The following is a 57,671-nucleotide window of genomic DNA, read 5'->3' on the forward strand; positions in this document are numbered from 1 at the left end:
CCTACATCATTCTCTTAGAAGAAGCATTCAAAAAGAATACTAAAAGAGAGTTGGATCAAATCAATTTTTTAGAAAATGATGAAAATCCAGTGAATTATGAAACCATTTATAATACGTACACCAATTTACGATCCATTCAAGAACGCATTAAGCCGTTACTACCATTATATATTTATGATGAAGATAGGGATGCAAGATTTTCTTTTAAAGATTATCAAGATGATATTTTAGATTCAAAAGACGATTTATCAGAATATCTGTACGACAATGCATCAGACTTATTAGCAAATGCAACGAGTAAATACGATTATAGAAAAGCTTATGATGATTTTTCTTATTTAGAAGAAATACATCCGGGTTACGATGATGTAAAAACAAAAATTGAAGAAGCTCATAATAAAGGAGTTGATTTTGTAATAGTTCATATGCTTAATGATACAGATCAAATAATTCCATCAAAATTAGAAGAAGAACTTTTGAATTTCAACACGTATGGACTTAATAATCTATGGACAAGGTACCATACCAATGCCATGAACAATATTGATTATGATTACGAAATGCAAGTTGCGTTCAGAACTATTTCAATTTCGCCAGAACGCGTAAATGAAAAGCAGGTTATAAAAGAAAAGCAAATAAAAGATGGATACAAGTACTTGTATGATAAAGATGGATCAATAGTAAAAGATAGTTTAGGCAAGAAAATAAAAGTAGATAAATTCAAAACGGTACGATGTGATTTTTACCAGTTTACACAGAGTAAATCGGCACAAGTAACAGGTAATGTTAGCTATATAGATTTAAATTCTAAGCAGCAATTAAATACTTATCCACTTGCAAGTACTTTTATTTTCGAACATGTTTACGCCAATTATGATGGAGACAAGCGCGCTTTAGATAATGATCTTGTTGCTCAATTAGATTTGGCAGCAGTTGCTTTTCCCAACAACGAAGAAATGATTTACGATGCAGGCGAAGATTTAAAAGCTAGGATTAAAAATATTATTACAAGGCACAAATTTGATCCAAACCGAAATCTATCAGCAAGATAAATTTCGATTTGTAAAAATATAAAGGGCCTTCTTAATTTTTAAGAAGGCCCTTATATTTTGATTTATTTGCTATGCAAAGTCAACCAAATTAATATCATTAATACTTCCGTGCGAAGCATTGGCTACTGCCTTGCCGTTTTTTATAATCAGCAATTGCGGTGATTGATGAATCACTTGAAACTTATATCCTGCTTCATTAGAAATATCGCGAGACTTATGCAAATCCAAATAATAAACATCTGCTTGCTCTGGAGTTAAGCTAAAAGTATCAGTAAAAGTCCGAATAACCATTCTACTAATTCCACAAGTTGTAGAATGTTTAAATATTAATTGTGTTTTAGCTTTTGATTTTTCTTTAATTTCATCAAGCTGATTGAGTGATGTTAATTCTATCCATGGAAAAACAGGGCTTTCCTTTTTTTCATTTGATGAATTTCCGAACAATGTTGAGAATAATCCCATATAATAATTTTAATCAGTAAGTCGTAACTTAGTTATTAGCTTACAAACTGCCGAAATGTCTTGTTATTATTGATTAATCAAGACATTTTGTCTGCTTGCATTCGTTGGTAAGGTTGTTGACCATACCATTTAAAACAAAGATAAAAGAACAAAATATATAATTATGAACCCAAACAATTTTACAACTAAATCGCAAGAAGCGCTACAATTAGCGCAACAACTTGCACAAGAATTTGGGCATCAACAAATAGAAAATGAACATATTTTCAAAGCCATTATGCAGGTTGATGAAAACGTGTTACCTTTTTTATTAAAGAAACTAAGTGTAAATGTTTCATTGCTCAATCAAATATTAGATAAAGAACTAGAGAGTTATCCTAAAGTTTCGGGAGGCGAAATTATGTTATCTCGAGAAGCAGGCAAAACTGTAAATGAAGCGAGTATTATCGCCAAAAAAATGGAAGACGAATATGTTTCAATAGAACATTTTCTGCTTGCCATTTTTAAGTCTAAAAGTAAGATATCTCAAATTTTAAAAGATCAAGGTGTTAATGAAAAGCATCTGAAAGCCGCTATTGAAGAATTACGAAAAGGGGGAAAAGTTACTTCGCAAAGCGCTGAAGAAACCTATAACTCTTTGGATAAATATGCGCGAAATTTAAATCAGATGGCAGATAGCGGTAAGCTAGACCCTGTTATTGGCCGAGATGAAGAAATTCGAAGAATTCTCCAAATTCTTTCACGAAGAACCAAAAACAATCCAATGTTAGTTGGTGAGCCAGGCACTGGTAAAACTGCCATTGCAGAAGGACTAGCACATAGAATTGTACAAGGCGATATTCCAGAAAATTTAAAGGATAAAGTCATTTATTCTTTAGATATGGGCGCTTTAATTGCAGGTGCAAAATATAAAGGTGAATTTGAAGAACGCCTAAAATCGGTAATTAAAGAGGTAACAAGTTCTGATGGTAATATTGTTTTGTTTATTGATGAAATTCACACTTTAGTAGGTGCTGGCGGTGGACAAGGTGCAATGGATGCAGCAAACATTTTAAAACCAGCATTAGCACGTGGCGAGTTACGAGCAATAGGTGCAACAACTTTAGATGAATACCAGAAGTATTTTGAAAAAGACAAAGCCTTAGAACGCCGTTTTCAAAAAGTAATCGTGAACGAGCCAGATACCGAAAGCGCAATTTCAATTCTGAGAGGAATCAAAGAAAAATACGAAGCACATCATAAAGTAAGGATAAAAGATGAAGCAGTAATTGCCGCTGTAGAATTATCGCAGCGCTACATCACTAATCGTTTTTTACCAGATAAGGCGATTGACTTGATGGACGAAGCAGCATCAAAACTGCGGATGGAAATCAATTCAAAACCAGAAGAACTGGATGTGCTTGATCGTAAAATAATGCAACTAGAAATTGAGATTGAAGCGATAAAACGTGAAAACGATAAAGCAAAATTAAAATCTTTAAATGCAGATTTAGCGAACATAAAAGAAGATCGTAATGAGATTTTTGCTAAATGGGAAAGCGAAAAAACTGTGGTTGATAATATTCAAAAAACAAAAGAGAATATTGAAAATTATAAAATTGAAGCAGACCGTGCAGAGCGAAATGGCGATTATGGTAAGGTAGCCGAATTGCGTTATGGTAAAATAAAAGATGCACAAGAAAAGTTAGACCAACTGAATCTTGAAATGCAAGAACAGCAAAATGGAAACACACTCATTAAAGAGGAAGTTACTAATGAAGACATTGCTGAAGTTGTAGCAAAATGGACAGGAATTCCTGTAACTAAAATGCTACAAAGCGAACGTGAAAAACTATTGCAATTGGAAGATGTTTTACACAAACGCGTTGTGGGGCAAGAAGAAGCAATTCAAGCAGTATCCGATGCAATTAGAAGAAGTAGAGCAGGATTACAAGATGCAAAAAAACCTATTGGATCCTTCTTATTTTTAGGGACTACAGGAGTTGGTAAGACAGAGCTTGCAAAAACTTTGGCGGCCTATTTATTTGATGATGAAAATGCAATGACTCGTATTGACATGAGCGAATATCAAGAACGTCATTCAGTAAGTAGATTGGTTGGAGCACCTCCAGGGTATGTTGGTTATGACGAAGGTGGCCAGCTAACAGAAGCGGTTCGACGTCGCCCCTACTCTGTTGTATTATTAGATGAAATTGAAAAAGCGCATCCCGATACTTTTAATGTGCTGTTGCAAGTTTTAGACGAAGGAAGGCTAACCGATAATAAAGGTAGAGTCGCGGATTTTAAAAATGCAATAATTATTATGACAAGTAATATGGGAAGTCATATTATTCAGGAGAAATTTGAAAATACAAAAGACATTCACAGTGCAACGGAAGCTGCCCGTGTTGAAGTTCTTGGCTTACTAAAACAAAGTGTAAGACCAGAGTTTTTAAATAGAATTGATGACATAATTATGTTCACACCATTAAATAAGGAGAACATTGCTGAAATTGTACGCCTACAAATAGATCAATTGAAAAAAATGTTAAGCAAACAACATATCACCATTGATGCAACAGAAGATGCAATAAAATACTTAGCAGAAAAAGGTTATGATCCACAGTATGGCGCTAGACCAATTAAACGAGTGATACAAAAAGATGTATTGAATAATCTTTCAAAAGAACTTTTGAAAGGCGTGATAAAATCTGAAAGTATTGTTTTAATAGACAGTTTTGATGATGAATTAGTATTTAGAAATCAGGATCAGTTGGTACAGTAAAAATTGCCATTGCGGAAGAACACCTTTCATATTTTTCATGAAAGGTGTTTTTTTATGGAATATAAATACCATGCAGTATATAGTTTTTTTATATTCGTATAAAAATAAGTCAAATGTCAAGCAAGGCGGAAAGAACTTCACAATACATCATCGAAACCGTCGCCCCTGTTTTCAATAAACACGGTTATATTGGAACCAGTATGAGCGACCTTACGGAAGCAACTGGTTTAACAAAGGGAGCAATTTATGGCAACTTTGAAAACAAAGAAGCCCTTGCACTTGCATCATACGAATATAATAGCAGACTTTTACTTGATAAGATTGACGAACTTTTAGCTATACCAGGTTCTGCCTTAGATAAGGTTTACAATTTAACCAAGTTCTACAAACAGTACGATATTTTCACTATTGAAATGGGTGGATGCCCGGTTTTAAATACTGGTGTAGATTCTTTTAATAACAATAGATTATTAAGTGCAGCAAATCGTGAAGTACTTCGCGATATTGAAGGAAAGATTGCTTTAGTTTTAGAAAATGGTGTAAATAATAAAGAAATAAATTTACCAGTTACCCCATTACAATTTGCCAAGCAATTGTTTACCATGCTAATGGGTGCAATATCCATGTTTACAATTACGCAAGACCGTAAATATCTAATTAACACGGTTGCCTATCTTGATTTACTAATTAAGAACGAGCTTGTAAAATAGGCGTCCCACACAACGTTTAATTAAATCCCATTTTTAATTCAACTGATATTTTGCACTACTTATTTCGTTGAATATTATTTCGATTCAATAAACTTTTTTAAGTTATAACGATAAAAAAAGAGCCGTAGTTTTCACTAGGGCTCTTTTCAATTTGCGGTATTGTTCAGTTATTTACCTACAACTCTAAAGACCCATGTCTTTTCTGCATAGCGACCATTGTAATTACTATCTCTAGCTTTACGTGCTTCTGTCATCGTAGTGTAACGTTCTAGATATACATAGTTGTAATTGTTCTTACTTCTTAAGAAAGTTTGCGCATTAACTCCTTTTCTTTTTAAATCTGCTAAAAATGCATCGTGGTATTTTTTAGTACCAAATACGTTAGCTATTAAATAGAAGCCAGGTTCCAATCCATCTTCAGTTTGCACTTCTTCGTACTTCTCACCAGCTTTTGGTTGCACTTTTTCAGGTTCAACTTCTGCAATAGCTGCCTTGGCTTGAGCAATAGAATCTTGTACCCTTTCTAGTTCTTTAGCTTGTAATGCCTCCGCTTGTACTTTTTTAACGGCCGCAATAGAATCTATGCGTTTTTGTGCAATTGCTTTTTCGGTTTCAGCTTTTTCTTTTGCCTGACGCTCAAGAGCAGCCTTTTCATTTGCTTGGCGTTCCAATTCAGCTTTCTTCTCGGCTGCTTCTTTAGCGGTAGCAGCTTTCATTTCATTCGCTTTCTCTTCTGCCTTACGTAATTCTTCCCTTTGCTTCTCTTCTAAAGTTGCCGCTTTGGCATCTGCCAATTCTTTTTCCTTAGCTTCCTTTAAATCCTTTTTAATTTGCTCTTGCTCCGCTTTAGCAATACGCTCATTCTCTTTTGCTTCCTCTGCTAATATATCCTTCTCAGCTTTTGCTAAATTTTCTTGCTCTTTTTTCAAACGCTTCGCTTCAGCTGCAGCTTCCTTTTCAGCCTCTTTTGCTGCCTTACGTTGTTCCTTAGTACTTACTTCTGCAACCTCATCAGTCTCTTTTGTAGCTTCACTTACCGCATCTCCAATTTCCTCTTCTTTTGGCTCTTCAGTTTCATTAGCAAGCTCCTCAGCCTTTTTGAGTTCCTCTTTTATATCTTCTTCATCACCAATAACAACTTCCTCATCAATATCTTCACCATAAACGGCTGTAACATCTCGCTCTTCAACTTTTCCTAAGAAATAAGATGCAATAATTTCAAACGAAGGATCTTTAGAGTTTATCGAAGCACTTGTTCCGAATTCAAATACGGCACCTAGGTTAAACTTTTTAAGAAATGTACCTCCAGCTCCTACACCTACACCATAAAAATTATTGTACCCCACTTGCGCCCAATATTTTGATGTGCGCAATAATGAAAGTACTCCAATCTGATTTTGTTGTTGTGGTATGGTTCGCAAATAAAGAGATGGTCGAATTAAAGCTTTTTGTTTTCCTAAATTAAGCGGAAAATCATAAGACATCATTCCCATAAAAATTTTATCCGCAGCAGGGGTATTAGACTCTTTAGCTCTAAAGTTATAATCAAATAAATTCTCAGAAGCTAGACTTAAGGTAAGTCGTTCAACACTTAAAGAAGCCCCCGGCGCCCATTGCAAAATAAAATCACTAGTAGTTCCTGAAACAGGTAAAGGCAATTGAGAATCTTCTTCAAATCGAGTATCTGCTAATTCTTGCACAAAACCAAATAAATTAAACCCATAGGCTAATCGAACACTTTCACTAAATTGTATTTGTCTCGAGTAATTTAGGACTCCCCCTGTATTAAAGAATATACCAGTATTATGCTGAAAAAAAGCTGCACCTACAGCAGACTTTTCATTAAGTTTTCTAGAGTAATTTACATACAATGTCGTAGGGTCTGCATCAATATCTTGCCACTGCCAACGAGTCCATACAGCAATCGATTCAGGATCATTTCTATCTAATGCGAAAACGGGATTAAAAAGACTCGAATTATAGGTTGTAAGATTATGCTGTCTGAGGTCAGCGGGAAGACGTACCTCGTCTTGGGCTGAAATCTTCAAAACAGATAAGAAAATTAAAATAGGTAGTGTGATTCTGAGCATATGCAAAAAAACAAAAAACAACGAGTTTTGCATACTATTTTCTGATTATTTTAGTTTGAATATCAGAAAAGTTGTCAACAATTGTTGTCGGCCTCAATAATACCAAACAAAATACGACGTTATACTATTAGAAAATTTTAAAAATAGTAGCATAACTTCTACGATTTAATCGAGTAATAAATTACTTATCAATGAAAACAATTCGACTTTTAATTTTACTGTCATTAACCATTGGTTTTTTAGGTTGTAAAGACGAGCCTAATAATGACGCAGTTGAACAAATAGTTGATGAAGGCACTTCTACATTTTACTTAATTCGCCACGCAGAAAAAGATCGTTCCGACCCTGATAACACGGACCCTGAATTATCTCAAAAAGGATTAGGACGTGCCATGCATTGGGCAGAAATATTAGCCGAAGTACCAATTGATGCAATTTATTCTACGGATTACCAACGCACGGCCATGACCGCTGCACCTACTTCTGTAAAAAAAGATGTAGACGTAATTTATTACGACCCAAGTAGTATGGATATTGCCCAATTTAAATCGGATAATTTAAATAAGAATGTTTTAGTAGTTGGTCACAGTAATACAACTCCTGAATTTGCAAATCAATTAATGGGTGTTGATAAGTATTACGAGTTAGATGATAGTGATAATGGAAGCCTTTTTATAGTACAAATAACAAATGGAATTGCTTCAGTACAAAAGCTAAATTTTAATTGTAATTGTCCCGATTAACTTTAATATCCTCTAATTCTATTTTAGAGAGTAATTCTAAACTACCGGCCTCAAATAAACTATCTATTTTTAAGATAGAAGTATTCAAATCTTTTGTTTTGTAATTTTTATAATCTACAAAACGAATTCCGTTTACATACCTTTCATTAAAAGCTTCCCGAAAGCGCATTCCACCTCCATCAGTATGAAATTCATACGATAAATAATCTGGTGTCATTTTCTTAGTATTAAACCAATATACATAGGTGTCATCAAAATCTTCACCACCATTTTCCTGCTCAAAAGTAACTTTAATTTTATGATAACTTTTTTCTTTTAGCACCACCTTTCCTAACATCTCTTTTTTAACTGCAGGGTCGTTTAGTCCGTAAGGTAAATTTGCAAAGTAATGCACAGAATTTATCGAATTCCCATATTTAATTGCCATGGAATCTTCAATCCTAATTAAAGTATCATTCACAAACCTTTGAAATTCTTGATTCGAATAAACATCTAAAACAGTGTCAAATTCAGTAACACTTATTCGTTTTAAAATTTGTTGGTCCCCATTATTTTCTGATATATATATTAAATTTCTAAAAGTGAAACTGCGAGTTGTATTTTCATAGAGTGCTCCCCCACTCACTTCAATACTTTTATCTACCACTTGCTGCGCCGTTAACTGATCTTTGGTAGTCGATTTACACGCGGATAAAATTAAAATTCCAATAATAACAATAAGTCTCTTCATATTATATTTAATAATTTTCCAACTTTTTAGAAATATGATTCTATTAATCGGATAAAGGATGCATTCATTACATAAGAATTTAGGAAGCTTAGCATAATTGTTACTATTTTTACACGGTGGTACAGAAAAACATCAATATAAAAAATAAGAAAGCTCGTTTCGAGTATGAAATACTTGACAAATATACAGCGGGAATTGTTTTATCAGGAACTGAGATAAAATCTATTCGGTTAGGCAAAGCGTCAATTACAGAAAGCTTTTGCGAGTTTAACGATAAGGGTGAACTTTTTATCATAAATATGCAAGTAGATGAGTATTCACATGCCTCGCATTTTAATCACAAACCAAAAGCGGCCCGTAAGTTATTATTAAACAAACAAGAGCTTAAGAAGCTTTTAAAAGAAGTTAATTCTTCTGGTAATACTATTGTGCCACTTAATCTATTTGTAAACGACAGGGGGTTAGCCAAAATGAATATTGCTTTGGCGAAAGGTAAGAAGCTTTACGACAAACGAGAGACTATTAAAGATCGCGACAATAAAAGAGATTTGGCTCGTATTAAAAAGAGTTTTAATAACTAGCCTTCACACACTACTATTAAATTTAATAGGCAAAATGACGACGAAAATTTTGCTACTACCATTTCTTAACAAAATATAAAAATAGCTTGCTTTTTTATTCGGTGAAACTTGTTTAATTTGGAATACAATTAAAAACCAGACCACTAATGAGTATCAAAGACAAGAATAACAACAAAAATTCTCGTAGAAATTTTATTAAACAAGGGGCATTAGCTTCTTCTATTTTTATTGTACCACGACATGTTTTAGGAGGACCAGGATTTATTTCACCGAGTGACCGATTAGCGATTGCTGCAATTGGCGCGGGTGGTAAAGGAGCCAGTGATATTAAAAACGCCTCTGTAAATGGTCGCGAAAAAGTAGTAGCATTATGCGATGTAGATTTTTCAGGATCAGCAAAATCATCTGTAAAACGTTTTCCAAAGGCTAAACTATTTGCGGACTATAGAGAGATGCTCGATAAGAAAAAGAATATTGATGCAGTAACCATTTCTACTCCGGATCATGTTCATGGTCCTGCAGCTAAATATGCAATGGAACGTGGAATTGATGTTTACGTTCAAAAACCGATGACACACAATATTCGCGAAGCACGTATACTTACCGAAATGGCTCGCGAAAAAAAGATTGTTACTCAAATGGGTAACCAAGGTGGTTCGAATCCGTATTTAGACATCGTTCAAAAATGGATAGATGAAGATAAAATTGGAGCAGTTTCTAAAGTTCAAGTTTGGACCAACAGACCTGTTTGGCCGCAAGGCGGACCTTTTCCAACACCAGACCTTAGTGCGAAACCGAGTGCACTGAATTGGAATCTTTGGCTAGGCCCTTCGCCCACTATTCCATATACACCAAACTTGCATCCTTTTAGCTGGCGCGGTTGGTGGGATTATGGAACAGGTGCCCTTGGTGATGTAGGTTGTCACTTAATTGATATTCCATTTAGAACCTTAGGTCTTAAATACCCGACCGATGCTGAATGTAGTGTTGGTGCTGTTTATTCTGATATGTGGACGGCTGATTACAATCCTGATGGGTGCCCGGCATCGTCTTTCATCACATTACATTTTGACGCTACCGAAAAAAGTAAATCAAAGATTGAGTTAACATGGAGTGATGGTGGAATTCGACCATCACACCCAGATATTATTCCTGCTGATCACGATATAGGTGGAAAAGATAGTGCGAATGGTGTTTTAATTATTGGAGAAAAAGGAATTATTTCTACCAATATAAATGACAGTTCACCCTTAATGCCAAAATTATATTTGAATGATGGCACCACAGATTTCGGACCTGAAGTAGAGAATTTTGATGAACCTGAATATGGTCACCAACGTTTATGGGTTGATGCATGTAAAGCAGGTTTTGGAAGTGAAGAACATTTAGGACTCACCTCCTCTTTCGATTATGCTGGTCCAATGACAGAAACAGTACTTATGGGTAATTTGGCTATTCGTTCGTATTTGTTACGACGAGAAAATGAAGAAAAGAAAATGGAATTCTTTGGTCGTAAAAAGTTATTATGGGATGGTGAAAATATGCGTATTACCAACTTTGAAGAAGCAAACCAATTTGTAGGTAGAACCTATCGCAAAGGTTTTGAGGTATAATTAAATTTTCACCGTAATTTAGAAACATAAGAATACATCGTTTAGCACTTGCGTGAAGTGCAGGACGATGTATTTTATTTATAAAAATATCTGATAAAATGAGTATTTCGGACTACTATAAAGGTCAGGTCTCTGAAAGTATGAAAATGGAATCAATGAAATTCGTAAGTACTATAATTTGCTTTTTAATACTAGCCACTTCTTTTGCACAACAAGATCCACAATGGGATACTACAAAAAAAAATGAATGGCCAAAGGAGTGCCAGGTAGTTCGTATCCCTTCAACTATGGATAACGAGCAACAGTCAGCAATTTTTTACGCAGCAACTAAAGAAAATAGCCCTTTAGTGGTTAGTCTACATACATGGAGTGGCGATTTTACACAGAAAGACACTTTAGTATTCGATTGTATCAAAAAAAATTACAATTACATTCATCCAAATTTTAGAGGTCCTAATAAAACATTTAAAGCCACAGGAAGCAACTATGTAATTCAAGATATTGAAGATGCAATTGCCTACGCCATTGAACATGGTAAGGTAGATATCAACAATATTCATGTTGTTGGTACGAGTGGTGGCGGACATGCTACCCTTCTCACATATATGAATACCAAATATCCAGTAAAAACCTTTTCTGCATGGGTACCAATTTCAGATATAAAAAAATGGTATTATGAGTCTGAAGGTAGGAGTAATAAATATGCTTTGGATATAGCTTCATCTACTGTGAAAGAATCAAATTTTAATTCGAATAATTATTACCTAGGAGAAGCTGAAGCCATAGAACGCTCACCTTTTTATATGAAAACTCCAGTTGAAAATAGAAAAAAAAGCAAACTGTTTTTATATGCTGGAATTCATGATGGTTATACGGGTTCAGTTCCCATAACACAGTCTTTAGATTTTTACAATAAAATCGTTTCTTCGTTTGACAGTTTAGAAACTGCCGCATTGGTTCCTCAAAAAGATATTATAGAAATGCTTACCTCTAGAAATTTTAGTAGTAAGGTTAAAGATTCCATAGCTGGACGATTAGTACATTACAAAAAAACGTATCGCGATTTAATGAAAATTACAATTTTTGAAGGCACGCACGAATGCCTTACCAGTGTTGCTCTTAATCAGGTAACAGGTAATAAAATTTTGGCAATAGGCGACTCCAATGGGGCTCATAAAAATGGATGGGTGAATCAGTTAAAAAAAACCAACTTTAAAGATTTTGTTTACAACACAAGTATTTCTGGAAATACCATTGGGTTTGATAATCTTGATCAACCAAAACTCAATACATTAAAAAATATCGACTCCTATATTACGAAAGCAAATGAGCATTTAGGTGGAATTGATAAGATTACAATTATGCTCGGAACCAATGATTGTAAAGCAGTATTTGATAATCGAAAAAATGAAGTTCCACAAAATATGAATTCACTATTGCAAAAAATAAAAGCACATCCTGTTTATTTAAAACACAAACCAAAAATTTTTGTAGTTTCTCCTCCACCTACAGGTGAAGATCACATGATGAAAGAGAAATATCATGGGGCTTCAAAGAAAGTGAAATGGTTACGGAAAAAATTCAAAAAAATAGCAAAGGTTAACAACTGCAAGTACATTGACATTTATACTACATTAGCTCCGAAATGGTCTTCATTGTCAAAAGACGGCATTCACCCAGAGGAAGAAGGTCAGTTATTAATGTCAAAAATGATTGACAAACAAATGTAAACACGTTGAACCTAATTATCGGTAAACTAAACACAAAGGCATTGATAAAGAAATATCTATTAGTTTTAAGCATTATCTTTTTGTTAAGTTGCAGCACAAAAAACACGAGTGTCGATTACTTCTGCCAGGCGGAACCTGATATTACTCCTACCCTGTTTGCTCCAGATTTCATTTCAGTTAAAGGTCGCTTTGAACACGGCATTTCATTTACTCCAGACACCCAAGAATTAGCATTTGGAATTTTAAATAAAAATGACTTTAGTGGAGAAATTCGCTATTCAAAAAAAGTAAATAATACATGGAATACCCCCGAATCTTTTGAACCATTAAAAAACAAAAGTGTTTATCTTCCTTATTTTTCACCCAATGGTACATCAATGTTATTCGCCCAAAACAAATCAAATACAAACAATGGCATTACGGATATTTGGATGCTAGCCAAAAATAATAATGTATGGGAGCAGCCAAAAAAAGTTATTGGTGCAATTAATTCTTCAGCGCGCGAATCAATGGCTAGTATGACCATGGATAACAAGATATATTTTTCTTCGAATAGGGATGGAAATGGATTAGCAGATTTATACTTTGCTAATTCTGAAAATGGAAAATACTCAACTGTGGAACGATTAGATTCTATTTGCACATTAGGTGATGAAGAAAGTATTTTTATTGCAGCGGACGAAAGTTATTTGATTTTTAGTAGATATGCGTCTAACGATAATGGACCCGATTTGTTTATCAGTTATCGAGATAATAAAGGCAAATGGATGGCGCCAACAATTTTAAATACTAAAATTAATACTGCCAATTGGGAAAGACGTCCCTTTGTGTCTATTGATAATAATTTTCTGTTTTATACAAAACTCACTTTTGATGCTAAAGGATTAGTAGAGTCTGATATTTATTGGGTGAGCACAAAAAAAGTTTTTAGTCCTTATGTGTTTAATGAAATTTCGGATTTGACAATTAAATCTGGAACGGAATCTAAAACAACTATACCTACAGATTATTTTAAAGATATTGATAGTGAGAAATTAAAACTGAGCATAAATCAAAAAGAATTAAATTGGATATCATTTGATGAAGACAAAATGGTATTAACCATGTTTCCAACAAACGCTGGCACTTATGAATTAAAATTCACAGCAATGGATAATTATTTAAATTCTACTATGAGTAGTGTGAAAATAATTGTTGAGGAATAATTAGCGTACTTATGAATAATAAACTTGTCTTTTATATCGGATTAATTGGAGTGGTTGTATTTGCGAGCACTTGTATTATTGGTGGACTTTTAATTGAAAATTATAGTATAACTAGTCAGTATATAAGTGAAACTTTTGCAATAGACGCTGAATATGGAATGCAATTAAGAATTTTTGGTCATATTCCAAGCGGCCTTCTATTTGCCTTGTATGGATTTTTCGCATATAATTTTTTTGCTTCTTCCAAATTGATAAAAATGGGATTTATTGGCCTAGGTATATTTTATGGTATTGGAACAATTGTAGTAGCGATATTCCCATGTGATAGCGGTTGTAATAGTGAATTTATTAATCCAAGTATATCACAAGTCATTCATAATTTAATGGCCTTATTGGTATACATTTTTGTTCCACTGAGTATTATTGCAACAGGTATAGGTTTAAGAAAATTTGAGCAGTTTAAAAGTCTCTCTAGCATAGCTTTAGCTCTAGGAATACTTAGTGCCGCATTTGTCTATATACTAATCACTAATCCCAATTCAGAATTTAAAGGGCTTTATCAACGTGTAATTGAATCGCTAATTTTAATATGGATACTTGTTAGTGCTTTTAAAATAAGAACTAGTAAATTCGCTAAAAACTAACATTGCTCTTTAGTAAGTTCATTTAAATGAGTATTGCAAGTAAAAAGGTTATCTTTATTAAACACCTCTTGGCTATTTTTGTTTGATTTTATGGATTACAAAAATAGATTTCAAATTATTTAACTTTAATTCTAAGATCATGATTAAAAATAAAATTACGTCGGTTTCCACAATTTTTATTCTTAGTATAGTTCTAGTCTTCAGTAGTTGTAACAATAAAGCAAAGAAGACAGTTGAAACTGAACCAGACAAAGAAGTAGATGAAACTGTTTATGCGAGTGACGTCGTTCCATTTTTTGATGATTGGAAATTAATATTAGGTGATGGATCTAATGTAGGTATCGCCAATAAATTTGAAAATAGAGATTTCTTTTATACTACCAATGATGATAAAACTAATTGGATAGTTTTTAAAGCACCTAATGGTGGTGACACCCACGGCACTTCCAATAATACGAGAACTGAATTGGCACAAATTAAAAAATGGTATCCTAAAACTGCCAATGATAAATTAACAGCTACACTAAAGGTGATGAACGTATCTGCTACCGGTGATGCTCGTGTTGCTGCTTCGCATGCGGTTGTTGTAGGCCAAATCCATAGTGCTGACGCGCATGAAAATGAACCACTAAAAATATTTTACAAGAAATTTCCTGGCCATACCAAAGGTTCTGTTTTTTGGCATTATGAAATAAATACTGCGGGAGACGATAATTCTGTTCGATGGGATTATTCAACTGCCGTTTGGGGTAATGATTTTTCTGTTGTTGGCAGTGATGAAAATACGTATCCAGATGAACCCAAAGATGGTATTGAATTAGGAGAAGAATTTAGTTATGAAATTATAGTTAAAGATGGAATTATGAACTTAAAATTCTCAAGTGAAGGACATGAGACCAAAACGTTTACCAAGAACTTAATTGAATCTGATTTTACAACGAAGGCTGATATTCCAGAACAGACGCAAAAATTATTTGTACCTATTGGTCAAGATGGTGTAGAACGTAAAAGCGCATACACTGGTGAAGGTTGTTTTTTTAAGTTAGGTTGTTACAATCAAACTAATGGAAAGTCTCCTGAAGTAAATATGAACTGGTGTTCTGGTGCTGAAACGCATAATGGTGATATTCAAAAGCAATATGCAGATGGTAACTACTCCGAAGTTTGGTTTAAGACAGCAAGTATTACAGTAAGTGATGCAGCTGTGTCTAACGAAGGTTATTTTGCTAAAAATGATTAAGGCAATTACTACAATACTTTTAATAAAATTTTATGTCAATAACTAAGGAATCCGAATTAACCGGAATGAAGGAGATTAGTGAAGTTGTGGGTACTACCTTAAGATTAATGAGCGCCTATGTAAAAGTTGGCATGTCTACCAAAGAATTAGATGATTATGGTGGGAGCATCTTAAAAAGATACGGAGCTAAATCTGCTCCTTACGAAACATATGATTTTCCGGGTTACACCTGTATAAGTGTTAATGAAGAAGCAGCACATGGCATTCCATCTATCCATAAAATATTGAAAGAAGGCGATTTAATTAATATCGACGTTTCTGCTGAATTAAAAGGATTTTGGTCTGACAATGGTGGGTCTTTTGTGTTGGGAAACGATATTCATAATCACCAACCGCTTGTTGATGCTTCTAAACATATTTTACACAAAGCTATTAATGCAATAAAGGGAGGGGTTAGAATATCCGAAATTGGCTACATTATAGAAACAGAAGCAAAGAAATCTGGATTTAAAGTTATTAAAAATTTAGCCGGTCATGGTGTCGGTCGCAGTTTACACGAAGAACCGGAGAATATTTTAAACTACCGGGTTAAAACAAATAGGGAAAGGTTTAAAAAAAATACAACAGTGGCCATTGAAACATTTATCTCAACAAGATCTAACAATGCTGTAGAATTAAATGATGGTTGGACTTTAGTTGGTGACAAAGGTGGCTATATAACACAGCATGAACAAACCATCTTAATTACAGATAATACTCCCATTGTTTTAACAGCTTCAAATGGTATGTGGAATTGAATTAAGAGCCGCTATTCTTATAAAAAATTAAATGGAATATAGTTAAATGTTGCGCCCACAATTTCTCTGAAATATTCATAGGGCATATTCCTAAAAACGGAAAAGTCCTTTCGGACTTTTCCGCAACTGAACAAAATCAAAACTTCTACAAAAAGAGAATAAAAGATTGATTAATTATCTTCTTCTGGAGTAAAAAATTCGGATTGATATTTATTTAGAAACTTCTTCTGACGTGCAATCATTTGCTCACGAATATTATCTAAATCCATAAAATCTTTACCAAAATTACTTCCAAAAAAATCTTGATTAAAAAATCGCTCACTAAAAAGAGAATCTTGAGAAAAAATATCTTCAAATCCTTCATCTTCAAATCTTGAAAAATTAGTGTAAAACCTAGATTCAAAACTCCGCATTAAACTATCTCTATCTATGGATGAAAGATTTTCATATTCATTATCAGAAGACCAAGAATAAATACTATCATATCTAATTAAATTCCCTAGTTCATCAAATTCTTTATCCACTTTCCAAGTTCCCTTAGGTTCTGTCGGATTGCTTTGGTTATCATTTGTTTCAGCTTTTGTGGTCTCACTCTCTTGTCCGTTACAACTAACACTTAATGAAGCTATGATTAAAAATAAAATATACTTTTTCATTTTATAAAATTTTAAGCTTAACATTTACAATTTACATTTAACTATGTTTTGAACAAACCACCAGTTTCAATCATTTTTATTAAATAGTTTTGGTGGAACACATCAGATTGTCGCTCCCCATTTTCATACCATACACATTCTAAATATCTATCATTAATTACCGAACCTAAAAACGAATCTTTTTTTGGAACATATTTAAGTACTATCATTTTGGGAGCACCAATTTTTCCCTTTTGTTTTACCCATTCTCCAGGTTTAAATTTTCTTGGCATAACAATTTCATACTTAAAGATTAAATTAATTTTATGAAATATGAGGCCGAAAAAATCAGCCTCATACCCACTTACTTAATTTAAAACCAAAAGACTCAATTATGAAATTTTAATTGTTCTTGCTGGCTTTTGTTTTGCCTCTTCTTTTTTGGGTAAAAGAATACTTAAAATACCATCATGGTAGTTTGCTTGAATTTTATCTTCATCTACACTTTCTGGTAAATTAAACGTTCTTTTAAATGAAGAATAACCGAACTCACGTCGCGTAAAGCTTTCATCCTTTTGATCGTTTTCATCTTTAGTTTCAGTAGAAATCGATAACAATTGATTATCGAGGTCAATATGAAAATCAGACTTTTTTAAACCAGGCACGGCCATATCTACTTTAAAATCATCTGCAGTTTCTTTAATGTTTACCTTCGGTAAGGTAATACCAGTATTAAAGTTTGTAGTAAAAACAGACGGTAAATCTCTATTGAAAATATCATCAATCCAATGAGATAAAGTTGGGAAGCTTGTATTTGAATTAGTGTTTGACAAACCTCCATTTTTAGGAACATTTACTAAATTGCTCATAATAACAAAATTTTAAATTAAACATTATTTCAAATTTGAAATCAACAACGATTTCGAAAATATTTCAGCAAAAAAAATGCCAAAATAAAATTATATTTTCTTCCCTTTTAATTTTAAGTTTATCTCTGAAATCTTGTCATAATTCTGAAATCTTGTCATATTTATTTATATTAGAAATGACATTTTTTCTTTTTGAATTTTTACATTTATTTTCGAAAACAACAGCATTCATAATTCGTCTGACTAGAAGAGAAGCGCTAACTTTGAATAGCGAAACTTGTTAAGAAAAATAGAATGAATCTAACAATTGAAAATATATTATTAGTTGGCTCTTTGCTCCTACTTATAAGTATTTTTGCTGGTAAAACATCTTACAAGTTTGGCGTACCAACCTTATTACTATTCTTGGCTATTGGTATGCTGGCAGGTTCAGATGGGTTGGGTGGCATTCAATTTGACGACCCGCAATTAGCGCAATTTATTGGAATTGTTTCCTTAAACTTTATTTTATTTTCTGGGGGATTGGATACCAGTTGGAAAGCTGTAAAACCAATTTTATGGGAAGGCATTGCCTTATCAACATTAGGAGTATTATTGACTGCTGTTTCGTTGGGAACCTTTGTCTGGTATATAACCGACTTCACAATTTACGAAAGTTTATTATTAGGTTCCATAGTTTCATCAACCGATGCTGCCGCAGTATTCTCAATTTTACGTTCCAAAAGCTTGGCCTTAAAAACAAATCTAAGACCAACCTTAGAGCTAGAAAGCGGTAGTAACGACCCGATGGCATATGTATTAACTATTGCCTTTTTAACACTAGTAATTAATCAAGACCAAAGTTTTCTATCCATAATCCCAATGTTTTTACAACAAATGATCGTTGGTGGTTTAGCAGGTTTTGGATTTGGTATGCTTAGCAGGTATATCATCAATAAAATTAAACTAGATTTTGAAGGACTTTATCCTGTTTTGGTCATCACCTTAATGTTTATCACATTTTCTGCCACCGATTTCGTTGGTGGAAATGGATTCCTTGCCATTTATATTTGTGCAGTTTATTTAGGCAATCAAGATCTTATCCATAAAAAAACTATTTTAAAAATGTTTGATGGTTTAGCTTGGCTAATGCAAATTGTACTCTTCTTAACTTTAGGCTTACTAGTTTTTCCATCGCAGATAATACCATATATGGGTATTGGTCTGCTTATTTCATTATTCCTAATTGTTATTGCGCGACCTATTGGAGTTTTTGTCAGTCTTATCTTTTTTAAGATGAAATTGAGAAGAAGGTTTTATATTTCTTGGGTAGGCTTACGAGGAGCTGTTCCAATAGTTTTTTCTACCTACCCACTATTAGCTGGAATAGACAAGGCACACATGATTTTCAATATTGTCTTTTTTATTTCAGTAACATCTATTTTAATTCAAGGCACTACCCTTTCAGTGGTCGCAAAATGGTTTAATGTAGGCATGCCTGAAAAAGCTAAGAAATTAAATGCTACGGACTTGCTATTAGCAGAAAATCCAAAAGCTGAAATGAAAGAGATTTTAATAACTTCAAATTGTATCGCAGTAGACAAGAAGTTAGTTCAATTAGGCTTTCCGAGAAATGCCATTATCGCCATGATTAAAAGAGACGATAGTTACATTATTCCCAATGGTTCTACGATTATAGAAGCTGAAGACACCTTAATTGTCCTAGCTGATAGACCTCAAGTTTTCGATGAAGTTTATAAAGTACTTAAGACATAATTAAGCAGTACATAAGTTTTTAAAAATCCCATAGAAATAATTAAATTTAGATAACATTTGTTACATTAACTATGCAACTTATGTACAATAAACCAACCTCTTTATAGTATAATTATTTGATGAAAAATTCAACAATAAATAAATTTCTTCTTGGCTTAGTAATAATTTTAGGCATACTACTCGTTTATTTTTACATCAATAAAAAGAAAGAAAACAAACCTATAGAATCAATTCGTACACCAGTTGAAAAGACTGAAGTTTTACAAAAAGAACTGCACAATTTCTCTCTGACAGAAGGTGAAGAATACCAACTCATAGACTCCGCAATTAAACAAAATTTCAGAATTAGCTTTAATGGTGTAATTGAAAAGTTTGATAGTCTAATTATCGGTAAAGGTTCTGGCAGGTACCTTACAAGTAATTTACTTCTAACCAAAGACAGTATTATTTTCAATAAGGTTACAAATGTGGAAACAAGAAAAGGTTACAAGCATAATTTAAAACTACAAAACAATATAACCATCAATATTGATCGAACGGTAGATTCGAGCTCCCTTACTGTAATTAATGAAAAAGATACGCTAAAATTCAACTCCGATTTCGTGGGTATGAATAATCCATTTGTTCGCTCTAGCGGCAGTGTTATTCATGTTGACACTTTTAGTTTTAATAGCCCCGAGTATTCTTCTGATATTTTTGTTTTTGGTGACAGCTATGTTAATATAGGCAGCACGAAAAGGTGGCCCTATTACATTTATAATGCAAATTATAATTTTTTATGCGATGGATTACCCGGAGGAAAATCTGTTGATTCATATAGCTTTTTTAACGCTGCAATTTCCATTCACAAACCAAAATATGTAGTGTGGTGTTTGGGAATGAATGATAAAAGTGATGTGCATACTGAAGATAAAGATTGGAAAAAGTATGCCGAAAGAGTAATGGAAGTGTGTGAACAAAATAACATTTCGCTAATCCTTTCAACAATACCTTCTGTACCTTCTCGAAATCATAAGGAGAAAAACAAATTTGTTAGAGAATCGGGATATCGATTTATAGATTTTGACAAAGCGGTATCCGACGGAAAAGGTAATTGGAATAAAGATTTATTGGCTTCCGATGAAGTTCACCCTACAGCCTTGGGGGCAAAAACCTTAGCAGAACAGTTTATTATTGATTTTCCAGAAATTAATAATTTCAAAAAGCTAAATTAAAGTACATTCTCATTATTCTATTTCGCGGAAAACAATATAAGATTCATCGCCCTTTTTAACTGAGAAACTTAGAACTTTAGGCTCATTATTTTCGGTGTAAATAAAGGGACGTTCCATACGTTCTGGCAACAATAAAGTGCCATCTGAAAGTGGTATTTTCTTTGCCATTAAAACATCTTCTGTAGCCTTCTCCCAATTTATTCCATCTGAGGAACTCACCATTCCGATATAGGTATGCGCATGGAATACTCCGTAAAAATAATCACGTTTTTTATCATACCACAAAGACATATCTTCTGTGTCTAAATAATCAATTACCGGTTTATCTTGAATTACAAATTCACCCGTAGGTTTCTCGGCAATTGCAATTGCTTGATTACGAATAAAGCGCTTTTCATTTGGTTTATCTCCCTTAACAATAAGATAGTAACGGCCATCTTTTCCTTGATCAATTGCAGGATTTACAGTAATAGTTGTTATAGGACCTGAAGGTTCAATAATTGGTTTGCCTTGTCTTTTCCATGGTCCTTCCAAGCTATTAGCTACAGCAACACCAGTTCTCATATTTCTTCTCAAAATATTTCTTTCTTTGTTCAATATTTTCTTTGTACCAAGTATATATAATTTTTCATCATTTATTTTTTCAGTCCCAAAATTAGTAGCTATATAATATAGATAATACTTACCTTCAAAATACTTTATTTTAGGATTATGGGCTGTTATAGCATCCCATTTGTCATTCCTTGTCCCTTTCAAAACTACCTCTTTAAATTGCCATGGCCCAGATGGTTTTTTTGAGATTGCATGTGCAATTTCTGAATGCGTTAACCAACCTGAGAATTTATTTTTTTTAGGCCATCGCGAATAATACAAATGATACAATTCATCGTCACCTTTAATAATAGAAGGTCCCCAATTATAATAATTATCAGTCTTAAAAATATTTTCAGATGATACTGGTTGTAGTTTATTTTTAATCGAAAGTGTATCAACTTCGGTTTGTCCTAAAACAATACTAGAAGAAAAATAAAAAGCTACGATGAAAATATATTTAATCCACATAAATAAATATCAAATCATAAAGTTGGAGAAGATAGTAGTTTTATATTTACCTTCAATCAAAACTTCTTACTTAAGGTGAACAATATAAATCAACACTTTGTACTGAATGATGGAAGGCAATTAGGTTATGCAACATATGGCAGTAAGAATGATTTTCCAATAATCTATTGTCATGGTTCGCAAAGTTCCAGAATTGAAATGCACTACGACATGTCTTTTGCAATCGAGAATGGATTGAGAATAATAACCGTAGATCGTCCTGGACATGGTCTATCGGATTTTAATCCAAAAGGTTCCATTCTTGGATTTGCTGATGATATTAAACAATTAACCGAGCACTTAAAAATTGATAAATTTTCGGTAGCAGGTATGTCTGCTGGGTCACCTTTTGCATTAGCTATTGCCCATCAATTTCCTGAACAAGTTCAAAAGACTGCAATCATTAGTGGTTTTGCACCTTTTAATTCCGAAAGTAAAAAACTACTGACTATGGAGGTTAAGCTAATGTTGAACCTTGCAAAATACTTCCCATGGCTATTAAAAATGATGCTATCAATTCAAGACAAGCAATTGAAGAAAAAACCTAAAAAAGCATTACAAGGTTTCTTAAAAATTATGAGTAGTCCTGATCAAGAAATTTTAAAAAACGATTTGGTAATGAATATTATTATAAGAATGTTCAATGAAGCTTTTCGACAAGGAAGTAAAGGTGTTGCATACGAAATATCAAATTTATTGGTAAAGGACTGGAAATTTAAATTAAGTGATATTCAGGTGCCTGTTAAATTTTGGCAAGGAAAAAAAGACAATAATGTACCTTTTGAATGGGCAGAGTTAATGACAAAAGAAATTAAAAATGCTGACATTAAATTGTTTCAAGAAGAAGGGCATTTAATAATATTTCAACATGCAAAAGAAATTTTTACTGAATTAAAACCAAACATAACTAAACAATAAAAACTAAAGGGATACCAAACGATGATATCAATAAAAAAATGCAGTACTCCCCTAATACTAATAATGCTCTTTTTTTCCACACAAATTATAGCGCAAAACTCAATAATAAATAATCTGAATACTCCTATACTATTTAAAGGGAATGATTCTATTGCCTATCGAGATCCTGCTATTCTATATCACAATAATAAATTCCATCTTTTTTATACACTAGTAAAATCTGAAAATGGCTTCATCTATTCCTACACAGCACAAAGCACATCATCCGATTTACAGCTTTGGAGTCCTAGTAAAATAATAACACCGAAAGGTCAGAATCTAAACTATTGTAGTCCTGGAAATGTTATTCGTTTTAAGGATGAGTGGGTATTGAGTTTACAGACGTATCCAAGACCTGGTTTACGTTCAACAGATAAAACGAGCTATGGTACTGCCGATGCAAGGGTTTTTATCATGCGAAGTAAAGATTTAGAAACTTGGAGCGAACCAGAAGTATTAAAAGTGAAAGGACCAGATATAAAATTAGCTGACATGGGAAGAATGATTGACCCTTATTTAGTAGAAGACAAAGACGAAAAAGGAAAATGGTGGTGCTTTTACAAACAAAACGGAGTAAGTATGTCTTTCAGTTACGATTTAAGAAATTGGACCTATTGTTGTAATACAGAATCTGGTGAAAATGTATCCGTTTTAAAAGAAAATGAAGAATATATTTTACTCCATTCTCCTAAAAATGGCATAGCAATAAAGCGCTCCAAGAACTTAAGAGATTGGACAGATTGGGGAAATTTAATCGTATTAGGACAAAAACAATGGACTTGGGCCAAAGGTCGTATTTCCGCTGGTACTGTAATTGATCTTAGATCAAATTCCAAATTCGGCAAGTATCTCATGTTTTTTCATGGATCTGGACCAAAAACTGAAGAAGAAGGTGATTTTGATAAAAATGCATCCTTAGGAATAGCTTGGAGTGACGATTTACTGCATTGGAATTGGCCACAAGAAGATTCTAAATAATTATTTGTAATCCCTTATTAAACAAGAAATATATCAGAAATTATTTTTAAACATGTACGATATATTTGGGCTCTTAACTCGCCTATTAGCTTTTATATATAATCTCATTAGGTTTTGTACTGCCTATCAATATTAGAATTAAACTAAATCAATTAATAAAATTATCCTCTAACAAGGTTCAATAATATAAATAATGAGTTCTGGTTGCGACTACTATCATTAACCTCATCGATATACTGCACACCTAAAATAAAGGGAAATAATACAATAATAACTTCTTTATATTGTTATATTTTCCTACAATGAAAACAATTAAAAAAACAAATACGTTATTAATTTTAGCTCTAATCGTTGGTATAGCATTTCACGGTTCTGCTATCTTTTTTACATTGGAATACACCTATGATGCTTTAATACATTTGTTTTTTGCAGATCATTATGCTAATAGCTGGTTTGACCCTTGGGAATATAGGTGGTATACTGGATTTACTGTACAATCTTATCCTCCATTAGTTCATCAATTAATAGGCATTCTATCCTACATAGGCGGCTTAAAATTTGGAATGTACACTGTAGGCATGATTGCCATAGTATTATTTATAACAGGAGCTTATCGATACACGCTTTTAATGACTGGCAGTCGAAGAATAGCCGGATACGGAGCTGTTTTAGCCGTTTTTTCCTCCACCTTTGTCGAAACCTTGCATATTTTCGGGCAACTACCAAGTGTTTCAGCATTATCGATTTTGTTACATTCAATGACAGAAATCTACCTCTATATAAAAACTGGAAAAACACGTTATTTTATTACATCGGCAAGTATGCTCGCTGTAACTGTTACATCACATCATGTAACCCCACTTTTTGGTATGGTGTTTTTTATTGCTCCATTAATGGGAATGACGGTAATGGATGCAGCAAGAGAGAAGGTAGAATCATACAAAAAACTTTCCTTTAAAGTATTCTGGAGTACCACACTTCAACATTTTTGGCGCATAGCTAAATTTGGCGGTACTGCTATATTTTTACTTGTATTCTGTATTTTCCCCTATTGGTACAACTCAAAAAGAAATCCAATTACTCAAGTTGCAATTCCGCATGGTTCACGAGATAACTTCTTAGAAGTAACCTCATCTGGACTTGTATTTTTTATAATTCCTTGGGGTGTTTTTCTTTTCGTTTTACCTTATTTCTTTTACAGATACTTTAGTAAAAGATATTTGTTCTTTGGATTATCTTTTACCTTATTGACTATTTTAGGAACAGGAGGATCTACACCTATTCCAAGATTAATGTTAGGCGAAATGGCCTTTAATATTCTCACGTTAGATAGGTTTACATTATGGGCTACCATTATGGCACTTCCGATATTCGCAGAGTTTGCTTATAGAATGGTTGAGGGTGATTTAAAAGCTTTAGTACAAGAAAAGTTCGGTGGCGTATATCATAGGGTTTTAGGTGGATTAATTGCAGGTGGCATGTTATTTATGGTGCTTTTCACCATGACATTAGGTTATTTTAGGCCATCGCAGCCCGCAAAAATAAAGATGCTTCCCATTGTAAATTTTCTTGGAGCAGATTCTCATGATGCATGGCGCTATTTACCTTTAGGTTTCGGTGATCAAATGGCATGGCTTTCAGCACAAACCAAAGCAATGACCGTGGATGGTAATTATCATTCAGCAAGACGATTACCTGAGCTTACTACCCGAGCAATAGAAAGAATTGAAAATTCAAAATTCAGAGGCGTTGAAGGTATTGGATCCTTACAACAGTTCTTAACTGTACCGGAAAAATATAACCTAAAATACATTTTTTCAAATGATAAATTTTATGACCCAATTCTCTATTACTGTGGTTGGCAACGTTTGCAGCAATTAGAAAATGGTATTATGGTATGGGAAAAACTAAATGTGGCACCTATACCACAAATTATGCCCAAACAAGATGTTCCCACCATTATGAAATTGATGTGGGGTATAATTCCATTATCCACAGTCTTAATAGCTATTTTTATAAATATTCAGATGATTTGGGTGAGACTTTTAAAGTCAAGAAAAACGGAAGAACATTCTTTTATGAAACTTGCCCTACCCTACACTAAATTTTCAAATAAGCTTCTAATATTTTCGCATTGGTGGGCACTGCTAATGCTTGTAATTTTGGGCTATGGAATCTATCTTTTTTATGTTAAAAATGAAGAGCAACTTTCTCCAAAAAACGTCGTGGAATCGTATTATGACGCTTTAGATTTTAAAGAATTCTCAAGAGCTCATTCTTATCTTGATCCCGAAAACAATATCGATATAGCTCAATATATGCTTGAGGTTTCTGTAACCGATGGTATATTAAGTTCTTATGCCAAATTAGATTCTTTAAATATTGAAATATATGACGTAACTAAAAATAGTGCTAAAGCAAAAGTAGCCACTACTTGGATTACGCCATTGGAAAACGTATTTAACAGTGATTATCACGAACTCGTAAAAAGAAAAGGCAAATGGTATATTGAACCTTCAAAGGTTGATAATGATATTCCACCGGACCAACTTTTTACAGCCAATGGCACTACATATTATAATCACGGTAGGCGTAAAATCACCACTCAGGAAACCTATCATGAAGATGTTTTAAAACAACCCGTATTAGAAATTCTATCGGCCAAACTTGTACAATATAAAGGACAGTATAGTATCATTGGAGAACTCCAAAATGTAGATGATACTCCTGCTGATATTGTTATTAAGGCGACATTATATAATGACTTAAATAAAGAACTCGCAAATTATAATGCAAAGCATCACATTAAGCATAAATTAATGCCTAAAGAAACAACTACCTTTAAAATAAATTTTGAAGGTATAGCTTGGGCCTCTACGAAAGACACCTTGCCTCCGACCTTTAATCCCGATGAGTTTACTCCTGGTAGTTTTGAAGAACAACCCACTAAATTTAATTTGCAATCGGCAGGAAATACAGCTAATACAGATTTATACAAGCATTTGGCATTACAGGATCTTGTATATACCGAACAAGGTTTTAATGGTGTACTGTTTAATTCAGGGGTGCAAGAAGTTACCATACCGCAATTGATAATTTCTTATTATGATAAAGATCATCAATTACTTTGGGTAGATCATAAATTTGTGACCTCAGGTGTTCGAATTCAAAGAAAACAGTTTTTCAACTATAAGCCATTAGACTTAGATAGTCTCAGCATTATTAATAGCAGTCTCAAAAATTGTTTTGTAAATGGATTGCCAAATGAAGCAATAGCAGAAAAAATATTTCCGAATCGAAATAGGGTTCATGGAGTCAAGCAAACCCAACCATTTAAGGGCAAAGGTTTTGATTACATAAAATTTGAACTAAATAGTTATATAGGCAATCCCAAATAACATGCAGTTAAGAGTTATTCTACTATTGTGCTTATTACTTGTAGGTTGCGCTTCGAAAGAAGAAGAACCTGACAAAAATACTGTGATGCCAAAAGTTATTTTAGAAACTAAAAAAGCCAATTATATCGCAGGTGATTCAATTAGCTTAACCTTTAAAGTAGATACTATTTCCGAAAAATTAAAATTGCAATTAAAAAATGCTTTCGGAAATATAATTTTGGCACCTGAATCTAATAATGATAATTTAATAAACTTTGTTATACCGATAAATTATACAAGACTAGCGGGCCCATGCCGATGGCAACTTTTGCATGATGAAGCTTTAGTTAAAAAAGGCAAATTCAATATTGCTACAAATACTCCGGCTGGCACACATTTAGAATCTTATTTTGGACCTAGAAGTATTACGGCAGGTAATAACGATTTTTCTATGCTAACCATAGTTCCAACTGATATTTATGACAATCCTTTAAATGATGGAACAGAGGTTACCGTAAAGCATCAATTTCAAGAAAATATTAGTGATTTAAATGTTACCACCGAAAGTTTTTTTGCTTGGTATAATGTTAGATCAACAACAAAATCAGGAAGAATTCTAGTAACCTCCGAATGCAATGGAACTACATCAAAAGAACTGGCGACTATTGTTTTTCCTGCTAATGCTACAGATTTTTCTATAAGTGCCACTAGTGCTCATAATTATGCAGACGGAAATCAAATAATAACATTTGAATCTGATATTATTCGAGATGAGTTTGGAAACATAGTCAGTAATGGTACGCTAGTTACTTTCGTTATTAAAAATGAAAATGATGCCTATTTATATACTATTGGCACAACACTTAATGGCATTGCTATAGCTAAAACCCTACACCCCGACAAGGCTTCAAAATGGGAAATACAGGCTTTTGTTACTGGTGCCGCCGAGAGTGATATTACTGAATTTGCTTTTAAAGCGGCTATAAATGACTATCCGGTTCATTTCTCCAAAGGAAATAGAAATATTGACATAGGTCCTTTTGAAAGTTTTATGAAGCAACTAATACCCGATGGTTTGCTCGTTCAACTTGACATTTATGACGTAGATGGTAATTTCATTCAGACTGAAAAAACAACTACTAAAAATGGTACTTGTAACATTTTCTTAGGTGAACATTACCTGCCTGATGGTAATTACATTTTAAAAATACAAGCTGCGGGAATCAAAAAAGAGTTTAGAAAAGATATACATGGCAATTAAGTTAAATAAGGTTTTCTACAGATCGGCATTAATAGTCACCTTTTTGGCTATTAACTCTCTTGTCATTTATGGTATCGGTGCTGCTTGGACTTTTATGAATACCGGAGCAGATAAAACTTCTTTGCTACACTTAGAAGTCCCAATGGAGGATGTCTACAAACCAAGTATGAATTGGATTAGTACCGATAACCCAGGAAGGCCAATGGAAGAACAAGCTTTAGGTGAAATTACCAATGACTATATGAATGCATGGCATGTGCGCAACATTGCTTACAAGAAAAATGACAGATATGGTATTGAAGATTTTTACACTGATAGTGCGCGGGTTCGACTGTATGATAATATAGCTATCAATGAAAAAAACAATAACTGGTTTAAACGGACCACTTTAAGCCATAATTCTACCCTAGATTTTTATACCGCTGATGGAACAATGGTTGTCTTTAAAGACTATAATGTTGAAGAATATCAAGAAACTTATGAAGGTGACAAATTTCTATTTAAAGAAAAAGATACTACTAGTTATCAAGTAATGATGTTATTAGAAGATGGTTTTTGGCGTATTAGACACTTAAAGGAAATACCAAACCTTAAAGACACTTTGAATGTTATCCAACGAAAAATAGATGATAAAATAGCTAAAATTAAAAAATCAAAAGGTATTAATTATTATCCTAAAGACTCACCGTGGGATACCTTTGGAAAAAAATTTACTGATAGTATAATCAATCAAGATTTTAATATCATTAAAGACATGGGGTTAAATACTATCCGCGTATTTATACAATACGAAGATTTTGGCAAAAATCGTGTGGATTATAAAAAATTAGCTTTATTAAAAACGCTTTTAGATACTGCTGAGAAGAACAACCTAGATGTACTTATCACTTTATTTGACTTCTACGGTGATTATGATGTATCTAACTGGACACTGACACACCGACATGCTGAAACCATTGTAAAAGCAATGAAAGATCATCCTGCGCTTTTAGGCTGGGACATAAAAAATGAACCTGACCTAGATTTTGATTCTAGAGGAAGGTTGCGTGTATTAAGTTGGCTAGAGCAAATGATTGTTAATATTAAAGAATGGGATAAGAATCACCCAGTAACTATTGGTTGGTCATCACCTGAAGCAGGCATTGAACTATCGGATAAAGTAGATTTTGTTTCGTATCATTATTATCGCGAACCTGACACTTTTTTAGATGCACACAATAAACTAAAGTCAATTGTCACAGACAAACCATTAGTACTGCAAGAATATGGTTATTCCTCGTATAATGGATTTTGGAATATGTATCAAAGTAGTACAGAAAAACAATTTGAATATTATCAAGTAATGCAAAAACAGTTAGGGGATGCGTCGATTCCATTTCTTTTTTGGACGCTCTACGATTTTGAAAAAGTACCAACATCTGTCGCGGGCAGTTTACCTTGGAGAACAAAGAAGCAACATCATTTCGGATGTATTGATTTAGAGGGTAACAGAAAAGAAGTATTTGATATTCTGAAGCAGCCATAAAAAAAGGGAATAATATTACTGTTATCCCCTCCATTAACACTAACCTTTTCTTTAAGCGTGCTGCTCTTCTAACTCGCTAATCTTTTTTGGTAAATCAAGCTCAAATCCTTCACTTTTAAAAAGCTTTATGGCTTTAAAATACTCAACATACATTCTTGTAATTTCTGTCATTGGCAACGAACATGCTGCCTTATAATTAGTTTTTCCTAATGCTATTCTATATGCGTCATTAGCCACTATTTTTTCAATAGCATCTGCTAATGATTCGGTACTTGTAGGATCAAAGAATTCACCCGTATAGCCTTCTTCCCGAACTAATACACCAAGGTCACCTAAATCTGGTAATACAACGGCATTACCATAACTACCCGCTTGATGCAACACACCAGAACTACCCGTAGTTGAGGTATAAGGGAAAACGGTAACTGCACTTTCTCCAAATAAACCAGGAACATCTTCTTCAGCTACATAACCGGTAAATCTAATTTGTGGCACATGATTGTATTTTTCCTTCATAGCATCTAAATAACCTGGGGTATTTGGACTATCAGTACCAGCTATTACAATTTCAATATCTTCAGAAGTTCTTGCTCTTATTATTTCAACCGCTTCTATTAATATCTCTACTTTTTTATAAGTACCGAACTTACCAAAAGCCATAACTTGCTTAGGTCCTGATGGTAATTCATAACTAGGTTCTGGAGGCGTTTCAAAAGAACCATGCGGAATTAGTGCAATATTTCTAGCTTTATATTTCGCCTCTAAAATAGTAACATACTTGCTTATTGTTACGGCTAAAATATCAGAAGCTAAAACAAACCTAGTAAGCGTTGTTCCAATAAAATTATATGCTTTTTGTAGTAATTTGTTTTTAGTAAACCCAGCATTTTCTAAATCTACTTGTTCTAAAATATTATGAAGTAAAGAAATAGTTGGTATTCCTTTAAACTTACAGAACATAGGTAACATTAATCCTAAGGCTGCAGGAACCTTTTTATCACCAAACTTTAAAAATTGTAAATTAAATAAAACCGCATCTGGTTTGGTTCTAGATATAGTTTTGCTAACATTAATAAGGTTGGCATAACCATTAAATTTCCAACTTTGTTCTACAGTAATTTTACATCCCTCTCCTTCAAAATCCAAATCTTTAGGTTCATCGGTATAGTCAGTAATTAATACTAATTCAGTTACATCCTCTTGTAATCTAAAATGCTTAACTAAATAATAAGCATATTCTGTTAAGGTAACTTTACTCGGTGGATAGGCCGTAACGATTGCTAATTTCATTGGGGTAATGTTTATATGGTTAAATAGATTTTTTTTGAAAATTGAACTTTGCATTCTTAAAAACAAAGAATAAAAGTTGTGCAACTAATAATAGTACCATTGCTAAAATTTGTACTTGAACTACTATTGCCAAACTACTATGGAAAATTATAATTAGTACAACCTGTGATAATCCCAGAATACCAGAAAGTATAACAGGTGCATATTGGTTTAATGATAGAAAATAGTATGCGAAAATATTGGAGATTGCAAACAATGATGTTGCGAGCGCATATTGCCATAGTAGAGGTGCTACTGAAATATATGCGTCACCAAACATTAATGTTATAATTGTTTCTGGAAACAAATAGCATGTAATAACTATTAATGATGATAAACCACCAATAAAGAAAACGTATCTAAAAAGTACAGGAGCTGTGGGTTCACCGTCTTTTTGTTTTTGCATTACTGTGGGCATAAGTAGCATTACAAACATCCATGCCACAAAATATACTACACGACCAATTAATGCTAACGATGAATAAAGTCCGGCATCAACAGAATTAAAAAAATGCTTAACTAAGAGTACATCACTATTATTGATTATAATTTGCGTTAGTTCATACCCTACGGTTAGTCCAATAAAAATCCAGACTTGTTTGAGCTCATCACCAACTAATTGATTTTTTGAAAACAGGTCTATCGATTTTAAATCTGATGGTATTAAGCCAAATACAAAAGATATTCCAATACCTAATGCAATCAAAATTCCTGGTTCAACTGGCAAAAACCATAAAAAAACAAAAGTCAAAAGTAGCCGACTCCACATTTCTGTTTGATAAGTACCTGCTAATTTGGTGAATTCTTGTTTCCCTTGAAATCTCCCCCTATTTACACTCATAACAAAATATAAGGGTATACCAATACCGAAAATTACGAACATCCAATGATTTTGAGTATGGAAAAGACTTTGAAGTGATTTAGAAAAAAGGAGAATTATAATACCGGTAAAAAGACCAAAAATTACAGCATACTTGTAAATTGTATTTTTAAAAGCTGACCAACTATCACCAGAAAAAAGAACAGCAAATTTTGTTGTAGCCAATTGAAAAGTCATTCCTACAAAAGATAGCACTAACAAAAGCGTAACAAGCAAAGCAGCATCAGCAAAAGCCTCTGGACCCAATAAACGACCTAATAAAAGATTATATAGGTAATTGCCCCCATTAACAATGAGAGCACTACCCATAAATAACTTTTCGGGAGAAACCTTTTTTAATACAAGTTTAAACGCGGTCATTACATAATATATATGAGGTTTTCGTTTGCTTCATAACTCCGGCAATGTGTTGATTTTGCTTTCCAATTATTTGAATACCCTTTCTATTTTGAATGTATTCTAAATACAATTGTTCCATGGTTATTGCGCAACTTTCTTCTAGAACTGTTACATTCTCAAGATTTAATATGACGTTATCAAATTCATTTAAAAAATTATCAAGATGATCTTTTAAGATTAATGTATTCTCGGAAGTAAGCTCCCCTAATACTTCTAACATTTGGTTATTCATTTTTACTTGTAACGCCATATTTATTAAGTTTAGATTAAGAGGTTAGTTAGGTATTCGTTGCAATTATAGCAGTACATCCTAAAGACCTTTATTCTTCCAGGATTACTGTGAGCCCTATATTTTGCTTATAAATTATTATCTGTATGAAATGGCAATTTTAGCCAACTGTCCAACAATTTTTACGGAATCTTTCATAGATAGTTTAGAACCATCGGCATGAATCCAACGTTTTAAAGGTTGTTCACATATTAACTGTTGCACTTTTGCCTTACCATAATGTTTACGCATTCGCATAAATATCTCCACATCGAAAATCCATTTGGTAATAAAAGGTTTTGTGAAAAGCATTGGAATTATATCGCGCTCCATAATTTTCGCGCCACATTGCGTATCATTAAAAGGCATTTTTAGGATAGATCGTATGATTAAGTTAATGGTCATACTTATAATCTTACGGGCCGACTCCTTTGTAATATCAGCACCCATTCTACTCATTCTAGAACCACTTACAATCTTGTAATTAGATTCATCCAAAGTTTTAACTAAATCATCAAAATCTCTAAAATCTGTAGATAAATCTGCATCTAAGAAACCTAGGTAGTCATATTGTTCATCTTTAAAAAGATGTAGCATTCCTTGTCTAACTGCTTCCGCTTTACCACCATTTTTTTCACAGTTGTAAACGCTTATATTATTTTCGTTTCCTTGTCTAAGTTCTTCTAAAACTTTTAAAGTATTATCGGTAGAGCCATCATTTACGAAGCACAGGTGATAACCTAAATTTCTGTTTGCAAAATCCTTAAAATCATCACCAGACAAACGTTCTTCTTCATTATAACAAGGAATAACAACGCCTACAACGTTTTTTTGCAACATTTGAGTATCGCTAGAGCTTTCAATACTATTATCAGTCTCTGGAACACCAATAAGTCTTTTAATTCTTGCCGCCATTTCATCAAGGCTAACAGGCTTTTTCATATAATCATCGATGCCTAAATCAAACCCATCCATAATTATTTTCTCATCAGTATTACCCGACATTACAAGAATTGGAGTCTTTTTATCTTCATTGGTGCGAATATGTTTTACGACGTCTAGTCCAGACATATCACCCATATTTATATCTACAAGTACCAAATCTGGTTTAAAAGAATCAAAAATTTGAATACCAGCTTCACCAGAACTAGCGGTCTCTACAGTATAACCTAATTCTTTAAGTCTTTTATCTACAGAAAGTAGAATTAACTCTTGGTCGTCAATAGTTAGAATTTTCATAGGTTAAGTTTTTAGTAACTATATTATTGTGAGCATCGCTCTTGTGATTTTTAGTTGTAATAAATTTGGAAATGAAATACACGAAAAACTCTTGAATAATAAAGTGTAAGTATATTCTTACTTATAACGTAATGGGAAGTAATTATTGTTGTAATGCAGATATATTCGATGAAATACAGTTATCTACTCATAAATTAAAAAAGTTGTCTGGGCAATTACCTCTTTTTACAGAAAATAATCACCCATTAACAACAACTCGGGGGAACCTCTCTTACCAAAAGTAGTAGGCAAGTACTATTTTAAAACACAAATATCTGATAGAAAACTCCATTTTAGTGACGCTTGTCGTTCGCTTGCAAATAGCTATAGTTGAACAGACCTTTACCTGCGATTAGAGCCATAAATACCAAATACTTAATCCAATGCCACTGGAGACTAATAAATAGTAACAATTGACGTTATGTATTTGTAGTAAAAATCTCACTTATTTATGATTCGTTTTTATTTCTTTCTTATTGCAATGTTCATATTCGTACAATCGAATGCTCAGAATGCTATGCAAGAAGGCTTTTCACTCCTTGAAAAAGGTGATTTTGAGCAGGCGGAATCGTTCTTTTTCGATTACCTCAAAACTGATGCTGAAAACAAAACAGCTAAACTTTGTTATGGCCGTGCCGTAGGTCTTAGTGGGGAACCTGAAAAAGCAACCAAGTTATTTGCAGAATTATTAGAGTCTTACCCAAATGATTTTGAGGTAGCTATTAACTATAATGAATCTTTTTTATGGGCTAAAAAGTATGCTGAGGCTAAACCGTTATATGCGCAAATGGTAAAAGAAAACCCAGATAAGTTTGCGGCCGTATTGGGTTACGCTAATACCTTAAGCAATTTAAAAGAATACAAGGCGGCACTACAGGTTGTTGAAGATGCTTTAAAGCTGGATCCTGAAAATGACAATGCAAAAGTCTCTCGTAAATTTATGCGTTTAGGGTTTGCTAATGAATATGTGAATAAGCAACAATACGCTAAAGCGGAAACTATATTAAAAGAAATTTTTATTGATTTTCCTGAAGACAAAGATGCGCTATTAAATTTAGCTAATTTATACCTTATAGTAAAGAATGTTAAAGGTGCAAAAAACATGTACAAACGTTACGCTACATCTCCAAAAGATTCGATAACAGCATTAAACGGTATTGCTTTAGCCGAACACATTGGTGAAGATGATAAAATAGCGCTAAAAGTTGCCGAAACATCAAAATTAAAGGTCTCAAAATTAAAGGATACCGAACTTACTGAACGCACCTATGACAGGTATATTCAAGCACTAATATGGAATAGTAAATTTATTTCTGCAAGGCAAAAAGTTGATAGTCTCGAAGCCATTCACCCTAATAGAAATTGGTTACATGCCCTAAGAGCTACCTTAGGACTATACACAGGCGATTCTAAAATAAGTGTAAAAAGCTACAATAGTATCTTAAAGAATGATAGTGCTTCTTTTGATGGAAATTTAGGGAAGGCAAATGCCTTATTTGCAGCAGACCGAATAATGCCAGCCTATAAGTCTGCTTATAATACCCTTAAGTTTTATGACAATCAAAAAGATGCCTTGGGGTTTATTGAGAAACTGAATCTAATGCACACACCTACGGTGGAGGAACATGTGGCATATACATTTGACAATGGTAAAAATTCAGCCTTCTTTACTAATACAACTGTCGAAGTACCTTTCTCAACAAAATTTAGAACAACCTTGTCATACTTCTATCGTACAACTGAGAATAGTATATCAGGAAATAAAGCAAATTCCCATGTGTTGTTGGCAGGATTACAATATAAAATGATACCGAAAACTACATTAAAAGCAGTATTAGGTTTGAATAAATCTAGTTTTACGACAGATTCATATACGCAGCCGGTACTCGATGTGAAATTAATGATGCAGCCTTTTAAATTACAAAACTTATCACTGGGCTATCAAAGAGAGGTTCAAAACTTTAATGCTGACTTAATTGAACGCGAAATTGTACAACACCACTATGGGCTTACCTACAATTTAGGTACCAATGTAAATTTTGGTTGGTTCACACAATTAATGCATACGCAGCAAAGTGATGATAACGTGCGTAACTTACTATTTACATCATTGTATTATACATTATCAAAAAAACCGGCTTTAAAAATGGGTCTTAACTATCAATATATAACTTTTAAAGATCAGGTGCCTACCATCTATTTTAGTCCTGAAATATATCAGGCATTTGAAATTTTTGCTGATATAAGAGGTGAAATTAGTGAAAAGACAACCTATATGGCTAGTGCTGCAACGGGTATGCAAAAGGTTGAAGAAGATCCATATACTGCTATCTTTAGAGCAGAGGTGGCATTAAAACATCAATATTCTAAACGCTTAAGCGGCAGTATTTATGGAAAATATAGTAACATAGCGTCTGCAACTGCTGCTGGTTTTGAATTTACCGAAATCGGTCTTAAAGTCAAATGGTTATTTCTTAAAAAGCCATTATTTTATGAGAAGATTCAAAAGCTTAAATAATTAGTTTTTTAATAGTCATATTTAGAATATTAGTAGATTTTCTATTAAAATAAAAAACAACCATATTCAACATATGGTCGTTTTTGTAATTATATTTTCCCCGAGCCCAAAAATACAAGGGAAAATTATGGGGTTTGAGCCCATTTATAATGTCTTAAATTTTACAACATCTCTGCCATTTATAATGCTTTTAAAGTAAGTACATGTAGGAAAGTTCTAATTATGTATCGATTTAAGGTTAAACTTTTGTATACCTCAAATTTATAATAGAATAACATTTTAAATGACATGCAATAGACCAGTAAACAATTACTGTAGCCGAATGGTAACGAATTAAGGAAAAGTGATTTAAAGTAAATTTAATCGCCGCATAAGTTCTGGACGATTGGATCGACTTATAGGGATAACATTCTTTTCAATTAACACACTATTATCTTCAATATCGATAATTTTATTGAAATTGATAATAAACGATCTATGAATTTGGAAAAAGATATTTTCCGGTAATTTATCCTTTATATTTTTTAAGGTGGTATGCACACGAAAGTTCTTTTTTTCTGTTTTAACTTCAATGTAATCTCCTTGTGCTTCTACAACCAAAATGTCGTTATAATTAAGTTTAATTAATCGACGATCAATATTTATATATAAATCTTCATTTACATCAGAATTTTTTTCCTCAAGTTTTGGAGCGGTGGATTTTTTTGTTTCTTCTTTCTTAAGTTTCAAAATACATTTTTCAAAACGGTCAAAAGTTATTGGCTTCAAAAGATAATCAACAATTGCTTCATATTCATATGAGGCAATTGCAAAATTCGTATCTGAAGTAGTTAAAACTATTTTAGGCGGATTTTTAAGTGTCTGTACTAAATCTATACCACTAAAGCCTGGCATGTGAATGTCCAAGAAAATGATATCTATATTTTGATGATTTAAAAATTTAATAGCCTCGATTGCATTATCAAACTCCTGAATTACATCTAATTCGGGTACTTTGGAACAAAGTTGACTGACTACAGCTCTTGCCGCAGCCTCATCATCAATGATTATACAATTCATAATTAAATAGTTTTTAAGTAATCTTCTATTTTATCTAGTATTTTAACAAACTCATTTTTAAGTCTGTCATTTCCTAAACGAAGTTCTTCCTCGAAAATTACAGCTAAACGATAACTTTCTTCAAGTCCAAGGATATTAAACTTATGTTTTAATTTATGAACATTTTGCGAACCTGCTTCGGTTCTATTGTTATTTATATTATTCAAATATTCCAATTTCTCCTCAGGAAATTCCATTTTTAAAATTTCAATAAATTTGTTTTTAAATGGCTCGTCATTACCTGCAAGTTCATTAATATAATTAATATTCGGGGTTTCCATATTTCTATTTTTTAATCGTAAAAAAGAAAGTTGCTCCTTTTCCTTCCTCCGAATTCAACCATATTTGACCATTAAAGGAATTTACAATTTTCTTAACTAAAGCCAATCCAATTCCAGTGGCTTTAAAATCATTTTCTAATTTCTTAAACATTTTAAAAATATCTTCTTGATATTTCTTAGCAATTCCTTTTCCATTATCTGAGACGCTAAATTCCCAATCCTCCTTCAGCTCATTCGCATCAATTTTAATAAGTCCATTTGGATTATTTTCTGTAGCGCTTATAGCATTTAATATTAAATTTTTAAACAACTGCTCTAGTTTATATTTCCCAATTAATAAAGTAGGTAAAGCATCTGAATATTCAATTTTAATATTTTCTGGAACATACATAGTTTGTAACAATTCGTCCAATAATTCTTTTACATCAATTAAAACTTCTTTTTCTTCTAAATTGGTTATCGTAGCATGCTTTAAAATACCATCAACCAAGGCATCCATCTTCTCTAGATTCTCACTTATAATCATACAATTATCTTTAGTTTGATCGGAGAAATTATCAATATCATCTTCCTTAATACAATCAATAAGAAAGCTAATATTTCGCATTGGAGATTTTAAATCATGTGATACCATATGCGCATAATTATTTAGCGCTTCGTTTCGTTCTTCTAAATTCTTTAATAGTAAATCTTTTTCCTCTGATATTCTATGTATTTCTGACGATTGTTCTTCCAATTTTTGCGCTAATACTAATGGATCAAAAGACACATGTTCTTCTGAATTTACTTTAGTAGTTCCATTAGTATCCGTACTTAATGAAGCAATAGAGCGCTCTAAAGATTCAATTACTTTTTTTTGAGATTCTGCACGTTCTCGTAAAATCTCATTGGCTTCTGAAAGTTCTTGCGAACTTATAACGGTAGAGCGTTGCACTACCTCAAGCTTAGAATCATTATCTGCATAAGACTTACTAATTGCCTCTAAAAAAGTAGTTAACGATTCCTGCTCAGCCCATTGAGTAGGTAAAAATTTGCGTATTTGTCTGGCTAAAAGTTTATGCATTATTCACTAAATAGAGATAAGGTCATTGTTTGATTGTGTAATTTACACTCTTTCTGACCAGCAAAGGGTGCTAATTCTCCATAAGAATAAAAACCTACAATTTTCGCATTTGATCCAATACTACCAATCACCTCTTCTACTTCTTCTTCTGTACGCTGATCCAATACTAATTTACGACCTACACAACTAACCAATAAGGCAAGTTCCGGTTCACTTTTTCTACCTCGCATTGCATAAACTCCTGCTACAGATGCACCTTCTGCAATATCATCTACTGTAGACATCATTAGTTGTACTTTGGATCCTTCCGGAACATCACCGGCTAAAATCATGGCGTTATTAGCTTCATCAATATTCAAAATAGTACGAACAATTACTTCTCTACTATCTGGCTTTTGCACACTTAGTGGATATAACAAAGCGGCTTCTGGGAGCTCTTTAGCTTTTTCACCTAAGTAAAGTTTGTACAAGTCAAGTGCTGGTTTACCATCTAACTCGTACAAAATATTATTTTTTGATTTTGTAATTGTTCGTTGTGGTCCAAAGCCTGTCCATCCACCAAAATTAGCACTTGTAATTTCTAAAGTATCTCCATAAAAGCCAATGCAAATCACCTCCCCTTCAGCTGGGTTTTGGTTATAAGAAGCTAACGTACGTTCAAAACGTGCATCATCACCACATAATCCTCCAGAAATAGAAACTTCAACATTTAATTTCTCTTCCAATCCTTTAATTAATCCACTACCATTTACATTGGTACCTTCAGATACAATAAAAACATGTTTTAAGTTTTCCTTAGGTAAACTATTTACTAAACTCTCACCTAGTTCTTCAACATCCATGTCGAATGTTGTCATGTTTTCGCGAACTACTTTAAAACTATTTTTTTCAAATTCAATTGCAGTAAGCACAACACTCTCGTCATAAACTCTACTTTCAAGAATTTCGCCAGAAGTAGTACCAAAAACAATATGACCCTCTGGATAAAGCGATTTAATTTCTTGATAAATATCCTCAGATTCTAAAGCATATCTATTTCCAAAAACCATCACTAAAGGTTCTTTTAATTCTTTACGAGCTTCTACAAATTTCCAATCTTTATTGATCTCTTTAACCCCTTGCTCTATTATCATAACTATTTTTTTATTGTAAAATAAAAGGTTGTACCCTCACCAGGTGCACTTTCTAACCATACCTTTCCTTCGTATAAATCGATAACTTTTTTTACTATCGACAAGCCAATACCGGTTGAACGTTCATTATTACCAACAGATTGGAAAATTTTAAATATTTTTTCGTGATATTCTTTAGGAATTCCAACACCATTGTCTTCAATACTAAATTGCCAATGTGTATCAGTTTCAGCATAATCTATATTAACAATACCAACTTCATTTTCGATATGAACCACTGCATTACTTAAAAAGTTCTGAAATAACTGATGAATTTTTGTTTTGTCTGCGAAAAGTGTGGGTAGTTTTTTGACAATTTTTACTTCTACATGATCTGGGATAAAAATAATATCCGTTATTTCTTTAATAACTTCATTTACATCCACATCAGTATTATGTACATTATCGCTGCTTACCGTTGAATATTTTAGGATCCCAACAATTAATTTATCCATGGACTCAACCTTCTCTTGCATCATACGCAATTGACTAACTCCATTTTCATCTAATTTGTCTTTATAATCATCATAAAGCCATGTTGCGAGTGCACTAATACTACGTAACGGAGATTTTAAATCGTGCGATACAATATGTGCGTATTCTTGCAAGCCTTTGTTACTTTTTTCTAATTCTTCTAATAGTTGCGTTCTTTCAACTTCAAGTTCATGTTGCGCACTAATATCTTCTATCATTGCTACTTGATAATCTATATCGTCATCCTCATTTTTATAAACGTTAACCGATGTTTTCGCCCATAAATGTGAACCATCCTTACAAGTATATTTTTTTGACAAAGTAAAATTATCGATCTCTCCCGATTGCATTTTTTTAATAAGCGCATCCGATTCTTCTACATCATCAGCAACAGAAATGTCACTTACATTTAATTTTTTTAACTCCAGTTCTGTATATCCAGTTAGTTTCTCAAAAGTTTTGTTGGATCGTATTATTCGCCCTCCATTAGTAAGAATAATACCTAAAGGTGAGTTTTCTACAATAATATCCAACTGCTTCTTTTGAGCAGATAACAAATGTTTAACTTCTTCATCTCTAGTAATATCTCTTACAATCCCATGCGCAGCAACGGGGTTTTTATCTTTATCATAAATTAAACTACCATTAATTTCTACTAGTTTAACAGATTTATCATTAAGTATAAGTTTTGATCTATATTTATTAAAAGTACCATACTGAAGTAAATTCTTCATGTAATTTAGATTGTACTCTAAATAATCGGGGTGCACTAATTTTGATAAATTAACGAACTCTTCGCCAGCATCATAACCAAAAAATTCTTTGGCAGCAGAATTCATAGATATCACATTAAACTGTAAATCCATAACCACATAAGAGTCTATAATATTTACAAAAGCACCATCAAGTTCGGTTGTTTTTGTACAAATTAAATTCTCTAATCGAGCATTAGATTCCTTTAAATGAAACGCAACATCATACAACTCCTTAGATTTACTTTCTAAAATTTGTTCGGCCTGCACCCGCGCTTTTTTCTGACGCTCCAATGCCTTTTTTAGCAGTACTACTTCTTTGTTATCCATTTTGCGTAACATCAAATTTCACTTCTGTACCATCTTCCTTTAATAGCTCGTATGCTATAGTGGCGCTACCATTAAAATGCTCAAAACACTTTTCCATTAAGCCTTCAGCCAAACGGTATAAGCCTCTAGAAGATGAATAAATCATCGAAATAGAGGTATCTGTTTTTTCTAAAATCTTAAATGAGGGAAGTTCTGCTTCGGGATAAAGCTTTTGAACATGCACATGAATATGGTCTTCTATGGCATATAATAAAGATAATGGTGTTTTATACCCCTTTACAACATCGGGATGTGCGCTGACAAGGCTATTGAATAAATACAAGCCAAACGTATAGATTAAATCACTTACAGGTATATTAACCTCATTACTTAAGCTTGTAATAAGGCTTACCATTTCATTAAAATCGTAGGTACCAACAGCAGTATAGATACCCTCTGATTCTAAATCCGAATTTTCAATAATATTATCGGTAATCTCGAGTCCAAATTTAGACTCGACCATCTCTAAGAACTCAGTAAAAACTATTCCTTTCATTATTCTATTTAATTTAGAATAAAAGTAGGAATTGTATTACTTTTAAATTAATTTTTGTTGTGAAATGGGATTTTTCTGTTATGCCTTTACAACCTCATTCGTTTCCCAATACTCAAGTACTTTACGAATTTTATTCTCGTAATCTTCGAATTTTAAAGGCTTTAGAACATATCCAGCAATACCAATTTTATAACACTCTAATAAATCGGCTCTATTCTCAGATGTTGTCAAAACAATTGTAGGTAAGTATTTCATTACATCATCATTCTTAAGAATTTGTAAGAATTCTATACCGCTCATTTTAGGCATATTTAAATCCAATAGAATAATATCTGGTAAATCTGCATCTGATTTTAAGATATTAATAGCCTCTTCTCCGTTCTTCGCTTCAGTTATATTATGTTTAGAACCTAATTTAGAAACTGTTCTAAGCAATTTCATTGTTTCAATAGTATCGTCTTCAATAAAAAGAATGTTCATAGTATGTTGTTTTTAATTATGATGCAATATTCATAAATAACGAAGAAATAGATTTAGAAGTGTAGACGAATGGAAAATTGCTATCGACGAATGGTTTGTTATAAACGATTAATGTTTCTTTAAACCTTGTATTATTAGTAGTTTAGGTCAATTTCATACGACTCAAAAATTGTAAGAATTCATTGTAATTAGTAGCAACTCGCTTTACAAAATAGGCTAACATTTTTCCTATTTGCAGTTGAAAAAGTCTAAAAAAGCGTTTCTTTAAACTAAAATAGACACCATTTTCTGTAGAGAATTATTAGTTGATGACAATAAGAAAGCTATTACCCACTGACAACGAGTCGCTTGCAAAAATAATAAAGGCGATTTTTGTAGAGTTTAATGCGCCAAAAATTGGCACGGTATATTCAGATCCTACAACTAACGACCTTTATAAATTATTTGAACATGAAAAATCCATACTCTGGGTAATTGAAGCAGATAAGGAAGTATTAGGATGTTGTGGAATTTATCCAACCAAAGGTTTACCTGAAGGCTGTGCAGAATTAGTGAAATTCTATTTTTCGCCTAAAGCAAGAGGAAATGGATGGGGTAAGGAATTATTAGAATATAATATTAAATCTGCTATTGATTATGGATACTCGCAACTCTATCTAGAATGCTTACCACATTTTTCAAGCGCTATAAATTTGTATGAAAGCTTAGCGTTTAAACATATAGATAAAGCCTTAGGTGATTCTGGTCATACTTCTTGTAATATTTGGATGGTGAAAAACCTACTTACATAATTTGTACAAATTTCAAACAAATACGAAGTCTATTGTATATGTAAATGATTTAGAACTTAAGTTTTATTTATAAGAATTAATTAAATTGGTAAATCAAAAATTTCGACTGATTACAATGTTTTCGGCCGCTCATACCGATAGCTAAAAAATAATACTTAACTAACTCAATTAATAAAATGGAGACCAACAACAATTATGAACAGTTTGAAAATTTAGAGGAAGAACAGTTACCTGTTGCAAAACATAAATTACATGATTGGACCCATTTTGCTGGCTTATATGCTGCAGAACATGTAGCGGCGACAGAATTTGTAATTGGAGCTACATTTGTAGCACTTGGGGCCAAAACTATGGACATTCTCCTAGGGCTATTAATCGGAAATATATTAGCAGTTCTTAGTTGGACATTTATTACCTCACCTATAGCAGTTGAAACTAGATTAAGTCTTTATACCTACCTTAATAAAATTGCTGGTGACTCCATGACAAAGCTTTATAATTGGGCTAATATTATAATTTTCTCCGTTATATCCGCAGCAATGATAACCGTATCCTCCACTGCAGTTCGTTTTGCCTTTGACATTCCGGCTCAGCTAAATTGGTATCCAACAAATGTTTGGTTTATACTTATAGTCTTTGTTGTAGGAATAGTTGTGGTCTCAATAGCATTGTACGGCTTTAAGGCAGTTTCGGAATTTTCAGGAATTTGTGCCCCATGGCTCTTTGTTATGTTTACAAGTGGTGCAATGGTACTTATGCCAGCACTATCTTTAGATGTACTTCATAAAACTTTACCTAATGGAATGAGTGATTTTATCGCATTAGGAAATCAATCTATTTGGACAGGAATAGACAGTAATGGAGAGCCTGGCATTGGGCTAATTGAAGTTATCGGTTTTGCATGGGCCGCGAATACCATAACACATTTTGGACTTATTGACATGGCACTATTGCGATTTGCGAAAAAGAAATCCTACGGATTAGCCACCAGCACAGGAATGATGTTTGGACATTATGTTGCATGGATAGCCGCAGGAATTATGGGAGCTGGTGCTGCAGTAATTATCGGTAAAACTATAGTAGAATTAGATCCAGGTGATGTGGCCTATTATGCATTAGGTTGGTCAGGCTTTGTTATTGTTATCGTCGCAGGTTGGACCACCGCAATCACCAATCTTTACAGAGCAGGTTTAGCAGCCCAAGCAGTTTTCAACAAACACTCAAGAAAAAAAACTACAATTATCGTCGGTTTAGTAACAATTGTAATAGCTTGTTTTCCTTTTGTGTTTTCGCAAATATTACCACTTTTAACCTATGCCGGTCTTCTAGTTGTGCCAGTTGGAGCAATTGTGTTTGCAGAACATCAAATATTTCCTCGTATTGGCTATACACGTTATTGGTCGTCGTATAAAAATTTAACTTTCAGTACGCCAGCCGTGGCTTCTTGGGCATTAGGTTTAATATTTGGTTTTGGATTAAATGCATTTAATGTGATGTCCTTCTTTTATCTATTCTTGCCAACATGGGTTTTCACAATTATAATTTATACACTCTTGGCCGGACGCTATGGCGCAAAAGAGGAATACCCTATTGCAGCAAAAAAGGAAAAAATTAGAAATGAAAATATTGTAAAGTTTCAGGAGCAAAAAGCAAAAGAAGAGATAGTACCAGTAAAAGATGAAAGCGCTTTTTCAAAACTACTTAAAATCGTATCGGTAGCAGTATTGCTAATTACACTAATATTGGCAATTAAAGTTATGTTTTGGTCTGCTGATGAAGTATTATATATCGCTAACAGGGATACATTTTACACCTATGCGTTTATTTGCACGCTATTATATTTTATTACGGCTTATTGGGCACTACAATGCGGTAAATTAAAAAACAAATAATCAGTAATGAAAAATTATATACCCTTAAATCAAAATAATTTAAGCAAACTTAAAAACAGATTAAAAGTACCTACATACGAACGTTCGCCAATAAAAATAGGCGTTGTACACATTGGTGTAGGTGGTTTCCACAGAGCACATCAAGCGTATTATTTGCATCAATTACATGAACAATTTGGTGCTACCGATTGGGGTATTTGTGGCATAGGTTTACGAGAAGCCGATAGAAAAATCTATACTATATTTAAAAAACAAGATAGCCTATATAGCTTAATCATTAAGCACCCAAATGGTGAAATAAATTCTGAAGTAATTGGTTCAATACTTGATTTTGATTTTGGTGTTGATGCTCCTGAGGCTGTAGTTAATAGAATGGCACATGTAGACACTAAAATTGTATCACTAACGATTACCGAAGGTGGCTATAATTTTAATCCTTCAACTGGAGAATTCGATTTTGAAAATAAAGACATTCAACACGAATTAAAAAATCCTAATGAACCGATTACAGTTTATGGTTTTTTAACTGCGGCTTTAAGAAAACGCCGTGATGAAAATCTGCCAGCTTTTACAATAATGTCTTGCGATAATATTGAACACAATGGTGATGTTGCTCGTAAAATGGTATTAGCTTTTGCTCGGCGTCAAGATCCAGAATTGGCAGAATGGATAACCCAAGAAGTAAGTTTTCCAAATAGTATGGTAGACAGAATTACACCTGTAACAACACCTGAAGATATAGCATATTTAGTTGATACTTATGCAGTACAAGACGAATGGCCAGTAACTTGTGAACCTTTTATACAATGGGTAGTTGAAGATAATTTCTCCAATGGAAGACCCGAACTTGAAAAAGTTGGAGTGCAATTTGTACCCGATGTGAAACCTTATGAGAAAATGAAACTTCGACTACTAAATGCAGGACATTCAGTAATTGGAATTTTAGGAGCTATACATGGACACAATACCATAAATGCTTGTATGGAAGATCCATTATTTGTGACTTATTTAAGGGCCTTTATGGATACTGAAGCTAGTCCCGTTTTAGATGAAGTAAAAGGGATAAATCTTGAAAGTTATAAAGATAGTTTAGAAGAGCGTTTTGCTAATCCTAATATTAAAGATAGTGTAGCCCGTATTTGCTCAGAGAGTTCAGCGAAATTACCAAAATTTTTAATCGCTACCATTCATGAAAATTTAGAATCGGGCGGAAATATTAAATTGGCAACTTTAATAATAGTTGCATGGTGCTATTACCACGATAAAACTATTGATGAAAAAGGGAGGCCAATTGAAATAATTGATGCACAAACCAGTGAATTACATAAAGCTGCGAAACTAACAAATCAAGATCCTTTAGCATTTATAAAACAAGAATCTCTTTTCGGAAATCTCGCGCAAAACGAACGATTCGCTAGCACCTATTCAAGTTTAGTCAAGAACGTTTACAAGACAAACAATATAAAAAAGATTATGGAACAACTTTTAACTGAATAATTATTTTGGCTAAAGACTAAATAAAAAATCCAGCTTAATTCTTATCTTCTAACAGTGGAACAAATCTAAAGTTTCCGAATTCTTTTTTCTCAAATTCTGTTGCCGAAGTGCGCACATAAAGTGTCATAATTTGGTCTTCCACGCCTACTGGTATAACCAAACGACCGCCAACTTTTAATTGTCCCAACAATGCTTTTGGAGTTTCAGGCGCTCCAGCGGTAACAATAATACTGTCAAAAGGAGCTTCTTCGGGCAATCCTTTATAGCCATCACCAAAAATTAATTTTTTTGGTCGATACCCCATCTTCTTAAAAAAAAGTTTCGTCTTTTTAAAAAGTTCTAATTGACGTTCTATAGAATAAACTTGGGCTCGCAAAAGTAAAAGCACTGCTGTTTGGTATCCACTACCTGTACCAATTTCCAAAATCTTTTGTCCTGGTTTAACTTGCAGAAGTTCAGATTGAAAAGCTACCGTATAAGGTTGCGAAATAGTCTGTCCTGCTGAAATGGGAAAAGCTTTGTCTTGATAAGCATGACCTTCAAAACTACTATCCATAAAAAAATGGCGTGGTATTTTTCGAATAGCATCAAGTACTTTTGCATCGACGATGCCCTTATCAATTAGCACTGCCGCTAATTTATTTCGCATGCCACTGTGTTTTAAAGTATCCTTCAAGGGTTTGGTTTTGGTGAGTAAAGTTAGCGAAGAAATTTAAATTTTTGCAAATAGAAAACAGGAAAAGCTGGGTGAATTTTACTTTTTATAAATTATAATTCGCTTTTTATTTCTTCACAAAACCTTAATCCCTTAGCGCGAGCGATTTAGTCATATTTCTAATCCACCAACTATTCCCTATTTTTGAATAAAAATAAACATATGCTAAAAGTTGGTGTTTTAGGAGCTGGTCATTTGGGTAAAATTCATTTGCGTTTACTAAACGAATCAGACAAATATAATCTCATTGGCTTTTATGATGCTGATGCCATTAATGGAAAAAAAGTTGCTGATGAATTTGGCTATACTTATTTTGATAATATCAATAATTTAATTGATGCTGTCGATGTCGTTGACATTGTAACCCCTACTCTTTCACATTTTGATTGTGCCGAAAAATCAATAAAAAAAGGGAAGCATATATTTATAGAAAAACCAATAACCAATACTGCTGAGGAGGCAAAAAAACTTCTAGAATTAGAAAAGGAATATAACGTAAAAGGGCAAGTTGGTCATGTGGAGCGTTTTAATCCAGCCTTTAGTGCAGTAAAAGAAAAAATAAACAACCCGATGTTTATTGAATCGCATCGGCTTGCAGAATTTAATCCCAGAGGCACCGATGTACCTGTGGTTTTAGATTTAATGATTCATGATATTGACGCTATTTTGAGTGTAGTAAATTCAGAAGTAGCTCAAATTAATGCTAGTGGTGTTTCAGTAATTAGTCATTCACCAGATATTGCAAATGCTAGAATAGAATTCGAAAATGGCTGTGTAGCAAATTTAACCGCTAGTAGAATTTCATTAAAGAATATGCGCAAGTCACGTTTCTTTCAAAAAGATGCATATATCGCCGTAGATTTTTTAGAGAAAAAAGTGGAAGTTGTAAAAATGAAAGATGCTCCTGAGGAAGTTGGTGATTTTGATGTGGTTTTACAAAATGCGGAAGGTGAGAAAAAACAGATTTATTTTGAAAATCCGGAGATTGAAACCAACAACGCAATCAAGGATGAATTAGAAGCCTTCGCAGATGCAATAGAAAATGACACAACACCAGTTGTATCTTTAAAACAAGGCGCAAAAGCCTTAGAAGTAGCACTCCGAATAATAGACTCTTTTAAGAAATAAGATATGAAAATAGCAGTCGTAGGTGCAGGGACCATGGGCAATGGAATAGCTCATGTATTTGCACAAAATGCATACGAGGTAAACTTAATTGACATCTCAGAAAAAGCATTGCAAAATGGTTTAGCCACTATTACAAAGAATTTAGACCGAATGATTGTGAAAGACAAAATTTCGGAAAGTGATAAACTAGCAACTTTAAAAAACATTTTAAAATATACATCTATAGCTGAAGGTGTAAAAGATGTAGACCTTGTTGTGGAGGCTGCCACAGAAAATCTAGATTTAAAATTAAAAATATTTAAAGATTTAGATGTGCATTGTGGTTCTGACACCATTTTAGCATCAAATACATCGTCTATTTCAATTACACAAATTGCTGCTGTTACGAGCAGAGCAGATAAAGTTATTGGCATGCACTTCATGAATCCAGTACCAATAATGCAGTTAGTAGAAATTATTAGAGGTTATAACACCTCAGATAATACTACAAAGACTATAATGCAACTATCCGAAAAATTAGGAAAAACACCAACAGAAGTAAATGATTACCCTGGTTTTGTCGCCAATCGTATATTAATGCCAATGATTAATGAAGCGATAGAAACTTTATATAATGGCGTTGCAGGAGTTTCGGAAATAGATACAGTAATGAAGTTAGGTATGGCACATCCTATGGGTCCCTTGCAACTGGCAGATTTTATTGGGCTTGATGTTTGTTTATCCATATTAAATGTAATGTATGATGGTTTTAAAAATCCAAAATATGCACCATGTCCACTTCTTATAAATATGGTAATGGCCAATAAATTAGGTGTAAAATCCGGCGAAGGATTTTACGATTATTCCAATTCTAGAAAAGCCGAAATATTATCTACACAATTCAATTAGCGCTTTAAATGGCTATAATAAAACCCTTTAAAGCTATACGACCTGCAAAGGACAAAGTAGCTTTTGTTGCATCAAAATCATACCAAGAATATTCACGAAAAGAATTAAACGCCATTTTAGCCTTTAATCCCTTTTCTTTTTTACACATTATAAACCCTGGATATCGTAGAGCTAAAAATTTAAAAGGGCAAGAACGTTATAAATTGGTGCATCAAATTTATTTAGAATTCTTGTCGAAAAATGTATTATTAAAAGATGCGCAGGATTGCTTTTATGTGTATCAAATTCAAAAAGATAATTATATCTATTGTGGTTTACTTTGTGGAGCAAGTATAGCAGAGTACCAAAATGATGTTATTAAAAAACACGAAGCTACCTTACAACGACGTGAAGAATTATTTGCCAACTATTTAAAAACTGTAGAATTCAATGCTGAACCAGTTTTAATGACTTATAAAGATAATGCAGCTATAGCTGAGGTAATTAAAAAAGAAAAATTAAAAGAGCCGCAATATGATTTTACAACTCGTGATTCTGTAAGTCACAAGCTATGGGTTATTTCAGATCCTGCAACCAAAATTAAAATAGAAAGCGAATTCCAAAAAACGGATGCACTTTATATCGCAGATGGTCATCATAGAAGTGCTTCCTCCAATTTGTATTCAAAAATTGCGCAATCCTCAAATCCAAACCACACAGGTAAGGAGCCCTATAATTATTTCATGAGTTTTTTAATTCCGGAATCAGAAATAAAAATTTATGAATTCAATCGAAAAATAAAAGACCTTAATGGCTTAACTAAAGAAGAATTTTTAACGCAGTTGGCCTTAACTTATCGGATAGAAATAACTGAAGAAAATCTTTTTAAACCTAAGCAAAAACATCAATTTAGCATGTACTTAGAAGGTGATTTTTATTCACTAACGCTGCTAGAAAATAATTATTCTTTGAATGATGCGCTACGTACTTTAGATACTCAAATATTATATAAGACTATTCTTGAACCAATATTGAACATCAAAGATTTAAGAAAAGATAAGCGAATTGTATACGGATATGGTAAAAACAATATTTCGATTATGAAGGAGGAAATTGATAAAGGTAAATTTAAGGTAGGATTTAGCATGATGCCTATAAACATATCCGAAATTAAAGCAATTGCCGATGCAGGTTTAGTAATGCCTCCAAAAAGTACTTATATAGAACCTAAATTAAGAAGTGGTATCACCATTTACGAATTGTAACTTGCATTTTAATTAATTGATTTAGCATAAAAAAATAAAAATGTCGATTAAAAAAAATCTTGCTGAAATACGCACTAGTATACCTGAAAATGTAACATTGGTTGCTGTTTCAAAAACAAAACCAAATGAAGCAATAATAGAAGCATATGAAACTGGCCAAAGAATATTTGGAGAGAATAAGGTTCAAGAAATGGTTCAAAAATGGGAAGTCTTACCTAAGGATATTGAATGGCATATGATTGGTCATTTACAACGAAACAAGGTTAAGTACATGGCTGAATTTGTTTCACTAATTCATGGTGTAGATAGTTTGCGCTTATTAAAGGAGATAAACAAACAAGCCGTAAAGCATAATCGCATAATCGACTGTTTATTCCAAATTCACATTGCTGAAGAAGACACTAAGTTTGGACTTGACCAAGAAGAAGTCGAAGAAATTATAATTTCTGGGGAATTAAATAAGTTAGAAAATATCCGTATTGTTGGACTAATGGGTATGGCAACTTTTACTGATAATCAATCTCAAGTCCGCAAAGAATTCAGCACATTGAAATCCATTTTTAACAGTCTAAAAAACACATTACCAGACATTTCTATACTTTCCATGGGTATGAGTGGCGACTATCAATTGGCTATTGAAGAAGGCAGCACAATGATCCGCGTTGGAAGTAGTATCTTTGGATCGAGAAATTACCACTAGACTTAAGCGGTTTAACAAGCCAGCTGTCTGATAAAAAATATATGTATACAGTTCTTGATATAGAGACAACGGGCGGAAAATACAATGAAGAAGGCATCACAGAAATTGCTATTCACAAATTCGACGGCCATGAAGTAGTTGATAAATTTATTAGTCTTGTAAATCCCGAAAAAGACATTCAACCTTTTGTTGTAAAATTAACAGGGATCAACAATAAGATGTTACAATCTGCACCCAAATTTCATGAAGTTGCTAAACGTATTGTTGAAATTACAGAAGACACTGTTCTTGTAGCTCATAACGCACAATTCGACTACAGAATATTAAGAACGGAATTTCGCAGACTTGGTTATGCCTATGAAAGAAAAACGATTTGTACGGTAGATTTATCTAAAAAATTATTGCCTGATGCCGAATCACACAGTTTAGGAAAACTAGTTCGCTCATTAGGAATTGCAGTTAGTGATAGACACAGAGCCAATGGAGATGCTTTGGCAACTTTAAAATTGTTCAAACTTTTATTGGCTAAAGATTCTGAAAAGGACATTATAAAAACAGTACTTAGAGAGGCTAGTACCGGCGAACTTTCCGAACGACTGTTGGACATAGTAGAATCGTTACCAAGCGCTACTGGCACTTTTTATATGCACAATAAAGATGGAGAGATTATTTACCTGTCTAGGTCAAACAATATTAAAAAGAGAGTAAATCAACAATTTATAAAGCCTGGTTCAAGAGCGCGAAAACTGCAGAAAGAAACACGAAAGGTAACTTTTGAAAAAACGGGAAGTGAATTAATAGCCCAATTAAAAGAATACGAAGAATTAAAACGTATTCGACCGCGATACAATCAGCCAAAAGGAAAACTTTTTACCCACGGTATTTATAAGGAAAAAGATGATAAAGGTGTATTACATTTAAAAATGAATATGCTTTATAATAACTCAAAACCAATTATTACTTTTAATGGCACTGAGTCCGGTGCTAGTTTCTTGCAAAAAATTAGTAATGAAATTACTACTGACCAAAAAGACATTGTAAATTATAATTCAGAAATTGAGACATTACTATTAAAATATAGTATTGGCAATCGCTCGGTAATTATCCTAGATAAAGGCCGAGAAATCGGAGAACAAAGCGTTGTTTATATTAAAGATGGCACCTATAAAGGATATGGATATTGTGAATTAAACCATCAAATAAATAATATTCATATCTTAGAATCAATTATTACACCAGCAAGAGGAGATGCAAACACCAATCATTTTATTACATCACACCTAAGAAAAAAGGGCAACCACAAGATTGTTGAATTAAATCCATAATTATGGAAACTAGTGCAAGGACACATGGTTGGAGAGCAAAGCTACACGAGATTATCTACGGTACGCATACTCCGGCTGGAAAACTTTTTGACATAGCTTTATTGATTTTAATTGTCTACAGTGTTATCATTGTAATGTTGGAGAGTTTGCCGAGATTTGACGTTAAATACCATCGTTTTCTTGATACTTCTGAATGGGTAGTTACCATTCTTTTTACCATCGAGTATATTTTGCGTATAATCTGTATCAACAAACCCAAAAAGTATGTTTTTAGTTTCTTTGGCATTGTAGATTTTCTCTCAACGATACCTAAATATTTATCTTATTTCGTAGTTGGATCTCAATATATAACTGCATTTAGAGCACTACGATTATTAAGAGTATTTAGAATATTAAAGTTGGTTCGTTTTGTAGGTGAATCCAACAATCTTATTCGGGCATTAAAAGCTAGTCGAACGAAAATATTTGTTTTCGTATTTTTTGTCTTAATAGTAGCTGTATTATTAGGAACCATAATGTATTTAGTAGAAGGACCTGAACACGGTTTTGAAAGTATTCCGCATAGTATTTATTGGACTATAGTAACACTAACAACAGTGGGTTATGGGGATATCTCACCAGAAACATCCTTAGGTCAGTTTATCGCAACCTTTATAATGATAATTGGTTATGGAATAATCGCCGTACCAACCGGAATAGTATCAGCAGAATATGCAACTAAAGACGATAAAGACAAAGAGATTAATGGAAGCTCTTGTCAAGATTGTGGAGCTCATATTATGAGCATGGATGCTGAATATTGCCGAAAATGTGGTTGTAAACTAACGGAAGATTAATGAGCACTAAAACGCTTATTTCTGTAGTAGGGCAAACTGCAATTGGTAAAACAAAATTAGCAATAAGCCTAGCCCAACATTTTAATACGGAAATAATTTCTGCAGATTCTCGGCAATTTTATAAAGAAATGTCCATTGGTACTGCCGTGCCTTCTGTTGATGAATTAGGAGCAGCACCGCATCATTTTATCCAACATAAAAGTATATTTGAACCTTATTCTGTTGGTGATTTTGAAAAAGAAGGTATAGCATTATTAGAAAAATTGTTTAAAAAAACGGATGTACTAATTCTTGTTGGTGGTAGTGGACTTTATGTTGACGCAATTACCAAAGGTTTAGATAACTTTCCAAAAATAGCTCCAGAAATACGTAATGAGCTTAATGGTAGAATAAAAAAAGAAGGCATTGAAGCACTTCAGGCAGAACTAAAAGAAAAAGACCCCATACACACGAATAATATTGATTTAAACAATCCGCATCGATTAATTCGAGCTTTAGAAATATGTATTGGAACAGGCAAACCGTACTCCTCTTTTTTAAATAAAAAAAAGAAAATAAGAACCTTCAATACCATTACAGTTGGACTTAAAGCGGAACGCGAAATAGTATATGATAGAATAAATAAGCGTGTTGACATTATGATGGATTCAGGTTTATTAGAAGAAGTAAAATCATTATTAACAAACAAACACCTAAATGCTTTACAAACAGTAGGTTACAAAGAATTATTTAATTATTTTGATAAGGTATGGGATTTAGATTTCGCGGTGGCTGAAATAAAAAAGAATACGCGAAGATTTGCTAAAAGACAGATGACGTGGTTTAAGAAGAATGAAGATACTATATGGGTTAATTTTGACTACGATAAAAAAGATGTTATAGCGAAGATTAAAAGTAAGTTAAATGAATAATATCAAGGTTTACATTGTAATGGGTGTTTCTGGTTGTGGTAAATCTACTATAAGTCAGTTATTGGCGAAGAAGTTAGACTTACCTTATTTTGATGGAGATGATTTTCACCCAGAAGAGAATGTCCTTAAAATGTCTAAAGGTCACCCATTAAACGATGGAGATCGACAAGCTTGGTTACAAGCTTTAAATAAACTAGCAATTAATCATAGAAATAAAGGAGCGATAATAGCTTGTTCAGCATTAAAAGAGCAATATAGAGACATACTTCGTACATCAATAAATGATGCCATGCAGTTTATCTATTTAGAAGGAACTTTTGATGAAATCAACGAAAGAATGCAAGCCAGAAAAGGCCATTTTATGCCTGCGGGGTTACTAAAATCTCAATTTGAAACTCTTGAACCTCCTAAAACAGCAACTTCAGTTTCCATTATAGGTACTCCAGAAGAAATAGTGCAAAATATTCTAAAACAGCTGTAATAAAAAAGGCATTCCAAAATTGGAATGCCTTTTTAAATAATTCTATTTATTATTATTCACTTTCAGTTTTCACAACCAATCGGAAACCTTCACCATGTATGTTTAAAATTTCGACTGTATCATCTCGCTTTAAATATTTTCTAAGCTTAGCAATGTATACATCCATACTTCGAGAAGTAAAGTAGTTATCATCGCGCCATATTTTCGTTAAAGCTAATTCTCTCGGCATTAAATCGTTTTCATGTAAAGCTAAAAGACGCAATAAATCGTTTTCCTTTGGTGACAATTTTATAGTTTCTTCATCTTTATACTTTAAGAATCTAAGTTTTGAATTTAAATGGAAGTTACCAACCTCAAATTCAAATTTCTTACTATCTGCCAGGGTGTTTGATGATTTACGTTGAATAATCGCCTTTAATTTTACTAACAACACCTCAGAATCAAAAGGTTTATTAAGGTAGTCATCAGCTCCCGCTTTATAACCCTTTAATACATCTTCTTTCATGGTTTTAGCTGTCAAAAATACAATAGGAACTTCTTCATTCTTCTCCCTAATTTCCTTAGCTAATGTAAATCCATCTTTGTATGGCATCATCACATCAAGAATACAAACATCATAGTTGTCTTTCTTGAATTTCTCAAATCCTTCCATTCCATTTTTCGCCAAAGTGACGTCGAAATCATTCATTGATAGATAATCTTTTAATACGATACCAAAATTTGGATCATCTTCAACTAATAGAATCTTCTTGTTTACTGTTTCCATAATTATTTAAATTAACGGTAATTTTATGAAGAATGTGCTTCCTTTATCCTTTTCACTTTCTGCATACACCTCACCTTGGTGATCATCTATAATTCGTTTTACGTAGGACAATCCTAAACCATGTCCTTTTACGTTATGTATGTTACCGGTATGTTCCCGATAAAATTTTTCAAATACCTTTTTCAATACAGCCTTGCTCATTCCGGCTCCTTGATCTTTTACTTTTATAATAATACTATTATTGGCAACTTCTGTATAGACATCTATTTTCGGTGCCTCAGGGGAATATTTTACTGCATTATCAAGCACATTAACTATTACATTTGTAAAGTGCATCTCATTTGCTAAAACTTCTGCTCTACCAGCATTTAAATGCGTCTTAATATATCCTCCTCTGTCTTCTACTATTAATTCTACATGGGCGATAGCATCAGTAATTATGTCGTGCACATCTACCCTATCCTTACTTATATCTAGTTGATTCTTTTCTAATCTTGAGATTCGCAACACATTTTCAACCTGAGCATGCATTCTTTTATTCTCATCTCTTATCATTTCTAGATAACGCAAAGTCTTTTCTTTATCACCCATTATTTTTGGATTTCTTATTGCTTCAACTGCTAAATTAATAGTCGCAATAGGCGTTTTAAACTCATGCGTCATATTATTTATGAAATCTGATTTAATTTCAGAAATCTGTTTTTGACGTATTAATTGATAAATCGCCCCAGCATAAGCTACTAATATTACCAACGTAAATAAGAATGATAAAAATGCCATTCCTAAGATTGAACTGAATAAAAATCCTTCTTTTTTTGGAAAATTAATCAGTAAGGAAAAATCGGTATTACCCTCACTATCTCTAAATATAGGAGCCTTATACGATGTAGACTCTGAAGGTTTAAATTTTCTAGATTTCACCTTTGTAGGCAAACCTTTGCTGTAAACCCCATATTCAAAAGCAACGTCTAAATTATGATTTTCCAGTTCGCGCTCTAGCAACAATTCAATTTCTTGCTTTGACACACGTTTATGTACTGGAACTTTTTTAGCTATTTCACTAAACATATCTTCCCACTGTGCTTTCTCAATAGAAGATAGCCCTCCAATTTTTTGTAAAGTTTGAACAGGACTTAATCGCATTCGATTTCCGTCCAGATCAAAATCTTCTTTTAAAATTGTAGTTGTTCGTTTACTAGTAAAATTCCGTATTGTACTACTATCACTACCATTACCAAAATCAAAGAACGTAGATGCGATATTATAATCTTCTTCTAAAATACCATGCTGATACAAGCGTATTTCATTCGAATTTTCATCGCGGTCAATAAATAAAATATTGCTTAGTTGAGAACTTTTTAATTCGCCAATACTATCCTTTAAATTAAAGTAGCGGTCAGAATAATTTTTCTGTTCTCTCTTTTCAATCTTATTAGTAACTCGATTGATGACCTCTGAAACCGTATTGGAAAACTGTTCTTCCTTATCTTCTATCGATTTTTTAATCCAAAAAACCTGAACAAAGATGATTCCAATTAACGAGAGGCTCATCAAAATCACCAAAAGCACAAACAACCTCTTATTCATCTGGGTGTAAATTTAGAAAT

51 protein-coding genes are annotated in these 57,671 nt (G+C 33.1%); 30 read left to right on the plus strand and 21 right to left on the minus strand.

Annotation, left to right across the window (positions count from 1 at the left end):
• The coding region (locus ABJF52_RS10820; protein ID WP_348149912.1) for a hypothetical protein at positions 1-1,052 on the plus strand (1,052 nt) is incomplete at its 5' end.
• A 69-nt stretch (positions 1,053-1,121) separates the two neighbouring features.
• Here ABJF52_RS10820 and ytxJ read toward each other — a convergent pair.
• Positions 1,122-1,514: a bacillithiol system redox-active protein YtxJ gene (ytxJ, locus tag ABJF52_RS10825; RefSeq protein WP_348149914.1), complete on the minus strand. Its 393-nt coding sequence runs from the start codon at positions 1,512-1,514 to the stop codon at positions 1,122-1,124.
• Between the two features lie 163 nt (positions 1,515-1,677).
• Between ytxJ and clpB the strand changes: the two genes are divergently transcribed.
• On the plus strand, positions 1,678-4,278 hold the full coding sequence (gene clpB, locus ABJF52_RS10830; protein WP_348149915.1) for an ATP-dependent chaperone ClpB: 2,601 nt from the start codon (positions 1,678-1,680) through the stop codon (positions 4,276-4,278).
• Positions 4,279-4,391: 113 nt separating this feature from the next.
• The gene (locus ABJF52_RS10835) at positions 4,392-4,988 is read left to right on the plus strand and encodes a TetR/AcrR family transcriptional regulator (protein ID WP_348149917.1); all 597 of its coding nucleotides are present in this window, start codon (positions 4,392-4,394) and stop codon (positions 4,986-4,988) included.
• A 167-nt stretch (positions 4,989-5,155) separates the two neighbouring features.
• Here ABJF52_RS10835 and ABJF52_RS10840 read toward each other — a convergent pair whose 3' ends face one another.
• Positions 5,156-7,078 (minus strand): PorP/SprF family type IX secretion system membrane protein, encoded by a 1,923-nt coding sequence (locus ABJF52_RS10840; protein ID WP_348149919.1) that lies wholly within the window; start codon positions 7,076-7,078, stop codon positions 5,156-5,158.
• 191 nt (positions 7,079-7,269) lie between these two features.
• On the opposite strand from ABJF52_RS10840, the gene ABJF52_RS10845 reads away from it, so the two are divergent.
• Entirely contained in the window at positions 7,270-7,821 is a 552-nt protein-coding gene (locus ABJF52_RS10845; RefSeq protein WP_348149921.1) for a phosphoglycerate mutase family protein, read from the plus strand.
• Here the strand turns inward: ABJF52_RS10845 and ABJF52_RS10850 are convergent.
• On the minus strand, positions 7,799-8,551 hold the full coding sequence (locus ABJF52_RS10850) for a DUF6503 family protein (RefSeq protein ID WP_348149923.1): 753 nt from the start codon (positions 8,549-8,551) through the stop codon (positions 7,799-7,801). The genes ABJF52_RS10845 and ABJF52_RS10850 overlap by 23 nt on opposite strands.
• Before the next feature lie 116 nt (positions 8,552-8,667).
• On the opposite strand from ABJF52_RS10850, the gene smpB reads away from it, so the two are divergent.
• The 7 genes from smpB (at position 8,668) to map (ending at position 16,361) form a co-directional block, all read left to right on the plus strand.
• Positions 8,668-9,132 (plus strand): SsrA-binding protein SmpB, encoded by a 465-nt coding sequence (gene smpB / locus ABJF52_RS10855; protein WP_348149925.1) that lies wholly within the window; start codon positions 8,668-8,670, stop codon positions 9,130-9,132.
• A gap of 146 nt (positions 9,133-9,278) precedes the next feature.
• The gene (locus ABJF52_RS10860; protein WP_348149927.1) at positions 9,279-10,745 is read left to right on the plus strand and encodes a Gfo/Idh/MocA family oxidoreductase; all 1,467 of its coding nucleotides are present in this window, start codon (positions 9,279-9,281) and stop codon (positions 10,743-10,745) included.
• Between the two features lie 98 nt (positions 10,746-10,843).
• Entirely contained in the window at positions 10,844-12,475 is a 1,632-nt protein-coding gene (locus ABJF52_RS10865; protein ID WP_348149929.1) for a GDSL-type esterase/lipase family protein, read from the plus strand.
• 5 nt (positions 12,476-12,480) lie between these two features.
• Entirely contained in the window at positions 12,481-13,680 is a 1,200-nt protein-coding gene (locus tag ABJF52_RS10870) for a hypothetical protein (protein WP_348149931.1), read from the plus strand.
• Positions 13,681-13,691: 11 nt separating this feature from the next.
• Positions 13,692-14,324 (plus strand): DUF998 domain-containing protein, encoded by a 633-nt coding sequence (locus ABJF52_RS10875; protein ID WP_348149933.1) that lies wholly within the window; start codon positions 13,692-13,694, stop codon positions 14,322-14,324.
• A gap of 139 nt (positions 14,325-14,463) precedes the next feature.
• Entirely contained in the window at positions 14,464-15,564 is a 1,101-nt protein-coding gene (locus ABJF52_RS10880) for a polysaccharide lyase family 7 protein (RefSeq protein ID WP_348149935.1), read from the plus strand.
• Positions 15,565-15,596: 32 nt separating this feature from the next.
• Positions 15,597-16,361, plus strand: a complete 765-nt coding sequence (gene map, locus ABJF52_RS10885; RefSeq protein ID WP_348149937.1) for a type I methionyl aminopeptidase — start codon at positions 15,597-15,599, stop codon at positions 16,359-16,361.
• 170 nt (positions 16,362-16,531) lie between these two features.
• On the opposite strand, the gene ABJF52_RS10890 is transcribed toward map, so the two are convergent.
• From ABJF52_RS10890 to ABJF52_RS10900, 3 genes are all read right to left on the minus strand, one after another.
• Positions 16,532-17,017 carry a hypothetical protein gene (locus tag ABJF52_RS10890; protein WP_348149939.1) on the minus strand — a complete coding sequence of 162 codons (486 nt, stop codon included), beginning with the start codon at positions 17,015-17,017 and terminating at the stop codon, positions 16,532-16,534.
• Positions 17,018-17,058: 41 nt separating this feature from the next.
• On the minus strand, positions 17,059-17,289 hold the full coding sequence (locus ABJF52_RS10895) for a hypothetical protein (protein WP_348149941.1): 231 nt from the start codon (positions 17,287-17,289) through the stop codon (positions 17,059-17,061).
• 99 nt (positions 17,290-17,388) lie between these two features.
• A complete protein-coding gene (locus ABJF52_RS10900) occupies positions 17,389-17,865 on the minus strand; it encodes an Hsp20/alpha crystallin family protein (RefSeq protein WP_348149943.1) in 477 nt (158 codons plus the stop codon).
• 294 nt (positions 17,866-18,159) lie between these two features.
• On the opposite strand from ABJF52_RS10900, the gene ABJF52_RS10905 reads away from it, so the two are divergent.
• Both ABJF52_RS10905 and ABJF52_RS10910 read left to right on the plus strand, forming a co-directional pair.
• Positions 18,160-19,620, plus strand: coding sequence for a potassium/proton antiporter (locus ABJF52_RS10905; protein ID WP_348149945.1), 1,461 nt, complete (start codon positions 18,160-18,162; stop codon positions 19,618-19,620).
• Positions 19,621-19,739: 119 nt separating this feature from the next.
• Positions 19,740-20,834, plus strand: coding sequence for a hypothetical protein (locus ABJF52_RS10910; protein WP_348149947.1), 1,095 nt, complete (start codon positions 19,740-19,742; stop codon positions 20,832-20,834).
• A 12-nt stretch (positions 20,835-20,846) separates the two neighbouring features.
• Here the strand turns inward: ABJF52_RS10910 and ABJF52_RS10915 are convergent, their stop codons facing one another.
• The gene (locus tag ABJF52_RS10915; RefSeq protein ID WP_348149949.1) at positions 20,847-21,896 is read right to left on the minus strand and encodes a glycoside hydrolase family protein; all 1,050 of its coding nucleotides are present in this window, start codon (positions 21,894-21,896) and stop codon (positions 20,847-20,849) included.
• Positions 21,897-21,971: 75 nt separating this feature from the next.
• Between ABJF52_RS10915 and ABJF52_RS10920 the strand changes: the two genes are divergently transcribed.
• The 5 genes from ABJF52_RS10920 (at position 21,972) to ABJF52_RS10940 (ending at position 30,033) form a co-directional block, all read left to right on the plus strand.
• Positions 21,972-22,853, plus strand: a complete 882-nt coding sequence (locus ABJF52_RS10920; protein ID WP_348149951.1) for an alpha/beta hydrolase — start codon at positions 21,972-21,974, stop codon at positions 22,851-22,853.
• Positions 22,854-22,874: 21 nt separating this feature from the next.
• Entirely contained in the window at positions 22,875-23,870 is a 996-nt protein-coding gene (locus tag ABJF52_RS10925) for a hypothetical protein (RefSeq protein WP_348149953.1), read from the plus strand.
• A gap of 302 nt (positions 23,871-24,172) precedes the next feature.
• Positions 24,173-27,268 carry a hypothetical protein gene (locus ABJF52_RS10930; protein ID WP_348149955.1) on the plus strand — a complete coding sequence of 1,032 codons (3,096 nt, stop codon included), beginning with the start codon at positions 24,173-24,175 and terminating at the stop codon, positions 27,266-27,268.
• A 1-nt stretch (position 27,269) separates the two neighbouring features.
• The gene (locus tag ABJF52_RS10935) at positions 27,270-28,508 is read left to right on the plus strand and encodes a hypothetical protein (protein ID WP_348149956.1); all 1,239 of its coding nucleotides are present in this window, start codon (positions 27,270-27,272) and stop codon (positions 28,506-28,508) included.
• Entirely contained in the window at positions 28,498-30,033 is a 1,536-nt protein-coding gene (locus tag ABJF52_RS10940) for a cellulase family glycosylhydrolase (RefSeq protein WP_348149958.1), read from the plus strand. The genes ABJF52_RS10935 and ABJF52_RS10940 overlap by 11 nt, the downstream gene beginning before the upstream one ends.
• Positions 30,034-30,084: 51 nt before the next feature.
• Here ABJF52_RS10940 and ABJF52_RS10945 read toward each other — a convergent pair whose 3' ends face one another.
• The 4 genes from ABJF52_RS10945 to ABJF52_RS10960 form a co-directional block, all read right to left on the minus strand.
• On the minus strand, positions 30,085-31,323 hold the full coding sequence (locus ABJF52_RS10945; protein WP_348149960.1) for a glycosyltransferase: 1,239 nt from the start codon (positions 31,321-31,323) through the stop codon (positions 30,085-30,087).
• A gap of 19 nt (positions 31,324-31,342) precedes the next feature.
• Positions 31,343-32,551, minus strand: coding sequence for an oligosaccharide flippase family protein (locus ABJF52_RS10950; RefSeq protein ID WP_348149962.1), 1,209 nt, complete (start codon positions 32,549-32,551; stop codon positions 31,343-31,345).
• Positions 32,552-32,588: 37 nt separating this feature from the next.
• Complete coding sequence (locus tag ABJF52_RS10955) at positions 32,589-32,891, minus strand: hypothetical protein (RefSeq protein WP_348149964.1); 303 nt, start codon at positions 32,889-32,891, stop codon at positions 32,589-32,591.
• Between the two features lie 117 nt (positions 32,892-33,008).
• Positions 33,009-34,148 carry a response regulator gene (locus ABJF52_RS10960; protein ID WP_348149965.1) on the minus strand — a complete coding sequence of 380 codons (1,140 nt, stop codon included), beginning with the start codon at positions 34,146-34,148 and terminating at the stop codon, positions 33,009-33,011.
• 490 nt (positions 34,149-34,638) lie between these two features.
• Here ABJF52_RS10960 and ABJF52_RS10965 point away from each other — a divergent pair, with 490 nt between their 5' ends.
• A complete protein-coding gene (locus tag ABJF52_RS10965) occupies positions 34,639-36,705 on the plus strand; it encodes a tetratricopeptide repeat protein (protein WP_348149967.1) in 2,067 nt (688 codons plus the stop codon).
• Between the two features lie 348 nt (positions 36,706-37,053).
• On the opposite strand, the gene ABJF52_RS10970 is transcribed toward ABJF52_RS10965, so the two are convergent.
• From ABJF52_RS10970 to ABJF52_RS11000, 7 genes are all read right to left on the minus strand, one after another.
• The gene (locus ABJF52_RS10970; RefSeq protein ID WP_348149969.1) at positions 37,054-37,764 is read right to left on the minus strand and encodes a LytTR family DNA-binding domain-containing protein; all 711 of its coding nucleotides are present in this window, start codon (positions 37,762-37,764) and stop codon (positions 37,054-37,056) included.
• A gap of 2 nt (positions 37,765-37,766) precedes the next feature.
• Positions 37,767-38,084, minus strand: coding sequence for an Hpt domain-containing protein (locus ABJF52_RS10975; protein ID WP_348149971.1), 318 nt, complete (start codon positions 38,082-38,084; stop codon positions 37,767-37,769).
• Between the two features lie 4 nt (positions 38,085-38,088).
• Positions 38,089-39,147, minus strand: a complete 1,059-nt coding sequence (locus tag ABJF52_RS10980; RefSeq protein ID WP_348149973.1) for an ATP-binding protein — start codon at positions 39,145-39,147, stop codon at positions 38,089-38,091.
• Positions 39,147-40,280: an FIST N-terminal domain-containing protein gene (locus ABJF52_RS10985; RefSeq protein ID WP_348149975.1), complete on the minus strand. Its 1,134-nt coding sequence runs from the start codon at positions 40,278-40,280 to the stop codon at positions 39,147-39,149. The genes ABJF52_RS10980 and ABJF52_RS10985 overlap by 1 nt, the downstream gene beginning before the upstream one ends.
• A 2-nt stretch (positions 40,281-40,282) precedes the next feature.
• On the minus strand, positions 40,283-41,875 hold the full coding sequence (locus ABJF52_RS10990) for a PAS domain S-box protein (RefSeq protein WP_348149976.1): 1,593 nt from the start codon (positions 41,873-41,875) through the stop codon (positions 40,283-40,285).
• Positions 41,868-42,410, minus strand: a complete 543-nt coding sequence (locus ABJF52_RS10995; protein WP_348149978.1) for a heme NO-binding domain-containing protein — start codon at positions 42,408-42,410, stop codon at positions 41,868-41,870. Before ABJF52_RS10995 ends, ABJF52_RS10990 begins: the two co-directional genes overlap by 8 nt.
• A gap of 78 nt (positions 42,411-42,488) precedes the next feature.
• The gene (locus ABJF52_RS11000) at positions 42,489-42,890 is read right to left on the minus strand and encodes a response regulator (RefSeq protein ID WP_348149980.1); all 402 of its coding nucleotides are present in this window, start codon (positions 42,888-42,890) and stop codon (positions 42,489-42,491) included.
• 308 nt (positions 42,891-43,198) lie between these two features.
• Between ABJF52_RS11000 and ABJF52_RS11005 the strand changes: the two genes are divergently transcribed.
• From ABJF52_RS11005 to ABJF52_RS11015, 3 genes are all read left to right on the plus strand, one after another.
• The gene (locus ABJF52_RS11005) at positions 43,199-43,681 is read left to right on the plus strand and encodes a GNAT family N-acetyltransferase (RefSeq protein ID WP_348149982.1); all 483 of its coding nucleotides are present in this window, start codon (positions 43,199-43,201) and stop codon (positions 43,679-43,681) included.
• Positions 43,682-43,857: 176 nt separating this feature from the next.
• Entirely contained in the window at positions 43,858-45,573 is a 1,716-nt protein-coding gene (locus ABJF52_RS11010; RefSeq protein ID WP_348149984.1) for a hypothetical protein, read from the plus strand.
• Between the two features lie 6 nt (positions 45,574-45,579).
• Positions 45,580-47,070, plus strand: a complete 1,491-nt coding sequence (locus ABJF52_RS11015; protein WP_348149985.1) for a mannitol dehydrogenase family protein — start codon at positions 45,580-45,582, stop codon at positions 47,068-47,070.
• A 34-nt stretch (positions 47,071-47,104) separates the two neighbouring features.
• Here ABJF52_RS11015 and ABJF52_RS11020 read toward each other — a convergent pair whose 3' ends face one another.
• Positions 47,105-47,746 (minus strand): protein-L-isoaspartate(D-aspartate) O-methyltransferase, encoded by a 642-nt coding sequence (locus ABJF52_RS11020; protein WP_348149987.1) that lies wholly within the window; start codon positions 47,744-47,746, stop codon positions 47,105-47,107.
• 201 nt (positions 47,747-47,947) lie between these two features.
• On the opposite strand from ABJF52_RS11020, the gene ABJF52_RS11025 reads away from it, so the two are divergent.
• Genes ABJF52_RS11025 through ABJF52_RS11060 form a run of 8 tightly spaced genes read left to right on the plus strand, consistent with a single transcriptional unit; the run spans position 47,948 to position 55,298 of the window.
• Positions 47,948-48,913, plus strand: coding sequence for a Gfo/Idh/MocA family oxidoreductase (locus tag ABJF52_RS11025; protein ID WP_348149989.1), 966 nt, complete (start codon positions 47,948-47,950; stop codon positions 48,911-48,913).
• Positions 48,914-48,916: 3 nt separating this feature from the next.
• Positions 48,917-49,801, plus strand: coding sequence for a 3-hydroxybutyryl-CoA dehydrogenase (locus tag ABJF52_RS11030; RefSeq protein WP_348149991.1), 885 nt, complete (start codon positions 48,917-48,919; stop codon positions 49,799-49,801).
• Between the two features lie 8 nt (positions 49,802-49,809).
• A complete protein-coding gene (locus ABJF52_RS11035) occupies positions 49,810-51,045 on the plus strand; it encodes a DUF1015 domain-containing protein (RefSeq protein ID WP_348149993.1) in 1,236 nt (411 codons plus the stop codon).
• A 40-nt stretch (positions 51,046-51,085) separates the two neighbouring features.
• The gene (locus ABJF52_RS11040; protein ID WP_348149995.1) at positions 51,086-51,745 is read left to right on the plus strand and encodes a YggS family pyridoxal phosphate-dependent enzyme; all 660 of its coding nucleotides are present in this window, start codon (positions 51,086-51,088) and stop codon (positions 51,743-51,745) included.
• Between the two features lie 41 nt (positions 51,746-51,786).
• Positions 51,787-53,070: an exonuclease domain-containing protein gene (locus ABJF52_RS11045; RefSeq protein WP_348149997.1), complete on the plus strand. Its 1,284-nt coding sequence runs from the start codon at positions 51,787-51,789 to the stop codon at positions 53,068-53,070.
• A gap of 2 nt (positions 53,071-53,072) precedes the next feature.
• A complete protein-coding gene (locus ABJF52_RS11050) occupies positions 53,073-53,906 on the plus strand; it encodes an ion transporter (protein ID WP_348149999.1) in 834 nt (277 codons plus the stop codon).
• Complete coding sequence (gene miaA / locus ABJF52_RS11055) at positions 53,906-54,817, plus strand: tRNA (adenosine(37)-N6)-dimethylallyltransferase MiaA (RefSeq protein WP_348150001.1); 912 nt, start codon at positions 53,906-53,908, stop codon at positions 54,815-54,817. The genes ABJF52_RS11050 and miaA overlap by 1 nt, the downstream gene beginning before the upstream one ends.
• Complete coding sequence (locus ABJF52_RS11060; protein WP_348150002.1) at positions 54,810-55,298, plus strand: gluconokinase; 489 nt, start codon at positions 54,810-54,812, stop codon at positions 55,296-55,298. The genes miaA and ABJF52_RS11060 overlap by 8 nt, the downstream gene beginning before the upstream one ends.
• Before the next feature lie 52 nt (positions 55,299-55,350).
• On the opposite strand, the gene ABJF52_RS11065 is transcribed toward ABJF52_RS11060, so the two are convergent.
• Both ABJF52_RS11065 and ABJF52_RS11070 read right to left on the minus strand, forming a co-directional pair.
• A complete protein-coding gene (locus tag ABJF52_RS11065) occupies positions 55,351-56,064 on the minus strand; it encodes a response regulator transcription factor (protein WP_153754951.1) in 714 nt (237 codons plus the stop codon).
• Between the two features lie 6 nt (positions 56,065-56,070).
• Positions 56,071-57,651, minus strand: a complete 1,581-nt coding sequence (locus tag ABJF52_RS11070) for a HAMP domain-containing sensor histidine kinase (RefSeq protein ID WP_348150004.1) — start codon at positions 57,649-57,651, stop codon at positions 56,071-56,073.
• Positions 57,652-57,671 lie beyond the last annotated feature (20 nt).

This window comes from Aurantibacter sp. (assembly GCF_039941195.1).
Lineage (GTDB): Bacteria > Bacteroidota > Bacteroidia > Flavobacteriales > Flavobacteriaceae > Aurantibacter_A.

Bases quoted from the DNA above. Each gene is read 5' to 3' on its own strand.
- ytxJ (WP_348149914.1), bottom strand. From the start codon at position 1,514: ATGGGATTATTCTCAACATTGTTCGGAAATTCATCAAATGAAAAAAAG.
- clpB (WP_348149915.1), top strand. From the start codon at position 1,678: ATGAACCCAAACAATTTTACAACTAAATCGCAAGAAGCGCTACAATTA.
- ABJF52_RS10835 (WP_348149917.1), top strand. From the start codon at position 4,392: ATGTCAAGCAAGGCGGAAAGAACTTCACAATACATCATCGAAACCGTC.
- ABJF52_RS10840 (WP_348149919.1), bottom strand. From the start codon at position 7,078: ATGCTCAGAATCACACTACCTATTTTAATTTTCTTATCTGTTTTGAAG.
- ABJF52_RS10845 (WP_348149921.1), top strand. From the start codon at position 7,270: ATGAAAACAATTCGACTTTTAATTTTACTGTCATTAACCATTGGTTTT.
- ABJF52_RS10850 (WP_348149923.1), bottom strand. From the start codon at position 8,551: ATGAAGAGACTTATTGTTATTATTGGAATTTTAATTTTATCCGCGTGT.
- ABJF52_RS10860 (WP_348149927.1), top strand. From the start codon at position 9,279: ATGAGTATCAAAGACAAGAATAACAACAAAAATTCTCGTAGAAATTTT.
- ABJF52_RS10865 (WP_348149929.1), top strand. From the start codon at position 10,844: ATGAGTATTTCGGACTACTATAAAGGTCAGGTCTCTGAAAGTATGAAA.
- ABJF52_RS10875 (WP_348149933.1), top strand. From the start codon at position 13,692: ATGAATAATAAACTTGTCTTTTATATCGGATTAATTGGAGTGGTTGTA.
- ABJF52_RS10880 (WP_348149935.1), top strand. From the start codon at position 14,464: ATGATTAAAAATAAAATTACGTCGGTTTCCACAATTTTTATTCTTAGT.
- map (WP_348149937.1), top strand. From the start codon at position 15,597: ATGTCAATAACTAAGGAATCCGAATTAACCGGAATGAAGGAGATTAGT.
- ABJF52_RS10890 (WP_348149939.1), bottom strand. From the start codon at position 17,017: ATGAAAAAGTATATTTTATTTTTAATCATAGCTTCATTAAGTGTTAGT.
- ABJF52_RS10895 (WP_348149941.1), bottom strand. From the start codon at position 17,289: ATGCCAAGAAAATTTAAACCTGGAGAATGGGTAAAACAAAAGGGAAAA.
- ABJF52_RS10900 (WP_348149943.1), bottom strand. From the start codon at position 17,865: ATGAGCAATTTAGTAAATGTTCCTAAAAATGGAGGTTTGTCAAACACT.
- ABJF52_RS10905 (WP_348149945.1), top strand. From the start codon at position 18,160: ATGAATCTAACAATTGAAAATATATTATTAGTTGGCTCTTTGCTCCTA.
- ABJF52_RS10910 (WP_348149947.1), top strand. From the start codon at position 19,740: ATGAAAAATTCAACAATAAATAAATTTCTTCTTGGCTTAGTAATAATT.
- ABJF52_RS10915 (WP_348149949.1), bottom strand. From the start codon at position 21,896: ATGTGGATTAAATATATTTTCATCGTAGCTTTTTATTTTTCTTCTAGT.
- ABJF52_RS10925 (WP_348149953.1), top strand. From the start codon at position 22,875: ATGATATCAATAAAAAAATGCAGTACTCCCCTAATACTAATAATGCTC.
- ABJF52_RS10930 (WP_348149955.1), top strand. From the start codon at position 24,173: ATGAAAACAATTAAAAAAACAAATACGTTATTAATTTTAGCTCTAATC.
- ABJF52_RS10935 (WP_348149956.1), top strand. From the start codon at position 27,270: ATGCAGTTAAGAGTTATTCTACTATTGTGCTTATTACTTGTAGGTTGC.
- ABJF52_RS10940 (WP_348149958.1), top strand. From the start codon at position 28,498: ATGGCAATTAAGTTAAATAAGGTTTTCTACAGATCGGCATTAATAGTC.
- ABJF52_RS10945 (WP_348149960.1), bottom strand. From the start codon at position 31,323: ATGAAATTAGCAATCGTTACGGCCTATCCACCGAGTAAAGTTACCTTA.
- ABJF52_RS10950 (WP_348149962.1), bottom strand. From the start codon at position 32,551: ATGGGTAGTGCTCTCATTGTTAATGGGGGCAATTACCTATATAATCTT.
- ABJF52_RS10955 (WP_348149964.1), bottom strand. From the start codon at position 32,891: ATGGCGTTACAAGTAAAAATGAATAACCAAATGTTAGAAGTATTAGGG.
- ABJF52_RS10960 (WP_348149965.1), bottom strand. From the start codon at position 34,148: ATGAAAATTCTAACTATTGACGACCAAGAGTTAATTCTACTTTCTGTA.
- ABJF52_RS10965 (WP_348149967.1), top strand. From the start codon at position 34,639: ATGATTCGTTTTTATTTCTTTCTTATTGCAATGTTCATATTCGTACAA.
- ABJF52_RS10970 (WP_348149969.1), bottom strand. From the start codon at position 37,764: ATGAATTGTATAATCATTGATGATGAGGCTGCGGCAAGAGCTGTAGTC.
- ABJF52_RS10975 (WP_348149971.1), bottom strand. From the start codon at position 38,084: ATGGAAACCCCGAATATTAATTATATTAATGAACTTGCAGGTAATGAC.
- ABJF52_RS10980 (WP_348149973.1), bottom strand. From the start codon at position 39,147: ATGCATAAACTTTTAGCCAGACAAATACGCAAATTTTTACCTACTCAA.
- ABJF52_RS10985 (WP_348149975.1), bottom strand. From the start codon at position 40,280: ATGATAATAGAGCAAGGGGTTAAAGAGATCAATAAAGATTGGAAATTT.
- ABJF52_RS10990 (WP_348149976.1), bottom strand. From the start codon at position 41,875: ATGGATAACAAAGAAGTAGTACTGCTAAAAAAGGCATTGGAGCGTCAG.
- ABJF52_RS10995 (WP_348149978.1), bottom strand. From the start codon at position 42,410: ATGAAAGGAATAGTTTTTACTGAGTTCTTAGAGATGGTCGAGTCTAAA.
- ABJF52_RS11000 (WP_348149980.1), bottom strand. From the start codon at position 42,890: ATGAACATTCTTTTTATTGAAGACGATACTATTGAAACAATGAAATTG.
- ABJF52_RS11005 (WP_348149982.1), top strand. From the start codon at position 43,199: ATGACAATAAGAAAGCTATTACCCACTGACAACGAGTCGCTTGCAAAA.
- ABJF52_RS11010 (WP_348149984.1), top strand. From the start codon at position 43,858: ATGGAGACCAACAACAATTATGAACAGTTTGAAAATTTAGAGGAAGAA.
- ABJF52_RS11015 (WP_348149985.1), top strand. From the start codon at position 45,580: ATGAAAAATTATATACCCTTAAATCAAAATAATTTAAGCAAACTTAAA.
- ABJF52_RS11025 (WP_348149989.1), top strand. From the start codon at position 47,948: ATGCTAAAAGTTGGTGTTTTAGGAGCTGGTCATTTGGGTAAAATTCAT.
- ABJF52_RS11030 (WP_348149991.1), top strand. From the start codon at position 48,917: ATGAAAATAGCAGTCGTAGGTGCAGGGACCATGGGCAATGGAATAGCT.
- ABJF52_RS11035 (WP_348149993.1), top strand. From the start codon at position 49,810: ATGGCTATAATAAAACCCTTTAAAGCTATACGACCTGCAAAGGACAAA.
- ABJF52_RS11040 (WP_348149995.1), top strand. From the start codon at position 51,086: ATGTCGATTAAAAAAAATCTTGCTGAAATACGCACTAGTATACCTGAA.
- ABJF52_RS11045 (WP_348149997.1), top strand. From the start codon at position 51,787: ATGTATACAGTTCTTGATATAGAGACAACGGGCGGAAAATACAATGAA.
- ABJF52_RS11050 (WP_348149999.1), top strand. From the start codon at position 53,073: ATGGAAACTAGTGCAAGGACACATGGTTGGAGAGCAAAGCTACACGAG.
- miaA (WP_348150001.1), top strand. From the start codon at position 53,906: ATGAGCACTAAAACGCTTATTTCTGTAGTAGGGCAAACTGCAATTGGT.
- ABJF52_RS11060 (WP_348150002.1), top strand. From the start codon at position 54,810: ATGAATAATATCAAGGTTTACATTGTAATGGGTGTTTCTGGTTGTGGT.
- ABJF52_RS11065 (WP_153754951.1), bottom strand. From the start codon at position 56,064: ATGGAAACAGTAAACAAGAAGATTCTATTAGTTGAAGATGATCCAAAT.
- ABJF52_RS11070 (WP_348150004.1), bottom strand. From the start codon at position 57,651: ATGAATAAGAGGTTGTTTGTGCTTTTGGTGATTTTGATGAGCCTCTCG.